This window comes from Bacillus sp. USDA818B3_A, from assembly GCF_009928415.1.
Lineage (GTDB): Bacteria > Bacillota > Bacilli > Bacillales > Cytobacillaceae > Neobacillus.
Genome location: NZ_JAABNN010000008.1, coordinates 1 through 57671 on the forward strand (window position 1 = coordinate 1; position 57671 = coordinate 57671).

53 protein-coding genes, 1 other RNA gene and 1 pseudogene are annotated in these 57671 nt (G+C 39.5%); 10 read left to right on the forward strand and 45 right to left on the reverse strand.

Annotated features, from left to right (window positions below; genetic code table 11):
- From GXK58_RS14915 to GXK58_RS14980, 14 genes and pseudogenes are all read right to left on the reverse strand, one after another.
- A pseudogene (locus GXK58_RS14915) lies at nucleotides 1-292 on the reverse strand (group II intron reverse transcriptase/maturase); the annotation flags it as partial.
- A gap of 678 nt (nucleotides 293-970) precedes the next feature.
- On the reverse strand, nucleotides 971-2905 hold the full coding sequence (gene thrS, locus GXK58_RS14920; RefSeq protein ID WP_160723957.1) for a threonine--tRNA ligase: 1935 nt from the start codon (nucleotides 2903-2905) through the stop codon (nucleotides 971-973).
- A gap of 513 nt (nucleotides 2906-3418) precedes the next feature.
- Nucleotides 3419-4300 (reverse strand): putative sporulation protein YtxC, encoded by an 882-nt coding sequence (locus GXK58_RS14925; protein WP_160723958.1) that lies wholly within the window; start codon nucleotides 4298-4300, stop codon nucleotides 3419-3421.
- Nucleotides 4301-4444: 144 nt separating this feature from the next.
- On the reverse strand, nucleotides 4445-5371 hold the full coding sequence (gene dnaI, locus GXK58_RS14930; protein WP_160723959.1) for a primosomal protein DnaI: 927 nt from the start codon (nucleotides 5369-5371) through the stop codon (nucleotides 4445-4447).
- A 10-nt stretch (nucleotides 5372-5381) separates the two neighbouring features.
- On the reverse strand, nucleotides 5382-6779 hold the full coding sequence (locus GXK58_RS14935; protein ID WP_160723960.1) for a replication initiation and membrane attachment family protein: 1398 nt from the start codon (nucleotides 6777-6779) through the stop codon (nucleotides 5382-5384).
- A 57-nt stretch (nucleotides 6780-6836) separates the two neighbouring features.
- Nucleotides 6837-7298 carry a transcriptional regulator NrdR gene (gene nrdR / locus GXK58_RS14940; RefSeq protein ID WP_160723961.1) on the reverse strand — a complete coding sequence of 154 codons (462 nt, stop codon included), beginning with the start codon at nucleotides 7296-7298 and terminating at the stop codon, nucleotides 6837-6839.
- Nucleotides 7299-7461: 163 nt separating this feature from the next.
- Entirely contained in the window at nucleotides 7462-7851 is a 390-nt protein-coding gene (locus GXK58_RS14945) for a hypothetical protein (protein WP_160723962.1), read from the reverse strand.
- Nucleotides 7852-7955: 104 nt separating this feature from the next.
- The gene (locus GXK58_RS14950; RefSeq protein WP_160723963.1) at nucleotides 7956-8987 is read right to left on the reverse strand and encodes a glyceraldehyde-3-phosphate dehydrogenase; all 1032 of its coding nucleotides are present in this window, start codon (nucleotides 8985-8987) and stop codon (nucleotides 7956-7958) included.
- A gap of 176 nt (nucleotides 8988-9163) precedes the next feature.
- A complete protein-coding gene (coaE, locus tag GXK58_RS14955; RefSeq protein WP_160723964.1) occupies nucleotides 9164-9769 on the reverse strand; it encodes a dephospho-CoA kinase in 606 nt (201 codons plus the stop codon).
- A gap of 20 nt (nucleotides 9770-9789) precedes the next feature.
- Complete coding sequence (ytaF, locus tag GXK58_RS14960; RefSeq protein WP_160723965.1) at nucleotides 9790-10425, reverse strand: sporulation membrane protein YtaF; 636 nt, start codon at nucleotides 10423-10425, stop codon at nucleotides 9790-9792.
- Nucleotides 10426-10752: 327 nt separating this feature from the next.
- On the reverse strand, nucleotides 10753-11580 hold the full coding sequence (gene mutM / locus GXK58_RS14965; protein WP_160723966.1) for a DNA-formamidopyrimidine glycosylase: 828 nt from the start codon (nucleotides 11578-11580) through the stop codon (nucleotides 10753-10755).
- 15 nt (nucleotides 11581-11595) lie between these two features.
- Nucleotides 11596-14235: a DNA polymerase I gene (gene polA / locus GXK58_RS14970; protein ID WP_202171375.1), complete on the reverse strand. Its 2640-nt coding sequence runs from the start codon at nucleotides 14233-14235 to the stop codon at nucleotides 11596-11598.
- Nucleotides 14232-15662: a two-component system histidine kinase PnpS gene (gene pnpS / locus GXK58_RS14975; protein ID WP_160723968.1), complete on the reverse strand. Its 1431-nt coding sequence runs from the start codon at nucleotides 15660-15662 to the stop codon at nucleotides 14232-14234. Before pnpS ends, polA begins: the two co-directional genes overlap by 4 nt.
- Nucleotides 15659-16375, reverse strand: a complete 717-nt coding sequence (locus GXK58_RS14980) for a response regulator transcription factor (protein ID WP_160723969.1) — start codon at nucleotides 16373-16375, stop codon at nucleotides 15659-15661. Before GXK58_RS14980 ends, pnpS begins: the two co-directional genes overlap by 4 nt.
- Before the next feature lie 194 nt (nucleotides 16376-16569).
- Between GXK58_RS14980 and GXK58_RS14985 the strand changes: the two genes are divergently transcribed.
- A complete protein-coding gene (locus tag GXK58_RS14985; protein ID WP_160723970.1) occupies nucleotides 16570-17481 on the forward strand; it encodes a nuclease-related domain-containing protein in 912 nt (303 codons plus the stop codon).
- Between the two features lie 532 nt (nucleotides 17482-18013).
- On the opposite strand, the gene GXK58_RS14990 is transcribed toward GXK58_RS14985, so the two are convergent.
- The 5 genes from GXK58_RS14990 to GXK58_RS15010 all read right to left on the reverse strand — a co-directional run bounded on the left by GXK58_RS14990 (nucleotide 18014) and on the right by GXK58_RS15010 (nucleotide 23085).
- The gene (locus GXK58_RS14990) at nucleotides 18014-18490 is read right to left on the reverse strand and encodes a MaoC/PaaZ C-terminal domain-containing protein (RefSeq protein ID WP_160723971.1); all 477 of its coding nucleotides are present in this window, start codon (nucleotides 18488-18490) and stop codon (nucleotides 18014-18016) included.
- Between the two features lie 85 nt (nucleotides 18491-18575).
- Nucleotides 18576-19514 carry a malate dehydrogenase gene (mdh, locus tag GXK58_RS14995; protein ID WP_160723972.1) on the reverse strand — a complete coding sequence of 313 codons (939 nt, stop codon included), beginning with the start codon at nucleotides 19512-19514 and terminating at the stop codon, nucleotides 18576-18578.
- Nucleotides 19515-19655: 141 nt separating this feature from the next.
- Nucleotides 19656-20924, reverse strand: coding sequence for an NADP-dependent isocitrate dehydrogenase (gene icd, locus GXK58_RS15000; protein WP_160723973.1), 1269 nt, complete (start codon nucleotides 20922-20924; stop codon nucleotides 19656-19658).
- Between the two features lie 140 nt (nucleotides 20925-21064).
- A complete protein-coding gene (gene citZ / locus GXK58_RS15005) occupies nucleotides 21065-22183 on the reverse strand; it encodes a citrate synthase (protein WP_160723974.1) in 1119 nt (372 codons plus the stop codon).
- Between the two features lie 440 nt (nucleotides 22184-22623).
- Nucleotides 22624-23085, reverse strand: a complete 462-nt coding sequence (locus GXK58_RS15010) for a DUF441 domain-containing protein (RefSeq protein WP_160723975.1) — start codon at nucleotides 23083-23085, stop codon at nucleotides 22624-22626.
- A 213-nt stretch (nucleotides 23086-23298) separates the two neighbouring features.
- On the opposite strand from GXK58_RS15010, the gene ytvI reads away from it, so the two are divergent.
- Nucleotides 23299-24414, forward strand: a complete 1116-nt coding sequence (gene ytvI, locus GXK58_RS15015; RefSeq protein WP_160723976.1) for a sporulation integral membrane protein YtvI — start codon at nucleotides 23299-23301, stop codon at nucleotides 24412-24414.
- 291 nt (nucleotides 24415-24705) lie between these two features.
- Here the strand turns inward: ytvI and pyk are convergent, their stop codons facing one another.
- The 7 genes from pyk to dnaE form a co-directional block, all read right to left on the reverse strand.
- A complete protein-coding gene (gene pyk, locus GXK58_RS15020; RefSeq protein WP_160723977.1) occupies nucleotides 24706-26469 on the reverse strand; it encodes a pyruvate kinase in 1764 nt (587 codons plus the stop codon).
- Nucleotides 26470-26511: 42 nt separating this feature from the next.
- Entirely contained in the window at nucleotides 26512-27471 is a 960-nt protein-coding gene (gene pfkA / locus GXK58_RS15025) for a 6-phosphofructokinase (protein ID WP_160723978.1), read from the reverse strand.
- A gap of 292 nt (nucleotides 27472-27763) precedes the next feature.
- Nucleotides 27764-28741 carry an acetyl-CoA carboxylase carboxyl transferase subunit alpha gene (accA, locus tag GXK58_RS15030; RefSeq protein WP_160723979.1) on the reverse strand — a complete coding sequence of 326 codons (978 nt, stop codon included), beginning with the start codon at nucleotides 28739-28741 and terminating at the stop codon, nucleotides 27764-27766.
- Nucleotides 28726-29610, reverse strand: coding sequence for an acetyl-CoA carboxylase, carboxyltransferase subunit beta (gene accD / locus GXK58_RS15035; protein ID WP_160723980.1), 885 nt, complete (start codon nucleotides 29608-29610; stop codon nucleotides 28726-28728). The genes accA and accD overlap by 16 nt, the downstream gene beginning before the upstream one ends.
- Nucleotides 29611-29810: 200 nt before the next feature.
- A complete protein-coding gene (locus GXK58_RS15040; RefSeq protein ID WP_160724094.1) occupies nucleotides 29811-30389 on the reverse strand; it encodes a GntR family transcriptional regulator in 579 nt (192 codons plus the stop codon).
- A 56-nt stretch (nucleotides 30390-30445) separates the two neighbouring features.
- Complete coding sequence (locus tag GXK58_RS15045; protein WP_160723981.1) at nucleotides 30446-31684, reverse strand: NAD(P)-dependent malic enzyme; 1239 nt, start codon at nucleotides 31682-31684, stop codon at nucleotides 30446-30448.
- 123 nt (nucleotides 31685-31807) lie between these two features.
- Nucleotides 31808-35170, reverse strand: coding sequence for a DNA polymerase III subunit alpha (gene dnaE, locus GXK58_RS15050; protein ID WP_160723982.1), 3363 nt, complete (start codon nucleotides 35168-35170; stop codon nucleotides 31808-31810).
- Between the two features lie 171 nt (nucleotides 35171-35341).
- On the opposite strand from dnaE, the gene GXK58_RS15055 reads away from it, so the two are divergent.
- Nucleotides 35342-35680: a YtrH family sporulation protein gene (locus GXK58_RS15055; protein WP_160723983.1), complete on the forward strand. Its 339-nt coding sequence runs from the start codon at nucleotides 35342-35344 to the stop codon at nucleotides 35678-35680.
- Nucleotides 35677-36177: a sporulation membrane protein YtrI gene (gene ytrI, locus GXK58_RS15060; protein ID WP_160723984.1), complete on the forward strand. Its 501-nt coding sequence runs from the start codon at nucleotides 35677-35679 to the stop codon at nucleotides 36175-36177. The genes GXK58_RS15055 and ytrI overlap by 4 nt, the downstream gene beginning before the upstream one ends.
- A 77-nt stretch (nucleotides 36178-36254) precedes the next feature.
- Here the strand turns inward: ytrI and GXK58_RS15065 are convergent, their stop codons facing one another.
- Entirely contained in the window at nucleotides 36255-37199 is a 945-nt protein-coding gene (locus GXK58_RS15065; RefSeq protein WP_160723985.1) for a DHH family phosphoesterase, read from the reverse strand.
- 90 nt (nucleotides 37200-37289) lie between these two features.
- On the opposite strand from GXK58_RS15065, the gene GXK58_RS15070 reads away from it, so the two are divergent.
- Nucleotides 37290-37595: a YtpI family protein gene (locus GXK58_RS15070; RefSeq protein ID WP_160723986.1), complete on the forward strand. Its 306-nt coding sequence runs from the start codon at nucleotides 37290-37292 to the stop codon at nucleotides 37593-37595.
- Between the two features lie 81 nt (nucleotides 37596-37676).
- On the opposite strand, the gene GXK58_RS15075 is transcribed toward GXK58_RS15070, so the two are convergent.
- The 3 genes from GXK58_RS15075 to GXK58_RS15085 all read right to left on the reverse strand — a co-directional run bounded on the left by GXK58_RS15075 (nucleotide 37677) and on the right by GXK58_RS15085 (nucleotide 40183).
- Nucleotides 37677-38996: a CBS domain-containing protein gene (locus tag GXK58_RS15075; RefSeq protein ID WP_160723987.1), complete on the reverse strand. Its 1320-nt coding sequence runs from the start codon at nucleotides 38994-38996 to the stop codon at nucleotides 37677-37679.
- A gap of 189 nt (nucleotides 38997-39185) precedes the next feature.
- The gene (locus GXK58_RS15080) at nucleotides 39186-39419 is read right to left on the reverse strand and encodes a hypothetical protein (RefSeq protein WP_160723988.1); all 234 of its coding nucleotides are present in this window, start codon (nucleotides 39417-39419) and stop codon (nucleotides 39186-39188) included.
- A gap of 83 nt (nucleotides 39420-39502) precedes the next feature.
- A complete protein-coding gene (locus tag GXK58_RS15085) occupies nucleotides 39503-40183 on the reverse strand; it encodes a metal-dependent hydrolase (protein WP_160723989.1) in 681 nt (226 codons plus the stop codon).
- Between the two features lie 182 nt (nucleotides 40184-40365).
- Between GXK58_RS15085 and GXK58_RS15090 the strand changes: the two genes are divergently transcribed.
- Both GXK58_RS15090 and ssrS read left to right on the forward strand, forming a co-directional pair.
- Nucleotides 40366-41463 (forward strand): M24 family metallopeptidase, encoded by a 1098-nt coding sequence (locus GXK58_RS15090; RefSeq protein ID WP_160723990.1) that lies wholly within the window; start codon nucleotides 40366-40368, stop codon nucleotides 41461-41463.
- 54 nt (nucleotides 41464-41517) lie between these two features.
- A non-coding RNA gene (gene ssrS, locus GXK58_RS15095) (6S RNA) lies at nucleotides 41518-41713 on the forward strand.
- 84 nt (nucleotides 41714-41797) lie between these two features.
- Here ssrS and ald read toward each other — a convergent pair.
- Together ald and GXK58_RS27035 are read right to left on the reverse strand one after the other, a co-directional pair.
- Nucleotides 41798-42919, reverse strand: a complete 1122-nt coding sequence (ald, locus tag GXK58_RS15100) for an alanine dehydrogenase (protein WP_160723991.1) — start codon at nucleotides 42917-42919, stop codon at nucleotides 41798-41800.
- A 137-nt stretch (nucleotides 42920-43056) separates the two neighbouring features.
- Nucleotides 43057-43215: a hypothetical protein gene (locus tag GXK58_RS27035; RefSeq protein WP_202171376.1), complete on the reverse strand. Its 159-nt coding sequence runs from the start codon at nucleotides 43213-43215 to the stop codon at nucleotides 43057-43059.
- Between the two features lie 104 nt (nucleotides 43216-43319).
- On the opposite strand from GXK58_RS27035, the gene GXK58_RS15105 reads away from it, so the two are divergent.
- Nucleotides 43320-43772, forward strand: coding sequence for a universal stress protein (locus GXK58_RS15105; protein WP_160723992.1), 453 nt, complete (start codon nucleotides 43320-43322; stop codon nucleotides 43770-43772).
- 108 nt (nucleotides 43773-43880) lie between these two features.
- The gene (locus GXK58_RS15110) at nucleotides 43881-44195 is read left to right on the forward strand and encodes a hypothetical protein (RefSeq protein WP_160723993.1); all 315 of its coding nucleotides are present in this window, start codon (nucleotides 43881-43883) and stop codon (nucleotides 44193-44195) included.
- 102 nt (nucleotides 44196-44297) lie between these two features.
- On the opposite strand, the gene GXK58_RS15115 is transcribed toward GXK58_RS15110, so the two are convergent.
- The 7 genes from GXK58_RS15115 to GXK58_RS15145 all read right to left on the reverse strand — a co-directional run bounded on the left by GXK58_RS15115 (nucleotide 44298) and on the right by GXK58_RS15145 (nucleotide 50207).
- Nucleotides 44298-44810 (reverse strand): MogA/MoaB family molybdenum cofactor biosynthesis protein, encoded by a 513-nt coding sequence (locus GXK58_RS15115; RefSeq protein ID WP_160723994.1) that lies wholly within the window; start codon nucleotides 44808-44810, stop codon nucleotides 44298-44300.
- A gap of 5 nt (nucleotides 44811-44815) precedes the next feature.
- Nucleotides 44816-45649 (reverse strand): EcsC family protein, encoded by an 834-nt coding sequence (locus GXK58_RS15120; protein ID WP_160723995.1) that lies wholly within the window; start codon nucleotides 45647-45649, stop codon nucleotides 44816-44818.
- Between the two features lie 116 nt (nucleotides 45650-45765).
- Nucleotides 45766-46953, reverse strand: coding sequence for an acetate kinase (locus GXK58_RS15125; RefSeq protein WP_160723996.1), 1188 nt, complete (start codon nucleotides 46951-46953; stop codon nucleotides 45766-45768).
- 241 nt (nucleotides 46954-47194) lie between these two features.
- Complete coding sequence (locus GXK58_RS15130) at nucleotides 47195-48178, reverse strand: class I SAM-dependent methyltransferase (RefSeq protein ID WP_160723997.1); 984 nt, start codon at nucleotides 48176-48178, stop codon at nucleotides 47195-47197.
- Between the two features lie 149 nt (nucleotides 48179-48327).
- Complete coding sequence (gene tpx, locus GXK58_RS15135; protein WP_160723998.1) at nucleotides 48328-48828, reverse strand: thiol peroxidase; 501 nt, start codon at nucleotides 48826-48828, stop codon at nucleotides 48328-48330.
- Between the two features lie 200 nt (nucleotides 48829-49028).
- Entirely contained in the window at nucleotides 49029-49496 is a 468-nt protein-coding gene (gene ytfJ, locus GXK58_RS15140) for a GerW family sporulation protein (protein WP_160723999.1), read from the reverse strand.
- A 15-nt stretch (nucleotides 49497-49511) separates the two neighbouring features.
- Nucleotides 49512-50207, reverse strand: coding sequence for a DUF2953 domain-containing protein (locus tag GXK58_RS15145; RefSeq protein WP_160724000.1), 696 nt, complete (start codon nucleotides 50205-50207; stop codon nucleotides 49512-49514).
- 215 nt (nucleotides 50208-50422) lie between these two features.
- Between GXK58_RS15145 and GXK58_RS15150 the strand changes: the two genes are divergently transcribed.
- Complete coding sequence (locus GXK58_RS15150; protein ID WP_160724001.1) at nucleotides 50423-51232, forward strand: NAD kinase; 810 nt, start codon at nucleotides 50423-50425, stop codon at nucleotides 51230-51232.
- Between the two features lie 39 nt (nucleotides 51233-51271).
- Here GXK58_RS15150 and rarD read toward each other — a convergent pair whose 3' ends face one another.
- From rarD to refZ, 6 genes are all read right to left on the reverse strand, one after another.
- Nucleotides 51272-52204 (reverse strand): EamA family transporter RarD, encoded by a 933-nt coding sequence (gene rarD / locus GXK58_RS15155; protein ID WP_160724002.1) that lies wholly within the window; start codon nucleotides 52202-52204, stop codon nucleotides 51272-51274.
- Nucleotides 52205-52373: 169 nt separating this feature from the next.
- Nucleotides 52374-52577, reverse strand: a complete 204-nt coding sequence (locus GXK58_RS15160) for an alpha/beta-type small acid-soluble spore protein (RefSeq protein ID WP_098532038.1) — start codon at nucleotides 52575-52577, stop codon at nucleotides 52374-52376.
- Between the two features lie 99 nt (nucleotides 52578-52676).
- Nucleotides 52677-53879 carry a tRNA uracil 4-sulfurtransferase ThiI gene (gene thiI, locus GXK58_RS15165; RefSeq protein WP_160724003.1) on the reverse strand — a complete coding sequence of 401 codons (1203 nt, stop codon included), beginning with the start codon at nucleotides 53877-53879 and terminating at the stop codon, nucleotides 52677-52679.
- Nucleotides 53880-55022: a cysteine desulfurase family protein gene (locus GXK58_RS15170; protein WP_160724004.1), complete on the reverse strand. Its 1143-nt coding sequence runs from the start codon at nucleotides 55020-55022 to the stop codon at nucleotides 53880-53882.
- A gap of 113 nt (nucleotides 55023-55135) precedes the next feature.
- Nucleotides 55136-56824: a septation ring formation regulator EzrA gene (gene ezrA, locus GXK58_RS15175; RefSeq protein ID WP_160724005.1), complete on the reverse strand. Its 1689-nt coding sequence runs from the start codon at nucleotides 56822-56824 to the stop codon at nucleotides 55136-55138.
- 174 nt (nucleotides 56825-56998) lie between these two features.
- A complete protein-coding gene (gene refZ, locus GXK58_RS15180) occupies nucleotides 56999-57631 on the reverse strand; it encodes a forespore capture DNA-binding protein RefZ (RefSeq protein WP_160724006.1) in 633 nt (210 codons plus the stop codon).
- Nucleotides 57632-57671: the final 40 nt, after the last annotated feature.

Below are 57671 nucleotides of genomic sequence, written 5' to 3' on the forward strand. Positions count from 1 at the left end.
GTTGGACAATACGGTCTTCAATTGTTGGAATTCCAAGTGGACGTTTCTTCCCATTCTTCTTCGGAATGTATACTCTCCTAACCGGTTGGGCTTGATAGGTTTTCAACCTTAATTTCCCTAGAAGTGCCATGATGTTTTCTTCTAGTTTAGCGTCATAACTTTCTATCGTTTCTCCGTCTATACCGCCTGCTCCTTTGTTTGCTTTTACTTGTTCGAAGCTTTGGGTTAGTTTTCGGTCAAACAATATTTGTCCATAGACACTGTGTAGTTTAAATTTCCACTCTTGATTCATTGCATATTCCACACCTTTCCTTGATGTACATTCAAACGGTTTTACCGCAGTAACGTGATTGTTGGCATTACATCTTGTTCATGGCTTGGAGCCATAGGTCGTTCCCCTTCCGTTTACACGATGTTATGGTCATCGAGCTACTCCCGTACTATGAGAACGTCTGACTTCTCCACCAGTTCTTCGTCACTTCGGATTTCCCTTATAGACTAGAACCCTGCCTGTTCGGTAAGGTGGAGACCTCACGGGGTCATCACATTTCCCTTCTAGACATACCCTGCACCATCACGAAATAAGTCGCATTCTCTCGATCTGACTTCTAAAGAAAATGCCTCTGAGTGTGCTTCCTCATTTTTCGAAAAGTCGCCAACTTATCCCGCCGCCGTGCTTCACACTTATTGCATTAGGGTCTATCTATTCGCCTACGGGTCTCTCGACTTTCCGCATCTCCTTCAGACAATACCTCACGGTATTGCCCTAGATTAAGCTTCCCGAGCTAGGTCAGTCTCCTCGGGGATGGATTTTCACCATCTGGGATTCAAATTTCAATATCCTCGTCCAGTCGTTTCATCGAGATGACGTCTCTGTTAGATAATGAAAAGAAGAGTGTTGACTAGGTCAACACTCTATGCGACTGCCCGTCGCACAAAAAAGAGAGGATTCCCTCTCTCTTTTAATGAATTATCCGCGTTTTACTTCAGCTCGAATCGCATCAAGGAATGAAGCAAAGGCAATCGTTTCTGATTTTTGTTCTCCGTATTTACGAACGTTGACGGCATTTTCTTCGACTTCATTGTCACCCACAACGAGCATATAAGGGATTTTCAGCATTTGAGCTTCCCGAATCTTGTAGCCGATCTTTTCGTCACGTGCATCCAATTCTACACGCAAGCCTTCGTTCTGCAGCTGCTCCTGTACCTGTTTCGCATAGTCATAGTGAGCATTAGGAGATACCGGAATGACCTGTACCTGAACTGGAGCAAGCCATGTAGGGAATGCTCCTTTATATTCTTCGATCAAGTAAGCAACAAAGCGTTCCATTGTTGACACAACGCCGCGGTGAATAACAACAGGACGATGCTGTTTGCCATCTTCACCAACATAATTTAAATCAAACCGCTCAGGGAGTAAGAAGTCTAGTTGTACAGTAGATAAAGTTTCGTCCTTGCCTAAAGCAGTTCTTACTTGAACATCAAGCTTAGGACCATAGAAGGCCGCTTCACCTTCCGCCTCGAAATAATCAAGACCAAGGTCATCCATCGCTTCCTTCAACATGCTTTGTGCTTTTTCCCACATCGCATCATCATCAAAATATTTTTCTGTATCTTGAGGATCACGGTAAGAAAGACGGAATGAATAATCCTTAATATTGAAATCTTTGTATACATCAAGAATCAAGTTCACAACACGTTTGAATTCGTCCTTAATTTGGTCTGGACGAACAAAAATATGAGCATCATTCAATGTCATCCCACGAACACGCTGCAAACCAGCTAATGCCCCTGACATTTCGTAGCGGTGCATTGTTCCAAGCTCAGCAATTCGAATTGGAAGCTCGCGGTAACTGTGCATGCTGTTTTTATAAACCATCATATGATGCGGACAGTTCATTGGGCGGAGCACCAATTGCTCATTATCCATATCCATGATAGGGAACATGTCTTCTTGATAATGATCCCAGTGTCCTGAAGTTTTATATAAATCTACACTTCCCATAATTGGAGTATACACATGGTCATAACCAAGTCGCTGTTCTTTATCAACGATGTAACGTTCAATGACACGGCGGATCGTTGCACCTTTTGGAAGCCATAATGGTAATCCTTGACCAACTAATTGATTACTTGTGAAAAGACTTAACTCTTTCCCAATTTTACGGTGATCACGCTCTTTTGCTTCTTCTAACAAACGCAGATGCTCTTTTAGGTCTTCTTTCTTGAAAAAGGCAGTACCATAAACGCGCTGCAGCATTTTGTTATCGCTGTTGCCGCGCCAGTAAGCACCGGCGATGCTCAACAGTTTAAATTCTTTAATTTTTCCAGTAGACGGGACATGAACCCCACGGCAAAGGTCGAAAAAATCACCTTGTTCATAGATCGTTACTGTTTCTTCATCCGGTATTGCTTCAATTAATTCAAGCTTGTAAGGATCGCCTGCTTCTTTAAAAAGCTGTACCGCTTCCGAACGGCTTACTTCCTTCCGAACGATTTCAATGTTTTCATTAACGATTTTTGCCATTTCTTTTTCAATCTTTGGCAGGTCTTCAGGTGTTAATGATACATCAAGGTCCATATCGTAGTAGAAGCCGCCTTCAATGACAGGGCCAACTCCTAGATTCACACCCGGGTACAATCTTCTAACGGCCTGAGCCATTAAATGGGCTGTGCTATGGCGTAGAACCTCTAACGCATCATTAGATTCTGGTGTAACAATTTCTATTGAACCGTCTTCTAGAATAGGACGGCGAAGATCATACATTTGTCCGTTCCATTTTCCCGCAATTGCCTTTTTCTTTAGGCCTGGGCTAATGGAAGCAGCAATATCTTCTGTTGTTGTTCCTCTTGGGAACTCCTTTACTGCCCCATCAGGAAACGAAATCTTAACAACATCTGACATATTAACTCCTCCTAATTGAAATGCGGAAGCGCCTTGCCCAGGGGCGACCGGCATAAGACAAGCCGGCCGGAAGGTTGTTCTTTAACCTTCCTGACGGATTGGCTTATGACCCGAGCCCCTAGGCGCTGGAGCTGGACATTTCTTACTATAAAAATAAAATAAAAAAACCCGTCCCTATAGGAATAGGGACGAGTTTAATACACGTGGTTCCACCCAATTTTTCACTGCCAATGTTGTCATTGGTCGTGACTTTGGTCAGGTAACGGCTGTTGACCGTCAACAATTACTTTCCCCATGAAAAATGAAGAGTTCACTGCCGAAGTTTAAAGGTGGTAAGTATTTAATCCGTGTTAGAAGACTTTCAGCCGGCGGTCTTCCTCTCTAGAAACCGTAAAGAAATACTGTTGTCCTTATCATTACTTTTGCTGCATATTTACTATGTACGTTATTATAATGATTAACTTTAAAAAAAGCAAGGTACATAAAACTAACTATTGACATTTTTTTTATTTTTTATGCATGGTTTTCTGATGAATCCTGGTCGATTGTCCATTTTTCCAAACCTCTTAGGGCTGTATAGCTTTTAATTGTCACTCGCTCTTCAAATATATTTTTTATCGTTCTGACCAGCGGCTCATCAGGATTATTCGTATAAAGAAAAATGGATACAGGCGCGATTGATAATAGTGGTGCAATCGAAACTGAATCAACATAAACCGGATGATTGACTAATAATTTCCGGTCAATCATTCTAGTTAATTCAGCGCGTTTAATTTCGATCAAATGTTCATTATAAAAAGTAATTTCTTCATCTAATAGTACATGCAAGGTTTGCATTTTGGGTTCTCGATTCACCAAAAAGTCCCGCAGCATTTGAATAAACATTTGATATTCCTGCTCCATTTTGTATTCATCGATAGCCAGTTCCACGTATCCCTCTAAAATCTGGCGATATGGCCGTAAGCGGAATTTCAGCAGCGAATCGAACGAAAAAGACACATGATCCTGCAAGATTGAATCCACTGCCTCTTCAATAAAAGAGGTCGCTTTATTTGCCTCTTTTAAGAATACCTCGAGGTCTTCTCTTTGACCGTCAAGGATCGAATAAATGATCTCAATAATTTGCTCTTGTTCTTCCTCCTCCTGATAATAATATTGATTCTTGATTATATCCCTGAACCATTCATCCCGTTTAATGGTTGTAATAAAATGATAAAAGGCAAGTTTCACTTGATTAAACTGTTCACTAGAAAAACTTCCATCTAAAAGTTTTACTATATGTCGATCTTCAATTAGAAGAATAGTTTTTTCATCGATAGGAATTGATACATATTTTAGCAAGTGGTTAAAAAACCGCTTTGCATCCATCCTGCTTTGGAAGATGATTTCCGCCAACCAAATCCCCCCTTTTTAGCAAATCTATGTTAAATATATATATGGGGGACTTGGCCAAAATAGAAGTACGCTGACCCTTGGAATTATTATTTAAATAAAAAAAAGGACTGCCAATGATGAAAAGGCAATCCATTTAAACATTATTTATCTTCTGTTTGGTCCATCTACCAAAACTGGCTCACTTAAGGAACGGATTCTTTCCATAATTCGGCGCGCCTTCATTTTCTCCTCTTCCCCGCGCTGGCTATATGTTAAATGATGCTCTAACCCTTTGAAATCAAAGTTCGATGTAAAAAAGGTAGGAAGATTTTCTAGCATTCTAAATTGCAGGATGGGTCCAAGTACCTCATCTCTTGTCCAGCTCGATACCGCTTCCGCTCCAATATCATCCAGCATTAAGATGGGTTCATTTTTTAATGCCTCGATTTTTTCATTAAGTGTTGAGTCAGAGATCGAGCTTTTCATTTCTCTTAACAATTCAGGAACATAGACAATCATGGATGAAATTTGTTTTTTTGCAAGCTTGTTTGCGATTGCTCCGAGCAAATAGGATTTCCCTACCCCGAATTCGCCATAAAAATAGATTCCCTTTGTCCGGTTTCCCTGTTCATAATTTAAAATGAACGAAAGTGATTTTTGAATGGCATCAATTCGGGAATTATCATGTTCTAAGTCCTCAAACATTGCGTTCAGGATATCTTTAGGAACATATAAACTCTTAATTAACCGTTCATTCTTCCGTTTTTCGTCATCCATGATTTTTCTTGGACAGCGTTCATAACGGATATCGATCGCATTTCGATCAAGAACCAATTCAGGCTGATAACCTTTCATCATATTGATACAGCCGTTAAGACTCTCACACTTATGGCATTCTTTGCTTTGATTGATATATTCATAAAGCTTGCTCAAGCCTTTGTCGATCATTTCCTTTGTCAGCTGATCCTCATTTTCTTTTACAAACTCTATCACACCAGGATGGGATAGTGTCTCTTGACGCATTTTTGCATAGCGCTTTTGAAAATTTTCACTGGAGGCTATTCGGTTTAGTGTTCGGTTTATCTTTTCCATATGTCACCTCTTAATCATCGATTGCCTTTAACATTGCTTCAATTTCACGTTTTTTTGCCTCTATATCTGGGTTGTTTTCCTTTGAACTTTCTTCCGTCTCTTTTTTCGGTTCTTTATCAAACCAATCAGGTAAAAGCTCTGTCCTAATTGGCCGTTTATTTGAAGTCTTTCTCGTCTTTTTCTCTTCATTCCAGGAAAGATACTTGCTATGCTCACTCCTAGCCAAGTCCATTGCTTCTTTTACTGTTTTAATTTCCTTCCGTGCCCAATGGCTGGCAATTTGTTCCACATAATTCTTGGTAAACTTCGAATCCGCTTTTAATAAGACATATTGAATAAGTACATTGACAACACCGGGTAAAAGTTTTTTCTTGAACAACACATCTTCTATGATTTTTAATTCTGTATCTGAGGGTTCAATTCCATGTGAAGCATCTTTGAATACCTTAACTGGTGAGGTCGTTTCTAAGGAACGAACTAATAATTCTTCTTTTGTCTTTGGCTCATCTACTTGAATACGATATTTTGGCGGCTGAGTCCGATCAACTAAGCTCGGATATTGCTCATTATTTTCAAATTGATACCAATTTCTCGCTGCTTTTCTTAAATCCTCCACATCTATTTCATTAGCTGGAGTTATGGCATCGAGAATTAAATTTTTCATTTCAATCGGGTTTATATTATATAGGAATGAAAGATTACTAATTACATCTTTCACCTTTTTCGTCAATGCCTTCTTAGGAACAAGGGATTCATTTAATCCGGCCATTAGCAGCCCAAAATCAAATGTATCCACACCAATTTGAATCCCCTTCTGCTCATGGCGTCCAATAAATTGTTCATCGTCTTCAGCCCTTAATTCTCCAGAAACATTTTGTAAAGATTGCATGCTTCCAAAGGTGGCGGAAGCAAACACATCCTGAAACGCCTTTGTGACATCTTGAAATTCACTTTCCTTTGGTTTTTGCTGGTCGCTGAAAAACCGTTTCAAACGGGCAAAATGATTTTGGCCAATTTTTCGGAACAGGTATATATTCAACATTCCATCGGAAAAGAACTGCTCAGGATTTAATGGAGGGTGCAATTCATATATAAATGAGCGTTCATCATTGGCTGTTTTCACATATGTTTTGACTAATCCGATCCCCTCTAACTTTAACCGCGCTTCGTATATGTCCTTTAAATTCATTCCCATTAGATTCATCAAGAGATGGTGTGTGGACGACTCCGACCAAAGCCGATTCTCCTCCAGCTCTGCCCACAGAGTCATATACAAACTCAAGCAAGTTGACCCAATCAAAGGCTGATATAATAACGTCAGCACTTTCCGGTCATACTCATGAAGCAGTCCATCTGCTCCTACAATATAACGGTCGATCGGAAGAATTTCCTGCCAATGCTGCGCCATATTCATCCAACCTTTCCCTTTATAAATTAAGAAAAAGAGCTAAAACCTCAGCTCCTTTTACGATTTTTCCTTTTTTATTAATTCTTTTAGCTCTTCTATAAAAACATTAATATCCTTAAACTGGCGATAAACAGAGGCGAATCTTACGTAGGCTACTTCATCCACATGTGCAAGCCTGTCCATGACCATTTCGCCAATTGACTCACTTTTAATTTCTGATATTCCCTGGCTGCGAAGTTCTTTTTCTACACCATGCGTGATATCTTCTAGTTCCTTCAAGGCAACAGGACGCTTTTCACATGCCTTAATCAGCCCTCTCAGGATTTTATCACGGCTGAATTCTTCCCTAGTTCCTTCTTTTTTCACTACAATTAAAGGAATCTCTTCAATTTTCTCAAAAGTAGTAAAACGATATCCGCATTCTTCGCATTCTCTTCTTCTCCGGGTTGCACGTCCTTCATCAACAGGCCGGGAATCAAGCACACGTGTACCATAATTTTGACATGAAGGGCACTTCATTGTTAATCAACTCCAAATCTGACTAAAAGAACTTGCTTACTGGTGTTCCCCAAGGGGCGAAGACAAAGCGTTATACGTTTTAATCTTTACTAATTTCCTATAAGCCCGAACGATATCCTTACCATTATCTTATATAAAAGCAGACCTTTACACAAGTATAGGATTACGAGTTTTTCCTTACTTCGACCAAGTTATGTAATTTACCAATCTTGTCATAATATGATAAAATTCTCTTCTTTAACTGAGGATACATCCCTAATAAGGAAAATCTTTCCGATGAAATATTAAAATCAACTGCCGTTTCCAAAGGTTTGACTGACACAATGGTTACAACAAGAAAACAAGGGATCGGTTTATTTATTTCAACTGCAATTTCTCCATGCTCCTTCGAGACCGTTGTAACGTGGCAGTCGGCATCATCATGAAATAATTTTTCTACCGTCTGATATACTTGATTAAATGTTCCCTTATAATAATGAGTTTTTAACGAATCATCTGAGTTTCGATCCGATGTTTCAATTTGTTTTTTAAACCGTGTAAAAATATTCGCCATATCAGCCATACCCTCCAAGTTTCGCCTTTTTATTTATTTTACAACATTCTGATCAAAATATAAAAGAGATGTACGCAAAAGGTACACCTCTTTCAAAAATAAATTTAGCTGACTTTCATTTTGGAGATTTTTGCCATTTCCTCTGCCACAAAAAGTGCAAGATCAACAACACGTGAAGAATAGCCCCATTCATTATCATACCAAGCTAGTACTTTCACTTTCCTAGTTCCCATAACCATTGTCGACAGACCATCTATAATGGAAGAATGCGAGTTTGTATTAAAATCAACAGATACCAAAGGCTCCATTGTTACATCCAGAATTCCTTTTAATGTATGATTCGCTGCTTCTAAAAAGGCCTTGTTTACATCATCAATGGTGACATCACATTTTAAATCGACCACTAAATCTACTAGTGAAACATTGGGCGTAGGCACACGCAAAGCCATGCCATGCAGTTTCCCTTTTAATTGCGGCAGCACCAGCGAGATGGCCTTAGCTGCACCCGTTGTGGTTGGAATGATAGATTGTCCACATGAACGGGCTCTCCGTAAATCTTTATGTGGATTATCAATATTTTTTTGATCATTTGTGTAAGCGTGGATGGTTGTCATCAACCCGCACTCTATACCAAATTTTTCATCCAAGACTTTCGCTACGGGTGCAAGACAGTTAGTTGTACAGGAAGCATTGGAGATAATATCATGGTGCTTTAGATCAAGCATATCTTCATTCACTCCCATCACTATGGTAATGTCTTCATTTTTCCCTGGTGCTGTTAAAATCACCTTTTTTGCGCCAGCTTCTAGATGAAGCGCGGCTTGTTCACGTGAATTAAATTTCCCCGTAGCCTCAATGACAATATCTATCCCAAGTTCTCTCCAAGGTAATTCTTCAGGCTTACGATTATTTAATAATTTCACCCTTTTCCCATTGACAATTAATGCGTTATCTAAAGGGATGACATCTCCCTGAAACGGTCCATGATTAGAATCATATTTAATTAAGTGTGCTAAGGTTTCTGCAGGATAGCTCGCATTAATCGCTGCAACATCAAGTTTATTCTCAAGGATCGCTTTTCTAAAAACCATCCTTCCTATTCTTCCAAATCCATTTATCGCAATTCTCGCGCCCATTTTACGGCCCCTTTCGTATTAATGTTATACTTTTAAACGTATTGTTGTAATTAGTATAACACATTTAGGTTTAATTGTGATGATTTAATGGCGGAATTTTTGCGGAATTTTAAAAATTAAGGTGACATATTATTATTTCAGCTAAAAAAAAGAAGGCTTTCGCCTTCTTTAATCCATTATTTTTGATTTACTCCCCATTTTTCTAATACGAGCAGGAGCTGTTTTTTTGTATCTTCAATTGATCCATTATTATTGATCACTGCATCTGCCAGATCCATTTTTTCAGATAAAGGCATCTGAGAACGGATTCTAGCTTGGGCATCCTCCATTGTCAGGTTATTTCTATCCATTAATCTTTGTAATTGTATATCATGGTCAACATATACAAGGAGCGTTTTTTCAACCATGTAGGTTAATTTACTTTCAAATAATAAAGGGATATCCAAAACAACTAATTCTTCATTATTTGTTTTGGCCGTCTCTACTTGTTCCAGCATTCTTCTTCGGACTTCTGGATGCGTAATTTCATTTAAAGTCTGCCGTTTGTCCGCTTGATGGAAGATAATCGCACCTAGTTTTTGCCGGTCAATTTCACCGTTTTCCAGTAGAACGTCCTCACCAAATTCAGCCACAATTTTATTGTAAGCGGGCTCGCCTTTCATTACTGCTAAGCGTGCTTCTACATCCGCATCAATAACGGTTATGGACCTTTTCATTAACATGTTTGACACGGTACTCTTTCCACTGGCAATCCCGCCCGTTAACCCTATTACTAATGACATGTTTAAATCCCTTTCTACGGTTATAGCTTCATTACTCCAATAATAATTAATAAAACTCCTGGCAAGAAGGTGAATTTCTGAATCCATTCAAATCGATGAAAAAATGTTCCACTCTTTATTCCTAATAGTACAAATAGGGAACTCATGATTGCAACCGTGAAGGCCAAGGAAAAGGGTGAATATCCAAGCATGGCTGCTCCAATCCCGGCTCCAAATGCATCAAGGGATAAGGCAAAGCCGAGCATTAAGGCTTCTATTCCTGTAATGGTTCCTGATTGATCAAAATCAGCAGACAGCGGCTTTTTTAAGATATTAATCGCTATTCCTAACGATTGAATTTCAAAGTTTACAATCGTTTTTTCATGTGTCAGCATTTCTTTTTCCTTTTCAGGGCGGAAAAATTGATATAATACCCAGGCACCAAGGAAAATTAAGATGAGCCCTCCAAGGCTTGCCGTTAGTTTGGGTGATAATATCTTTTCTAGACCATGTCCGATTGACACGGCTATCATTAATGAAACCGCCGAACAGGTAGCTATGATGAAAACGGATTTAAGCGGCATAACCATTTGCCTCAACCCGTAGGTAAACCCGACGCTAAAGCTGTCAAGGCTAAGAGCAAAAGCTAAGATGAGAAGTGAGAACAACTGAACCATGATGTCTAGGGCTCCTTCCTGCAAAATCACTAAGATAGTATATGGCAGGAGCCTATCCAATGTTAATCGAAAAGCGGAAGCGCCTTGAACAGGGGCGACAGGCATAAGACGAGCCGGCGAGATGGCTGCCTTTTAGCCTTCTTGACGGATTGACCTAAAAGTGGAGGCGACTGCCCTGGGACTCCAGACTAAGACGCACGCTGCAAGAAGGCGCTTTTTGCCTTCTTCAGGGGGTGGCTTATGGCTCGAGTCCCAAGGAGCCGTAACTGGATAAGCCTATGACCCGAGCCCCTAGGCGCTGGAGCTGGACAGTTTCATAGTTCAAAATTAAATTTGTTGACAATTGGGGCAATAGTGAGTGCCCCTTCCCCCGACTGTCATCTTTTCAAGGGGGGTGCCGCATTTTTTACATTCCTCTCCAGTCCGTCCATAGGCAAACAGTTCGAGTTGAAACATTCCGATTTGACCTTGTGAATTCACATAAGAACGGATCGTACTTCCGCCTTTTTCAACCGCTTCACCTAGGGTAGCAACAATTTCATCATGAAGGATCGAAATTTCCTCCTCATTAAGCGAACTTGCAAGCCGCTCAGGATGAATGCCCGAACGGAATAATGCCTCATCGACATAGATATTTCCAAGACCTACAAATAACTTTTGGTCCAGTAAGGCTGTTTTAATTTTCCGATTCGTCTTCTTTAATTTTCGAGACAGGTATTCCTTCGTAAACTCCTCTGAAAATGGCTCAGGGCCTAGTTCCAACAAAGGAGGCTTTAAGAATTCCTCCCCTTTTTTATAAAGATGCATCGTACCAAATTTACGAACATCACGGTACCGTAACTCTGTTTCATCAGTAAAATGAAAAATCACATGTGTATGCTTATCGAAAGGTTCTTCTTTCGAGTGAAGACCATACCTGCCTTCCATTCGTAAATGTGACACCAAGGCAAAATGATCTGTATAAATGATTAAAAATTTCCCTCTACGGCCTACATCAACAATGGTTTCCCCTTTTAAGGCATCGATAAATTGCTCGGCCTCAACAGGGTTCTTGATGATTTTAGGCCAATAAACAGTAATATTAGCTATTTCCTTGTGCAAGACAAGATGTTTTAATGTTTTTCTAACTGTTTCTACCTCAGGAAGCTCCGGCAATGTCGATTCTCCTTTTTATTTAGCATCGAACCAGGTTGGACCATAGGCGTAGTCCACCTTCAATGGTACTTTTAATTCAAGAGCATTCTCCATCACACTGGGAACTAACTCTTTTAAGATCTCAATCTCTTCCTCGGGAGTTTCAAATATTAATTCGTCATGTACCTGCAGCAACAGACGTGTTTTAAGCCCTTTATCTTTTAGTGCCTCGTCCATATCAATCATCGCTTTTTTGATAATATCAGCAGCTGTACCCTGAATTGGCGTATTCATCGCTGTCCGTTCTGCAAAACTCCGCAGGTTAAAATTACGGGCAGTTATTTCAGGGAGATACCGTCTTCTTTGCATTAATGTGGTTACATACCCCTTCTGTCTCGCAGAGTGGATAATCTCATCCATATATTCCTTTACACCCGGATACGTATGAAGATAACGATCGATAAACTGACCCGCTTCTTTTCTAGTGATTCCCAGAGATTGCGAAAGTCCATAATCACTGATTCCATACACAATTCCAAAGTTAACCGCCTTGGCCTGCCTTCTCATATTCGAGGTTACCTCATCCGCCTCTACATGAAATACCTCCATCGCGGTTTTCGTATGGATATCCATGTCATGTTGAAACGCATCGATCAGCTTATCGTCCCCTGCGATATGGGCAAGCACGCGAAGTTCAATCTGCGAATAGTCTGCAGCAAAAATGACCCAGCCCTTTTCAGATGGAACAAATGCCTGACGGATCTTCCGTCCTTCCTCAAGTCGTATCGGGATATTTTGCAGATTTGGATCGATGGAGCTTAACCTTCCTGTCGCCGTTAACGTTTGCTGATATCTTGTGTGAACCTTTTCCGTTTCCGGGTTAATCACTTTTAGGAGACCCTCAATATAGGTAGACTGAAGTTTCCCCAGCTGACGATAGAGAAGGATATATTGAATAATCTCATGATCATCTGCTAATTTCTCCAGCACATCCGCTGATGTTGAGTGGCCTGTTTTTGTCTTCTTAAAAGAGTGTAATCCTAATTTTTCAAAAAGAATCACACCCAATTGTTTAGGAGAATTGATGTTAAACTTTTCGCCTGCTAACTCGCAAATTTTTTCTTCAATCTCAAGGAGTCTTTCATTTAGTTCTTTTCCCATCAATTGAAGGCGTTCCTGCTCTACTTTAATCCCGGTAGATTCCATGTCCGCTAAGATTAAAGATAGAGGCATTTCTAATTCCTTAAACAATTCATATTGTTCGTTTTCTTTCAATTCGTCCTCAAGTTTATCTAATAAATCTGACATTGCCAAACCTTTACGAACTAGATGCTCGGCAAGCTCGGCCTCCTCAGGGATCTTCCTTTTTGCCCCTTTTCCATAAAAAGATTCATCTGATTGAATATGTGGAATCGCATATCTTTTGGCAATAGCAGCTAAGCCCTCGATATTTTCGGATGGATTAATTAAATAGGCTGCCATCAAAATATCGAAGTTCGTTCCTTTTAAATGAATATCGTATCTTCGTAAGGAAACCTCAGAACGTTTGGCATCGTAAACAATTTTTTTACTATGTTCATCCTCCGCCCACTTTTTAAAAATCTCTGATTTCAACACTTTTTCTGTTGGCAGATAATAGCTGCCTGTTTCGTTGACAAGAGAAAAACCAACAATATCTGCATAGTGATAATTATCGTCTAGCATTTCAACATAAAAATAATTGATTTCCGCAAATAGATCTTCTGTAATTTCTTCAGGGATAACAAATTCAATATCCTCGAGCTCAGGTTCTACCGTATCTAAAGGCTCATCTCCCAGTTTTTCTAGTAAAGAGTTGAAGCCAAGTTCTTTAAACAGGCTGATGAGTTTCTCTCTTGTAAAACCTTCATAAGCAATGGTTTCTAAGTCGACTTCTACCGGTGCTTTCCGTTCAATGGTGGCAAGTTCCTTACTCATGATTGCCTGTTCCTTAAATTCTGCTAATTTTTCTTTCAATTTGTTCCCGCTTACTTGGTCAATCGACTCTAATAAGTTTTCTACTGTATGAAACTCTTTAAGCAGTTTAATGGCTGTCTTTTCCCCTACCCCTGGAACACCAGGAATATTATCCGATGGGTCCCCCATTAAACCTTTCATATCAATAATTTGATTTGGGGTCAGACCATACTTTTCCGCCACATGCTCTGGTGTATATTCCTCGATATCTGTAATCCCTTTTCGGGTAATCCCCACTGTCGTGATTGGAGAAGATAATTGCGTCAAGTCTTTATCACCAGAAATGACCTTTACTTCAAATCCATCACTTTCCGCAGTTAATGAAAGGGTGCCGATAATATCATCTGCTTCATAATTTTCAAGTTCATATCGCGAGATCCCATATGCATCGAGAAGGTCCCGAATAAACGGAAATTGCTCTGATAGTTCCGGCGGCGTTTTTTGACGGCCGCCTTTATATTCTCCGAAGGTTTTATGACGAAATGTAGTTTTACCTGCATCAAACGCCACCAGCATATGGGTTGGCTTTTCATCCTCCAGGATTTTCATTAACATCGTCGTAAAGCCATAAACCGCATTCGTATGTATTCCTTTATCATTATTCAGAAGTGGAAGCGCAAAAAAGGCGCGATAGGCAATACTATTTCCATCTATAAGAACAAGCTTTTTCTTTTCCATCAACTATCACCATCCATTATTTCTTTTGGCAGTTCAATGATAAATTCACTGCCCTCGCCCAATTTACTTTTCACACGGATGCTTCCATGATGAGCATCTATTAAGTGTTTTACAATTGCCAGACCGAGCCCCGTCCCGCCTGAGTTTCGGCTTCTCGCCCGGTCGACACGATAAAATCGTTCAAATATGCGGGGAATATCTTCTTTCCCAATACCAACTCCGGTATCTTTCACAAGAATCCTAACCATTTGTTCCAAGTCAACGAGAATGATACTCACGGACCCATCAGCAGGTGTATAGGAAATAGCGTTGCTTATCAGATTAATAAACACCTGTTTTAATCGATCCGTGTCTCCTCTCACTAGGACTTCCTCCTGTTTACAGTCAAAACGGAGCTCGATGTTTTTCACTTTTGCTTTGCCGTCTAATAAGTTAATGACATCCTGAAGCAAGGAAGTGAGATCGACCTGCTGCAAATTTAATTGAAAGCCATGCTGCTCAATTTTCGAAAGTTCTAATAGGTCACGGATCAACGATTCAAGGCGGTCACTTTCTTTTAAAATGATTGATAGAAAGGATTGAAGTGTTTCTTTGTTATTCATAGCTCCATCGAGAAGTGTTTCGGTAAAGCCCTTTATGGAGGTCACTGGGGTTTTTAGTTCATGTGAAACATTAGCGACAAAATCCTTGCGCATTTGCTCGAGTTTCTTGATTTCTGAAATATCATGAAAGACAAGCAATACCCCTTTCCAAACATTGTTCACCCCAATAATGGGAACCCCATAAACCATGAAATATTTCCTTTCAATCTGCAAAGGTAATCGTAATTGTTTCCTTACCTTTTGTTCCGTACGAAATACCTCAGCTATTAATTGATTAATCTCTTCATAATCAATCACTTCGTAGTATTGTTTATTTAAATACCCACTTGGATTAATTTGAAATATGTCGATGTAGCCTTTATTCACTAAATTAATAAATCCACGGCTGTCAATTAAGATTAAACCTGCTCCCATATTCTCAATTAGTGCACTTAGACGGTCCTGCTGCATATCCCGAACTTTGGTGAGTTCCTGAAGATTTTCAGCCAGCATGTTAATAGATGAACCTAACATCCCTGTATCATCAAACCGGTTTACTTTTGTTCGGGCACGGTAATTGCCATGAGCAAGTTCGATAGCTACTTCAGTTGCTGCTTTAATTGGCTTTGTGTATCTAGTAGTAATTCTGATTCCAAGGATTATCGTAATGATTGCAGCCGTTCCAAGTCCTGCAGACAAAAGCCACCAGACTTCTATTTTTATTTTATCATTTAGTGCAGCTAATAAATTATATTTAAAATACTGCCCTAGTAAGATGCCTAATCCTATTAATAAAATCATAATTAAGCTTATTAATGCAACAAAGGCTCTCGATCGGAACTTAATCATTCTACTTTAGGCTCCTCCAATTTATATCCTAAGCCGCGGATTGTTTTTATATAAACAGGCTTTTTTGTATCCTCTTCTATTTTTTCTCTTAGGTGTGAAATATGTACATCCACAATTCTAGTATCGCCAGCAAAATCATAATTCCAAACAGCGCCCAGTAATTGATCCCTTGTTAATACACGGCCTTTATTTTGTCCAAGATATAGCAATAGTTCGAACTCTTTTAGTGTAAGTTCGAGGATGTTATCTTGGAAGTAAGCTTCATATTTTCCAGGGAAAATGGTTAATTTTCCGATTTGAATTTGTTCCTCAAATTCATCCTTGTCTGCAGCTGATTCTGTTTGTATCTGGGTCCTTCTTAAAATCGCTTTGACTCGGGCAATAACTTCCCGCGGGCTGAATGGCTTAACCATATAATCATCAGCGCCCAGCTCGAGCCCTAGTATTTTATCAAGCTCATCATCTTTGGCTGTCAACATCAGGATTGGGGTCATAATATTCTGTTGGCGCAGTTGTTTGCAGACATCCATTCCATCTAGTTTTGGCAGCATTAAGTCTAAAACGATAATGTCAGGGGACTCTGTCTGGGCTAAACGTTTTCCCTCCTGACCATCCATTGCAGTAATAACCTCGAACCCCGCCTGCTCTAAATTATATTGAAGTAAGGTAACTATTGATTGTTCGTCATCCACAACTAGTACTTTATTTTTCATAAAAAAACCCCCACTTTATTACTAGATATCCTCATTATATCTATAAGAAAGAAGGATTATCTAGTTTTACGGGCAGATATTGATATTTGTAAAATAAGACCGCTTACATGTAAAAAAGTTTACAAATAATTCACATTTTGTCGGAGGTTTGGTTTTTTCGTTTTATAAAATAGTGTTTAGAGAGGAAGTGTTATATGGCATATAAAAATCGTTCAGTCCCGTTTGAGTTAAAGCTTTTAAGGATCTTAAATAACCGGATGGATTTTACATCGGACCAGCAAAAGTACTATTTATATAAGGAAAAAGGTTATGAAGGAGAAGTACAGTTTGATTTATTGACTGAGCAGCTACAGAGCGATTGTTTAATTATAAATGATCTCTTCCTTGAGGTTAATAACACAGCTTTTCAACTTGATACTTTGATTATTTTTCAGGCGACTATTTTTGTTTTTGAGGTAAAAAATTATGAAGGTGATTATCGATATCGCGAGGACCGTTTCGAGATGATTAACGGGAAGATTATTAAAGACCCTCTTGAGCAGATAAAAAGGAGCCATTCTTTACTCCTCCAATTATTTCAAAAGCTTGGGATTAGTCAATCGATTGATGCTTATGTTGTATTTGTAAACCCCGAGTTCTTCTTGTATGAGGCTCCTATCGGTAAGCCTATTTTCTATCCCCCACAGTTAAAACAGCTTATGAGAAAATTAAATAATGAGAAGTCAAATATATCGTCTAGACATAAAAAGATTGCGGATAAGCTGATCTCGTTACATCAAGTTGTTTCCCCTTATGCAAATTTAAAGATTCCTGCTTATGATTTCAAGAAGTTACGCAAAGGAGTGACTTGCTTTGTCTGTGATTCTTTATCTTGTTCATATTGTAATGGAAAGATTGTATGTGGGGAGTGCGGGCATGTTGGTGATATAGAATCTGCTGTTTTAAGGAGTGTAGCGGAGATACGGCTGCTGTTTTCGGATATGAAGATTACAACAAATTGTGTGTATGAGTGGTGCGGGATTATTGATTCTAAGAAGATGATTCGGAGAATTCTTAAAGAGAACTTCAAACCTATAGGCGATAGGCAATTACGTTATTTTGAATGAAGATATTAAAGCGGCTATTCAGAAGGTCTGGTCTATTTTTCCTTCTTACGCCGCTTTTCTATTTAGAACATCTAGTGAGATTCCCATCACTGAGTCAATGATGCCTATTTCATTTACCTTTGTGTCCACTTTTTCGCTGTTATGGGCAATGAATCATTCTTTCATTTACCCTTGTGCCCCCTTTTTCTCTGTGACGGGCAATGAATCACTCTTTCATTTACCCTTGTGCCCTTTTTTTCTCCGTGACGGGCAATGAATCACTTTTTCATTTACCCTTGGCCCTCTTTTTCTCTGTGACGGGCAATGAATCACTTCTTCATTTACCCTTGTGCCCTCATTTTCTCTGTGACGGGCAATGAATCACTCTTTCATTTACCCTTGTGCCCTCTTTTTCTCTGTTACGGGCAATGAATCACTTTTTCATTTACCCTTGTGCCCCCTTTTTCTCTGTGACGGGCAATGAGTCACCCTTTCATTTACCCTTGCGCCCCTTTTTTGGCGATGAGGAGAAATGACCACTTTTTTACATCAATCAGAAATTATCCAATACCTTCCCATGTATATCCTCAAACCGATGCGGCGGGCATACCTTCAACTTCCCACGTATCACCGTCTCATTATCTTCATTCGTCCCTGCCACACGGATGAATACCACATGCTCAGACCGATCTACCTCCACCACCTCGAACAGAAACTCAACTGTTTCATAGTGATAGACCGGCTTAACAAACTCGAGATCCTGGCTCAAAATATAGCTTCCAGGGCCGGGAAGATACTTAGATACCGCTGAAGTAATAATACCCGTAAGCATAATAGTGGGAACAACAGGCTTCTCAAATGGAGTCTGAGAGGCATAATCATGTTGAATATATAAAGGGTTGGCATCATCCGTCAAACCTAAATATAACAGTAAGTCCTTATCCTCCATTTTTTCAGTTAACGCTAACTTCTCACCAGGATTCATTTCTTCTATCCTGCGTCCAAGCTTTCTTTTTTTCCCTAATAGCATCTTAGCCCACCCTTCCTTTGTAAGCGATTCCATTAAAACAGAGAAAATTCGGGAATCACTATGGGATCCCCGAATCTAAAATGAATTAGACTAATACCTGCATAACATTACGAACAGATTCCACGGATTTATCTAATGCTGCTTTCTCTTCTGCAGTCAGCTCTAATTCAATGACCTTTTCAATACCATTTGCACCTAGGATGGTTGGTACGCCAAGATAAATTCCATCGTAACCGAACTCTCCTTCCAAGTATGCAATGGATGGTAAAACACGGCGCTGATCTTTAAGAATCGCTTCACACATTTCCACTAATGAAGCAGCTGGAGCATAGTAAGCACTTCCGTTACCCAGAAGGTTTACAATTTCACCGCCGCCTTTTCTAGTACGTTCAACGATTGAATCTAGCCGCTCTTTTGGAATCAAAGTTTCAAGCGGAATACCGCCAGCAAAAGAGTAACGAACGAGCGGAACCATATCATCGCCATGTCCGCCAAGAACAAATCCAGTGATATCTTTTACAGAAAGATTTAATTCCTGTGCTACAAATGTACGGAAACGTGCTGTATCGAGTACACCTGATTGACCAATTACACGATTTTTAGGGAAGCCTGACTCTTTGTAGACAGTGTATGTCATCGCATCTACTGGGTTAGTTAATACAATAATCGTACAGTTTGGAGAATATTTCACGATTTCCTGGGTCACGCTTTTCATAACCCTTTGATTGGTCTGTACTAAATCATCACGGCTCATGCCTGGTTTGCGAGCAATACCGGCAGTAATCACAACGATATCAGAATCGCGTGTATCTTCGTAATTTGAAGTACCGATGATATTAGAGTCAAAGCCTTGAACGGGGCTTGCTTCAAGCATATCTAAAGCCTTCCCTTTCGTAGGGTTTTCCATTTGCGGAATATCCACTAAAACGACATCTCCAAGTTCTTTCTGCGCTAATAAAAATGCTGTAGTTGCACCTGTAAAACCGCCGCCGATTACTGAAACCTTTTTACGCTTTAATGACATTACACTTTCTCCCCTTTTTCGTATTAATAATTTAATACTAAGAGGCTGTTTTAAAAACAGCCTACGTTTAGCAAATGTCTTTGAAGCACATTAATAAATCTTTTACCGAATAGATTTCCCCTATAATCTAGACGATGCCTCTTATTCCATGTTTTTGATTAACTCATCACCAAACTCAGAAGTCTTAACCTCAGTTGCGCCTTCCATTAAGCGAGCAAAGTCATAAGTTACTACTTTAGATGCAATTGTTTTTTCCACAGATTTAATAACCATTGTCGCTGCTTCGTTCCAGCCTAGGTGCTCAAGCAATAACACTCCTGATAAAATAACAGAAGATGGATTTACTTTATCCAGACCAGCATATTTAGGTGCTGTACCATGTGTTGCTTCAAAGATTGCATGGCCAGTTTCATAGTTGATGTTAGCTCCAGGAGCAATACCAATGCCGCCAACTTGAGCTGCAAGAGCATCGGAAATATAGTCACCATTTAAGTTTAATGTTGCAACAACATCGAACTCGCGTGGACGTGTAAGGATTTGTTGTAAGAAAATATCAGCAATCGCATCTTTTACGATGATTTTGCCTGCTGCTTCAGCATCAGCTTGAGCTTTATTAGCCGCATCAGAACCTTGTTCCGCTTTAATACGGTCATATTGTGCCCATGTGAACACTTTATCGCCGAATTCTTTTTCAGCAAGAACATAACCCCAGTTTTTAAATGCGCCCTCAGTGAATTTCATGATATTCCCTTTATGCACAAGTGTAACAGACTTACGGCCTTCTTTGATGGCATAATTGATAGCCGCGCGTACTAAACGATTTGTTCCCTCTTCAGAAACTGGCTTAATACCAATACCTGATGTTTCAGGGAATCTAATTTTGTTTACACCCATTTCATTTTGTAAGAAGTCGATGACTTTCTTTGCTGCTTCAGTGCCTTTTTCATATTCGATACCAGCATAGATATCTTCGGTATTTTCACGGAAAATGACCATATCAGTATCTTCTGGGCGTTTAACTGGTGAAGGAACACCTTCAAACCATCTTACTGGACGTAAGCATACAAATAAATCTAATTCTTGACGAAGAGCAACGTTTAGGGAACGAATTCCGCCACCAACAGGTGTAGTTAATGGTCCTTTAATTGCAAGCAAGTATTCTTCAATTACATTAAGTGTTTCTTTAGGAAGCCACTCGCCAGTTTGGTTGAAAGCTTTCTCACCAGCAAGAACTTCCTTCCATACGATTTTACGCTCGCCTTTATACGCTTTTTCTACTGCTGCATTTAGAACTCGCTCAGATGCAGCCCAGATATCCGGTCCAATCCCGTCCCCTTCGATAAATGGAATGATTGGATTGTTTGGTACGTTTAATACTCCGTTTGTAACTGTAATTTTTTCGCCTTGCATTAGATGATCTCCCTCCTGGTATGTATGAAAACTTTGTTCGTGATGTATCAAAAGACTGAATCAAAGGTTAGAGTGTGTTAATCCTCTAACCTTTATTAATTCAATACTATTGAATCAATTTTTTGAAAAAAAGTAAAATATTAACCTCTTTGTTCAATTGGCACATATTTTTGCATGCCAGGACCCGTATAATCCGCACGAGGACGAATTAATCGGTTATTTTCATATTGTTCTAGAATATGTGCTAACCAGCCGGATACACGGCTTACCGCGAAGATAGGTGTCATTAAATCATGATCGATACCTAAGCTGTGGTAAACAGAAGCCGAATAAAAATCTACGTTTGGCGGTAATTTCTTTTCACCGGTAACAATCGCTTCAATTTGAACAGACATATCATACCAATGCGGCTGGCCTGTCAGCTCAGTTAACTTCTTAGACATTTCTCTAAGATGCTTTGCCCGAGGGTCGCCTTGACGATATACTCTGTGACCAAAGCCCATAATTTTTTCCTTGTTGGCAAGCTTGCCGCGAACATATGGCTCCACATTTTCAAGTGTGCCAATTTCAGTTAACATCTTCATTACAGCTTCGTTTGCTCCGCCGTGCAGAGGACCTTTTAAAGCTCCAATGGCAGAAGTGATACCTGAATAAACATCAGATAAGGTTGCTACGCACACGCGTGCTGTAAAGGTGGATGCATTAAGTTCGTGGTCTGCATGTAAGACAAGGGCCTTATTCATCGCTTCTACTGCAATCGGTTCAGGCTCTTTACCTGAGAGCATGTATAAGAAGTTGGCTGCAAAGCTTAAATCCTGTCTAGGTGCAATTGGTTCAAGACCTTTTCTTACACGGGCGAACGTAGTTACAATGGCAGGCATTTTTGCTTGCAGGCGAACAGCTTTTCGATAGTTAGCTTCTTCATCCATTAAATCTGCTTCCTCATCATATAAACCTAGTAATGAAACAGCAGAACGGAGGGCTGCCATTGGATGTACCTTCTCAATTTGATACATCTTAAAGTGTTGGATAACTTCCGGAGGCAGGGCTGAATTTTGAGCCAGCTGTGTTTTTAACTCAGTCAACTCTTCTGCATTTGGTAATCGTCTGTGCCATAATAGGTAAATTACTTCTTCAAAACTAGCATTTACTGCTAAGTCATCAATGTCATAGCCAACATATGTCAGTGTGTCATCAATAATGGAGCTTATTGACGATGTTGTTGCCACTACCCCTTCAAGACCGCGTGTTACTGTCATAGCAAAATCTCTCCTCACATTCTAAAATTCCCCATCTTTCTTTAAAACTGTCTGCTGACGGTTCACTAACACATTTAAATAGCCAGCTCTTAAATACTCATATGCCTTTGAAAGCAATATCTTTCTTAATAGACAAAATACTTTTACCAACTGAAAGTTATGATGGAGTTTCAGTTAAGTTAAAAGCTTGATTTATAGTTATTGACTTAGTCAAGTGACTCCTGATTTCCCCTTTTTCATTACCCCTGAGCGATTGCTCGGAATCAATCCAAGTTTTTTTCTATTGTTGATTGAATTAAAATTCGGTTAATTAGTAATGTAACATTGATATATAGTTTATGTAAATTAGGATACGCTTACAAGCCTATTATAAACAATTATCAGATTTTTGTGAATGAAAAGACACTGAAAAAAGAAAAAAATATTATTTTACAAAAAATCTAGCTGAAAAATCCGATCAGCTTCATGGCAGTATAAGCGATACCCGCACCAATCAAAGGGCCGACTGCTACACCTTTAAAAATGGAAACAGATAAAATGGTTCCAAGCACTAAAGCTGTCGTAATTTGCGGATCATCTGCCAGAAGTTTGACCCCTCCCTTTGCAAGTATGGCCACAAGCATCCCCGAAATCAGGGCAATCCAGGCATACGGTGATTTAAATGATGATGTCAAGTCCCTAAAACCAATATCTCCGCTTGCTATTGGAGCCAGTACAGCAATCGTAATCAACGTGACCCCCCAGTTAATCCCCTTTGACTGAATAAAGGAAAATGACTTTGCCTCCAAACCGCCAGCCTTTAATAGGATCAATGCGGCAATAGCGATCAGTAAGGAAGTATTTTTAGCAATTAAACCAATGACGAGTAAAAGCAGCAAGAATAATAATGACTCGCTTAGCATAGTGTGACCAATCCTTTCCAAATTATCGTAACATAGTAGTGATTTATATTGGGATGTTCGTGCTATTCTGATTTCCTTTTATTATTTGGTTCTAATGAAACTTTATTTGCCGTGATTCGTAGTATTTTAGCAAATACATCAATGGGAAAATCATGCAGTATCCAATATAAAATGTTAAACTGAGATTACTATTCATTAAAAGGAGGGCTGATTTTGGAGCTGAAATATATATACCGGACCATCCGATTTATCCTTGTAGTGGGCGGTGTATTATTGGCACTGTATCTATTTTATTTTTTATCAAAAATTACCTATCCATTTTTAATAGGTCTAATTATTGCCTTTCTTATTAATCCTTTAGTCGATCTCCTTGAAAGAAAGGTAAAGATGCCGCGTGTTCTCGCGGTGCTAATCGCACTAATTGTGATATTCGCCTTTTGTGCCGGGCTCATTACGCTTTTAGTAGCTGAGATTGTATCTGGTACTGCTTATTTAGCAACAGTAGTTCCTGAACACCTCGATACGCTGATCAACTATCTAGAAGATTATTTTACAGCGCAAATTATACCCTTATACAATCAATTAACCAGTGTATTTAATAAGCTTGATGCCGGCCAGCAGGACACCATCATTGGAAATATTCAAAATGTAGGGTCAAGAATCGGATCAACAGTAGGAAACTTTTTAAAAAATCTTTTTGAAAACATACCGAATATACTATCCTGGTTTCCAAATGCAGCAACGGTCCTCATTTTCTCTTTATTAGGTACCTTTTTTATCAGTAAGGATTGGTATCGCCTCTCTTCGTACGGAGGAAGACTGTTACCGCAAAAAGCGAAGACGAGCGGCAAAACCGTCTTCGTTGACTTAAAAAAGGCTCTATTTGGATTTATAAAAGCACAATTAACCCTGATATCGATTACCACTGTCATCATTCTTATCGGTTTGCTCATCCTCAGAGTAGATTATGCTATAACCATTGCATTAGCAACAGGGATCGTTGATATTATCCCTTACCTAGGAACAGGAGCAGTGTTCGTGCCGTGGATTATCTATTCATCGATTAGTGGTGATATGGGAATGGCGATTGGTCTTGGTGTGCTTTACATAATTGTCCTTGTACAGCGGCAAATTATGGAACCTAAAATTCTGTCATCAAATATTGGATTGGATCCTTTAGCTACTTTGATTGCTTTATTTGTGGGCTTTAAATTAATTGGTTTCTTAGGTTTAATTGTCGGTCCTGTTACCCTTGTAATTATCAGTACCCTTTACCGTGCAAATGTGTTCCATGATGTATGGACATTTATTAAAGGCCGTGAAGCATAAAAATTGAACTTTTTATCATATAGGCTGTGTTAAATGTAATTGTTGATTTTTAGCACGTTGATTGGAGCGGAAGGCGGCGTAGACTCCTGCGGGAGTACGGGGCAGGGGAGACCCCGCAGGCGCTTTAAGCGCCGAGGAGGCTCCCCGGCACGCCCGCGGAAAGCGAAGCCGCCTGGAGCGGAAATCAACATTCATGATTAACACAGCCATCATATAAAAAACGTCAGCCCCGATGGAGCTGACGTTTTTTCATGCATTTTTAACACTTTATTTTAATGCAGATTTGTTTAATTAAAGTACACTTGCGTGTCCGTTGTAGACAATTCCTCTAGTTGCGTCAACAGTTACTTCTTGACCATCCCTAAATAATTCAAGCGCACGGTCAACTCCCACAATAACTGGGATACTAAGATTTAGACCAACTACTGCAGCATGGCTGGTTAGTCCGCCTTCTTGAGTAATGAGCGCGGCACATTTTTCGATAGCCGGTATCATATCACGATCTGTACCAATGGTTACAAGAATGGAACCTGGTTTTACTTTTTCCAATGCTTCTTTTGCGTCGTGGGCAACTACTACTTTACCAAAGGCAGAGCGGCGGCCGATCCCTTGAGCTTTTGTGATGACGTCTCCAACCACATGAATCTTCATTAAGTTCGTTGCGCCTGTTTCCCCTACTGGTACGCCGGCAGTGATGACAACTAATTCACCATGTTTAACAATACCGCTTTCTAGGCTTGTTTCAACAGCAGTATCCAGCATTTCATCAGTGGTTGTGGAAGTACCGCCAAGCTGAGGATAAACACCCCAAACCAGCTGCAAACGGCGGACAGTGGTTTCATTCGCAGTGACAGCCACGATTGCTGCTTTTGGACGATATTTAGAAATCATTCTAGCTGTATGACCACTCTCTGTCGGTGTAATAATGGAATTAACCTCAAGGTTTAAAGCAGTATGTGCTACAGACTGCGCAACCGCATCAGTTAAGTTATGTTCTGTATTTTTGCTGCGGTTTGAAAGGATTTCTTTATGGTCCAAAGCCTGCTCTGCTCTTGAAGCAATATTATGCATCGTCTGTACAGCCTCTACAGGGTATTGTCCAGCAGCTGTTTCACCAGATAGCATAATAGCATCTGTACCATCAAAAATAGCATTGGCGACGTCACTAGCTTCTGCACGCGTTGGTCTTGGGTTGCGCTGCATGGAATCAAGCATTTGCGTAGCTGTAATAACAGGTTTTCCAAGTGCATTACATTTTTTAATTAACATTTTTTGTACAAGCGGCACTTCCTCAGCAGGTATTTCTACACCAAGGTCTCCACGTGCAACCATCAAACCATCAGAGATTTCAAGGATTTCGTCGATGTTATCAACGCCTTCTTGGTTTTCTATTTTTGGAATGATTTGAATGTGGTTTCCATTGTTTGCTTCTAAAAGCTGACGGATTTCTAATACATCTTTAGCCCGGCGAACAAAAGATGCTGCAATGAAGTCAACGCCTTGTTCAATTCCGAATAAAATATCTTGAGTGTCTTTTTCTGTGATTCCAGGCAGATTTACAGATACACCTGGAACATTGACACCCTTTTTATTTTTTAATGTACCGCTGTTAAGAATTTTCGTATGGATTTCTCTGTCTGATTGGTTAATATCAGTAACTTCAAGACCAATTAGTCCATCATCTAAGAGAATTCGAGAACCTACATGAACATCTTCAATTAATCCTTCATATGTAACAGAAAATTTTTCTGTAGTCCCTTCCACTTCGTTCATTGAGACAATAATATTATTTCCAGCTGTAAGCTCAATTGCTCCGTTTTGCATGTTATGTGTACGGATTTCAGGGCCCTTAGTATCCAGCAGGATTGCTACTGTCTTTCCAGTTTGCTTCGATGCTTCCCTGATATTTATAATTCTTGCCCCATGTTCTTCAAAATCTCCATGGGAAAAATTCAATCGGGAAACATTCATTCCCGCATTGATTAACTGTGTTAATTTTTCAACTGATTCACTTGCAGGACCAATCGTACAAACGATTTTTGTTTTACGTTGCATGCTTTATTTCCTCCTAAATTTAGAAAAGACAAACTCTAATTCTTAAATTGATAATTCCTTAGATAAATTGTACAAATCAAGATCTACTGTATGTTTCTTCTTAAGTGCCTCAATGATATCATAGTCAACAAGCTTATTATTTTCAATGCCTACGGCACGTCCGCCTTTTCCATCAATCAGGAGTTCAACCGCGCGTGCTGCAAGTCTGCTTGCTAGTACCCTGTCAGCTACAGTAGGTGAACCACCGCGCTGGATATGACCCAATACAGATACTCTTGTATCAAATTCTGTGCTTTCTTTGAGCTGGCGTGCAAATTCGTATCCACTGCAGACGCCTTCCGCAACAACAATAATACTATGCTTTTTGCCCCGTTCATGTCCACTGCGAAGTCGATCAGCTACTTCGTTCATATCAAAATTTTCTTCAGGAATTAGAATCGTTTCAGCTCCGCCTGCAAGCCCAGACCATAAGGCGATGTCACCAGCATTACGTCCCATAACCTCAATAACGAATGTTCTTTCATGCGATGTAGCTGTATCTCGGATTTTATCGATTGCGTCAATTACCGTATTAAGGGCAGTATCAAAGCCAATTGTTAATTCCGTTCCTGGGATATCATTATCAATGGTTCCAGGGACACCGACACATGGATACCCTTGCTCTGTTAACGCTTTTGCGCCGCGATAAGAACCGTCACCGCCGATAACTACTAATCCCTCAATTCCGTGAGCACGTAGCTGCTCGATTCCTTTCTTTTGTACTTCTCTGTCTGCAAATTCAGGAAGACGGGCAGACTGAAGCATCGTACCACCACGGTGAATGATATCCCCTACAGATCCAAGCTCAAGCTTTTTAATATTCCCATTGACTAATCCAAGGTATCCGCCGTAAATACCATAAACCTCTACATTATGAAAAATCGCTTTACGGACAACGGCACGAATCGCCGGATTCATACCTGGAGCATCTCCGCCACTAGTAAGCACACCAATTTTTTTCATATTCTCCACCTCAATTTCAAATTAAACCATATGTACAAAAAATTCATTGTTAATAGTTTGTTTTCATGCTGTTTTTATTATTGACATAAAACCTGCGAATATTTATAAAATAACATGAAGAAATCGGCTTAACAACCGATTCATATTAGTAATTATAATAGACGGAATAATTAGTTAATTGGTAGCGCTTCATCCACGTATGTAACCGATATCATTAGCAATTTCAGTAACTTTTGGTGAATAATCTGTGAAAATGTCGAAAAAAAATCGTGCCCAAAAATGAGCACGAATCTTAATTTACACTGATAAAATCATTCTCAACTGTAAATTCGCCAATCGTTCTGAATCGATTATAACGATCAGCAATTAATTCTTCCTCAGAAAGTTTGAGTAAGTCTGTAAGTGAAGCTTTTAGTACCTTGTCAATTTCCTCTGCCTGCTTTTGGACATCCTTTTGAGCTCCGCCTTTAATTTCCGGAATAATATCATCAATAATCCCAAGATCTTTTAAATCAGGAGCAGTAATTCTCATTGTTTCTGCCGCATTTTTAGCAAGGGATGCATCTTTCCATAAAATAGCAGCTGCTCCTTCAGGAGAAATAACAGAGTAGGTGGAGTTTTCGAGCATATAAATACGATTGCCCACGCCTAGCGCTAGAGCACCGCCGCTTCCGCCCTCACCAATCACGATACAAATAACAGGAACCCTAAGACCTGCCATTTCAAATAAATTTCGAGCGATGGCCTCACTCTGGCCTCTTTCTTCAGCGGCTTTACCTGGATAAGCCCCCTTTGTATCAATAAAACAGATAATCGGACGATTGAATTTATCTGCCTGCTTCATAAGCCTGAGCGCTTTCCGATATCCTTCAGGATGCGGCATTCCAAAATTCCGGCGAATATTTTCTTTTGTATCCTTACCGCGTTGATGACCAATTACAGTAACAGGTAAACCTTTAAATTTCGCCACACCGCCAACAATAGCCTCATCATCCGCAAAGGTCCGGTCACCATGGCACTCAAAGAATCCATCAAATAGATAGGAAATATAATCAAGTGTCGTCGGTCTGCTGGCAAGACGGGCAATTTGAACCCGTTCCCACGGGGTGATATTTTCATATATATCCTGTTCCAGCTTTTCAAGACGAGTTTCTAACTTTTTAATTTCTGTGCTTAAATCTACATCAGCTGTTTTAGTGAACTCTTTTAATTCAGTAATTTTCTTTCTAAGCTCCACAATTGGACGTTCGAATTCTAATTCTCCTGCCATTCGAGTTCACCTCCTGGTTGATGAATTTCTAATATGTTTGTAATTTGTTCTACCATTTCCAGTCGAGGAAGAATGGCATCTAACTGGCCATGTTTTAAAAGAAACTCAGCCGTCTGGAAATCCTCCGGCAATTCCTCACGGATCGATTGTTCAATAACCCTGCGGCCGGCAAAAGCAATTAATGCTCCAGGTTCCGCAAAGTTATAATCCCCCAATGAGGCAAAGCTTGCAGACACCCCGCCTGTTGTTGGGTGTGTCATGATGGAGATAATCAGACCTCCATTATTGCTAAATCTTTTTAAGGCAACGCTTGTCTTGGCCATTTGCATCAAACTCAAAGCGCCCTCTTGCATTCTTGCCCCGCCAGAAGCTGTAAAAATAATAAATGGAACTGACAGTTCGTCCGCCTTTTCTACAGCCCTGGTTATTTTTTCACCGACCACTGAACCCATGCTGCCCATACGGAAAGAGGCATCCATAATGGCCACAACAACTTTATGTCCGTTAACTGAGCCCATCCCAGTGACAACCGCTTCGTTCAAGTTGCTTTTTTGCCGGTCCTTTTCAAGTTTCTCCAGATAGTCCGGGAAATTAAGAGGATTTATCGAGATCATTTCCTCGTTTAATTCAACAAAACTACCTTCATCGAGAAAACTATCTATCCGCTCTTCTGCAGTCATTTGAAAATGAAAACCGCAATGCAAGCATACTTTTGCATTCTTCACTAATTCTTTTGTATACATAATTTTCTTACATGAAGGACATTTAGACATAATTCCTTCAGGTACATTCTTTGCCGTTTCATTTGGAATCGTTGCATATTTTTTCTTTTTTGGTTGATTTTTTGTAAAAAGATCTTTAAGCGCCAAATTAAAACCTCCCTTGGGTAACGCCAACCTGCCATTGGCAAGATTCTCCAATAATTGCTATTATAGAATTCTTTCTATCCTGCCTTTACTTCATACCTATTAGAATTCCAATGTGGTCAGACCACTATTAGATTAAAAAACAGCCATCCTAACAGAGCTTGTATAAATTTCAATATAAAATAAAAAAAATTTAAAATCTGTTAGTATTTGTCGGTAGAGTTTGACAAATTTCGAAGTTTTCTATACGCAGATAGTGTTTTTTCAAGATTCTTTTCGGCTAAAGCTTTTACCAATTCGAGATAATCATCCCGCATATACGTTATATGATTTTCTTCGAGTGAATTGTAATACTCTTTTAAAATGGACCATAATCGTAAGAACAAGTGGTTATCGGAAAGCTCCATCAGACTTTGAAAAAATTGGTCATCAGAAATATCTTCCGTTCGTTCCAGCCAATTTAAGATCTTGTTTATTTCCTGATTATCCGCCTTTTGCAGAGCTAAACGCAAGCAATCCATTTCAATATAGTACTTTGTTTCAAGAACATCACGTTTTGCTTTTTGATCTTGCAGGATAAACGTGCTAAGAAGCTGGACAAGCTGGTGGCCTCTAAAATCTCTAATATAGGTTCCTTCGCCTCTTCTTGTCTCAATTAAACCAAGTAATTCTAAGGCCCTGAGGGCTTCGCGAACGGAAGAGCGCCCGAAATTCAGGCGCTCCGACAATTCACGTTCAGATGGGATTTTATCTCCGGTCTTTAGACCATCAACGGTAATCATATCTCTTAACTGCTTCACAATCTCTAAATATACTTTAGTATTGGTCACCTAAGTAATCACTCACTTTTACCAATGATTGCGAGCCTCCCAGTTCTTTCCTTTACATCTTCAGGGTCTACCTTTAGACGAGCAACCCCTGTTTCCATTGCTGCCTTAGCCACTGCAGCAGCTACATTGGGTGCTACTCTTGGATCAAATGGGGCTGGAATCACGTAATCTGCATGCAGTTCATCCTCGTTGATTAACGAAGCAATCGCTTCTACTGCCGCCACTTTCATTTTTTCATTAATATGTGTCGCACGTACATCAAGTGCTCCGCGGAATATCCCTGGAAAAGCTAGTACATTATTCACTTGGTTTGGAAAGTCAGAGCGTCCTGTCCCCACGACTTTAGCCCCTGCTGCTTTTGCTTCTTCAGGCATAATCTCTGGGTCAGGGTTTGCCATTGCAAAGATGATCGGGTCAGGGTTCATCGATGCAATCATTTCCTTTGTCAAGGCTCCTGCGACAGATACCCCAATAAAAACATCTGCCCCTTTGATGACATCGGCGAGACTTCCTTTGAGATTATCACGGTTTGTATATTTTGCTACTTCTGCTTTAACTGTGTTCATTCCTTGGGGGCGGCCTTCATAAATAGCCCCTTTGGTATCACACATTATAATGTCTCTTACTCCGTAGCTGTGAAGCAGCTTAATAATAGCGATCCCTGCGGCACCCGCTCCACTAGCAACCACTTTTATTTCTGTCATTTTCTTTCCAGTAATTTTAAGGGCATTGACAAGTCCTGCTACAGTTACAATGGCTGTACCATGCTGGTCATCATGAAAAATTGGAATATTGGCTTCCCTTTTTAATCTCTCCTCAATCACAAAACAGTTAGGAGCAGCGATATCCTCGAGATTTACTCCGCCAAAGGTCGGCTCTAATAACTTAACCGTTTCAATAATTTTCTCGACATCTGTTGTGTTTAAACAAATAGGAAAGGCATCTACACCCGCAAAGCTTTTAAACAGTACGGCTTTTCCTTCCATTACAGGAAGGGCGGCTTCTGGTCCAATATTCCCCAGACCTAAAACAGCTGTACCATCGGAAACAACGGCAACCATATTACCTTTCATGGTATAGTCATATACTGTTTCCGGTTTTTCATAGATGTCTTTACATGGCTCTGCCACACCAGGTGAATAGGCTAAACTTAAATCATGTGCATTTCGAACTGGAACCTTTGATTTAGACTCTAATTTTCCTTTATGAATGCGATGCATGTGCAATGCTTCTTCACGTAAAGTCAAGAAATGTCACCCCTAAAAAAATTATATAAAATATATAAATATCCGTTAACCATTAGCCTCAATAGTGGTCAGACCACACTTGTCTCATTATCACTATAACATATCTAGAAGAGTTGTAAAGATTTAATCCCTTAGGACAACATTTTTTAAACCAAGGAAGTTCCTAAGTTCCTGAAGTAATTGGGGCCCTGGTTTTACCTTGTATTCATCTCCCAATTTAATGGTTTTCCTGCTTTCTTCATAATGAAGAACAACCTGGGCATTTCCTGGATTGGCTTTAAGAAGCAGCTCAATTTTCCTAAGTGTCGATTCATCCTGTTGTCCTTGGGAAACTTTTAAATATAAAACAGACGGTTTTTGGGTATTGTTCTGTAACCACTGCTCTAATTCAAACACCTGCTGAATGATAAATTGCCGCTGGTTCTCCCGTTCTTCGACCTTCCCCTCGAGAAGAACAAAACTCCCTTGTTTCAATACTAACTGAAATCGTTTATAGACATTAGGAAAAGCCACTGCCTCCATTTCACCACTTGAATCGCTAACCGTTAAAAAGGACATGGAATCACCTTTTTTTGTTCTTATTGATTTCAAATGTGAGATATAGACTCCTGTTACAACCCTTTTCATATCGGCAGCTAATTCATATAGCAATAATGCCCCACTGGCTTTGAGTCTTTTTTCATAGACGGAAACAGGATGGTCTGATAGGTAAAAACCGAGTGCCTCTTTCTCAAAAGCTAATTTAGTTTCAAGATTAATCGGATCCACATGGACATATTTCGGCTTTGGAATCATCTCATCATCAAACAAGGCAAATTGCTCGGAGTCGTCCGGTTTGAAAATTTGGGCATGATCAATTGCAACATCCAAACTGGCCAAAAGCACCGCACGATCCTCACCAAATTCATCAAAAGCTCCTGAATGAACAAGAAACTCCAGTGTTTTACGATTCACAGCTTTGGAAGAAACTCTGATACAAAAATCAAATAAATCATCAAACTTCTTCCGTTTTCGAGCTTGGAAGATTTCCTTTAGAGCTGCTCCACCTACACTCTTTATGGCTGCAAGACTATAACGTATCCCTTTGCCTTCAACCTGAAAGGAGTATTTGCTATGATTGATCGATGGCGGGAGGATAACTAAATCCTTTTGACGTGATTCCATGATATATTGGGCAATTTTAGTATCATTTCCGATGGCGGAAGTGAGCAGTCCAGCCATAAAATGGAGTGGAAAATTTGCTTTTAAGTAAGCCAGCTGATAGGCAATCATACTATAGGCAACCGCATGACTCCGATTGAATCCATAATTGGCAAAGCGGACAATTAAATCATATATTTCATTCGCCAGTCCTTCAAAATATCCTTTTTTTAGTGCACCTTGAACAAAGTGATATCTCTCTTTATCCAAAACTTCTTTTTGCTTTTTCCCGACTGCCCGGCGTAAAAGATCGGCTTCACCAAGAGAAAAACCAGCCATCTTTGCAGCAATCTGCATGATTTGCTCTTGGTAAACAATTACTCCATATGTATTTTCTAGGATGGGCTCTAAATCAGGGTGTGGATAATCCACCTTCACTTTGCCGTGTTTCCGATCGATATATAAAGGAATATTTTCCATTGGACCGGGCCGGTACAAGGCATTTACTGCTACAATATCCTCAAATCGCGATGGCTTTAACCGAGCCAGTACCTTTCGCATCCCTTCAGATTCAAGTTGAAAGATACCGGTGGTTTCACCACGTGCTAATAAGGCGAAAGTACGTTGATCTTGAAGCGGTAACTGCTTCACATCCACCTTCCTGCCCGTATCACGGAAAATTGACGACAAAATGGTTTCAATCAGGGAAAGGTTTCTAAGACCGAGGAAGTCCATTTTTAGCAATCCGATCTCCTCAAGATGTTCCATTGAGTATTGGGTCAAGTAGACGTCACCAGAACCCCGTTGAATTGGGATTAATTCAACAAGCGGCTTTTCACTAATGACCACGCCTGCCGCATGTGTGGAAGTATGTCGCGGCAGCCCTTCAAGCTTTAAAGCTGTATCAAAAAGCCTCTTATTCAATGGGGTATCATTTACATACTTTCTTAATTGTTCAGATTCCTTATAGGCTGCTTCAAGGTTTATCCCTAAGCGCGACGGAACCAATTTGGATAAATACTCTAATTCCTTTGCATTTAGGCCAAAAGCTCTTCCAACGTCTCTTAAGGCAGCCTTAGCTGCGAGTGTTCCAAAGGTAACAATCTGTGATACATGCATTTCTCCGTATTTTCTCGCGACGTACTCTATGACTTCATCACGGCGGTGATCTGGAAAATCAATATCGATATCCGGCATCGATATCCGTTCAGGATTTAAAAAGCGCTCAAATAATAGATTATGCTCGATTGGGTCTACATCCGTGATATATAGAACATAAGCAACAAGGGACCCTGCTGCAGAGCCCCGCCCAGGGCCAGTAAGAATTCCGTGTTCGCGTGCATATCTCATAAAATCCCAAACAATTAAAAAATAGTTGCTGAACTTCATCCGCTTAATGACGTCAAGCTCAAATTCCAAACGCTCTAAATACACCTTTGCCGGCTCTGTAAAACGCTCTTGCAATCCCTTTTTACATAGCTCTTCAAGAAACTGCTCCGCTGGCATTCCATTGTCTGTCGGAAAGGTTGGTAAATAGGTTTTATTAAGGTCAATATTTATTGAACACCGTGCTGCAATCCGCAAGGAATTTTCCAAGGCCTCTGGAATTTCCGAGAAACTTTCAGCCATTGTCTTAGCACTCTTTAAGTAAAATTGATCGCTATTAAGTTTTTCCCTATGCTCATCTTGGAGTTTATCGCCATTTTTTATCGCCAATAAACATTCATGAGCAAAAGTGTCTTCTTCTTCTAGATAATGAACTCTGTTGGTGGCTACGAGAGGAATATTTTCTTCCTTTGCAATCGAAAGAAATTGTTGATTTATCTCGATCTCTTCTTGTAATTGATGATGTTGAACGGCTAAATAAAAACTGCCATTACCAAAGATCGTGTCCAATTTACGGATTAAGCTTCTTGTCTCATCCACATTTCCTGTTAAAAGGGACTGCTCAATTTCTCCCTCAAGCCCCGGAGTAATGGCAATAAGCCCCTGTGAATAGGATTTCAGCCATTTAAATGGGAGTCCATTGTTTGACTTTGTCTGAACCGCGCTCGTTATTTTTAATAGATTTTTAAATCCAACTTCTGTTTCCGCTAGTAATACAAGCGGAAAGGATTGATTTGGATCACGTTCACTTTCCACATCAACCGTTAAACCAATAATCGGCTTAAGGTTATTTTTTTTACAGAGTTTATAAAACTCAATCGTTCCGTACATCACATTTCGATCGGTTAGAGCAAGGGCTTTAAATCCCTTTTGCTTGGCATTTTCAACTAAATCTGTTACCGATGCAGTACTTGTCAACAAACTGTAGGCACTGTACACATGAAGGTGAATAAAAGACATAATGTCACACCGTTCCTTAAAAATATTTCATTACTTTAATTATAGAGCTTAATCAAAAAAAAGAAAATATGTTCTGGTTTATAGAAACTGCCTTTTGTTAATTGGCAAATCATATTCCCGGACCTTTGTCCATATAAATGAATATAACAATCTAAAAAGGGCGGTTTGCTGATGAAAGAAATCGGTTTTTTCCCAGCTTTTATTGAAAGTTACTTCATTGCGCTTGGAGTCGTACTTGGCGGTTCCTTAATCGGGGGAATCGCTTCATTCTTAACAGGACAGCCGCCGCTTACGACCGTCTACCGATTGTCTTCCGCACTAAGGATATGGGCAATCGTTTCTGCAATTGGTGGAACATTCGATGCGGTTTACACCTTTGAAAGAGGCTTATTTAATGCGGATACAAAGGATCTTTTTAAACAATTATTACTTATCCTTTCTGCCCTTGGCGGTGCCCAAACAGGTGCACTGATCATTAATTGGTTAACCCAGGAGCATATATCGTCATGAGAGTTCCGCAACTATATCGAAGACCCGGCTGGCAGCGTTTCTTTGCAGGAACAGCTATTGGCGGAGCGGTAAGCTGGTGTATCTTTTTATATATTTACGGAGTTTGGCAGGAAGAAAATACGGAGTTGATTCGTAAACAACAGCAGGATATTGTTGATTTAAATAACGAGAAAAAGATTTGGCAGGACGAGTATAAGGAAATTAATCGGCGAAAAATCGAACAGTTAACAGTTCAAAAAATTAATATCAGAATTACCAACGCCGAAAAATATAAGCTTGACTCATTAAGTGTACTAGAAACAGAGGATTCCGTACGTGATGATATCAGTATGATGATTGCAAAAGATATCGAGACCGTTTATAAGAGTAAAGATTTGATTAGAAAAATTATTGAAAACAAACAGATAAAAATCAATGATAAAAGATACAAATTAAAAGTCAAAGAAATGGTCATTTATACTAACCTAACTATACAGCTGGAAATTGACTTTGAATAAAGAAGCTGGAGCTCCTGCACTCGCACTTCAGCTAGATAGATTTAACGGCCCAATTACGGGCCGTCTTTATTTTAATACTAGTTTTTATATTCTTCGCAGACTTTCCCTAATTCACGGATGACCGCGTCCACTTCGTCCCATGAATAGATTGTCGCACCGGAGGCAAGCGGGTGTCCGCCGCCGTTAAATTTTCTAGCGACCACATTGATGACAGGTCCCTTTGAACGGAGCCTTACCCGAATTTGCTTTTCTTCCTCGATGAAAAAGACCCAGGCCTTGATGCCCTTTACATCTGCAAGAGAACTAACGAGAAGTGATGCTTCCGCAGGTCTTGCATTATACTCTTTCAATAATTCCTTTGTTATCATAACGGAACCTACACCATTTGACTGCAGTTCAAAGTTTTGAAGGATATAACCTTGCAATTTAATAATATTAGCGTCCAGCTCATACATTCTGTCGAATAGTTCAGTACGTGAAAAGTTGTAATGGATTAATTCACCTGCATAGGCAAACGTCTTTTCTGTCGAGCTTGGGAATAAAAACCTCCCCGTGTCCCCTACGATGCCGGCAAATAATAGTCTTGCCGCTTCATCATTCATTTTCAGACCCAATTCTTTACCTTGAAGGTAGAATTCATAAATCATTTCACTGCAGGAACTTGCATTTGTGTCGACCCACAGTAAGTCTCCATAAGGCTCCATATTTGGATGGTGATCAATTTTAATCAATTTATCACCAGTATTGTAACGGCGGTCATCAATTCTATCTTGATTTGCTGTATCACAAACTATGACTAATGCGCCCTTATAAACCTCATCGTCAATGACATCAAGCCTGCGGAGGAAATTTAGAGTCGGTTCCTCTTGGCCTACTGCATAAATTTTTTTCTCTGGAAAGGATGCCTTTAAAATAGCTGTTAATCCGCCTTGTGATCCGTATGCATCCGGATCCGGCCGGACATGACGATGAACAATAATGGTTTCGTATTGTTCAATCGTTGTTAAAATTTGCTCAATCATGAACACTGCTCCTTATGTACCAATTATGGCTTTTTTTTTCAATCCACGGTAAAATAGTAGATGATTTCAAGTAATTTGGAGGATCAAATCATGTTAATCCTAGTTATCTTAATTGCTATTCTATTTGCTTCCTATCTATTTTATAAAACAAAATACTTTAGAAGCAACCGTCACGTTGAAAAGAAATGGCTTTCTGCTAAATCAAATATGGCTCTTGGCCTTTTTGTCTGCTTATTTGGTATTAATCACCTTTTCTTTATTTCTGAGACTACCACATCATACATTATTGCAGCCATTTTTATCATCTATGGTGCTTACTTTAGCTGGACTGGCTATAAAAAATATAAGCACTATCTGCCATTTGCGATTGAAGAAGCAAATAGTTTTGATGCATAAAAATAAGTTAAGCCGCTTCGATAGAAGCGGCTTTCACTTTATAGTAAGAAGTTAGAAATTAGTCGGCGCCTTCCGCTTGTATTAGTGTCTATCAATTAACTGACACATCATCATCGCTTTGCCAACTAACACGCCATCATTAAAGACTTCGACGTCTACTTTCCCAAACTTCCGGCCAACTTCGAGAATTTTTGGGAATATTTCTAATGTACTTTCCATTTGAACCGGTTTTAGAAAGTAAATCGTCATATTTTCAACTACCAGGTCTCCTTTTTTATAGCCGCGCAGTACCCGGTTGGCCGCATCAGATACGACCGTAGTAAATACTCCATATGAGATGGTTCCTAAATGATTAGTCATTTGTGGTGTTACTTCACAGGAGTATACCTCTTCCCCTTTTGCTTTTCCCTGCACTAAGACCATTTGGTTGGTAATAATATCATCGATTGTTTCACCAACCTGCGGCTGACGCTGATTCATTTGCAGCGCCTTTAATACATCCTGACGGCTGATGATCCCTTCTAGACGGTTGGACTCATCTGTTACAGGAAGGACTTCGATTCCCTCCCACACCATGGTATGGGCGGTGGAGGCAACACTTGTTTTCCCATTAACCGTCATCAAATTTTTTGTCATAATTTTATCTATAGCCGTTTCCAAATCTTGTCCTAAAATATCTTTACTTGTAACCATACCCTGTATCTTCATATTTTGATCAACTACAGGGTAGCGGCTGTGAGTGGTCTTTTGATTTAACTCATGCCACTTGGCCACTTTATCTGTTGTTTTTAGATAATACGTATCAGCTATGGGAGTTAAAATATCTTCCACTAAAATGATTTCCTTTTTGATTAATTGGTCGTAAATTGCACGGTTAATCATTGTTGCAACGGTAAAGGTATCATAGCTAGTGGATATCACTGGCAATTCCAGCTTATCGGCTAATTTTTTTACATGCTCTTCTGAATCGAAACCACCTGTTATTAAAACCGCAGCTCCTGCTTTTAAAGCAAGTTCGTGTGCCTGTGTCCGGTTTCCGACAATAAGAAGATTCCCAGCCTCAGTATAGCGCATCATAGCCTCTAATTTCATCGCACCGATGACAAACTTATTGAGTGTTTTATGTAAACCCGTCCTGCCGCCTAGGACCTGTCCATCAACAATATTAACAACTTCTGCAAATGTCAGCTTTTCGATATTTTCTTTCTTTTTACGCTCGATCCGTATCGTTCCAACCCGTTCAATCGTGCTGACATATCCTTTATTTTCAGCTTCTTTAATTGCTCTATAAGCTGTTCCTTCACTTACGGTCATCGCCTTGGCGATTTGCCGCACTGATATTTTTTCCCCTATCGGAAGTCCATCAATGTATTGCAAAATTTGTTCATGCTTAGTAGCCAAGACCTTCACCCTTTTTTATTGAATTCCAAGTCATCCAGCTCTTTACCGGAATTATGTCTATTTTCCATTATAAAGTGTTAAAAGCCTTGATTCAATGCGGTTTCTGACAATTTATAAAACAATGAGCGCCAGTTTAGAGGCGCTCATTGCCAGGAGTCCTTAAAACTCCCTAATTATTTAAAAGAATTCCTAATACGAACGCGAGCGTTTCTTTACATTTCTTGACTGCATTCTTGAAGCAAGCTTCTTCGGACTATAAAGGAGTCCTGTCAAATTCCCGGCAATCACCATTAACGCAAATGCCAGCCAGGTTAATGAGAATATCCCTTCAGGTCCGTCAAGGTTGATTGATAGTCTTGGCACAGCAAAATAAAGCATAAAACCAGCTAGCAGCAAGCATAGTAAGTACCTGTTCTTTTTCATCGTATTTTTCCTCCCTAAAAGACTGCTTGTTTCATTTTTATGCTAGAGGAAGGAAAAAAAGTATGTGAATAACGATAATCTAGTTAAATTTCTATTGCTTCCCCAGGCTTGAGCACAAGTCCATTGTTATTAGGCAGCAATTCAATAAATTGATATGGATCTTGTTTAATCGGCGGGAAGGTATTGTAATGGACGGGGATTACTTGCTTCGCTTGCAGCAGTTGTGCTGCATAGGCAGCGTCTTCCGCTCCCATCGTATAGTTATCACCAATTGGCAGGAAAGCGAGGTCAATCGGATGACGCTCTCCGATTAATTTCATATCGGAAAAAAGGGCTGTATCCCCAGCATGATAAATTGTTTTTCCTTCGTTCATGAACAGAATTCCAGCAGGCATCCCGCAATAGATTAGTTGTTTATCTGTTGTTTGATAGCTTGAGCCGTGGAAAGCCTGGGTCAGTTTTATTCTGCCAAACTCAAATTGATAGGAACCGCCAATATGCATTCCATGTGTTTTTACACCCTGCCAGCTTAAGAAGGTTGACAGTTCGTCAGTAGCCACTACCAGTGCATCATTCCTTTTTGCCAATTCAACGGTATCCCCTACATGGTCATTATGGCCATGAGATAGGATAATCACATCGACTTTCACATCTTCAGCCTTTAAGTCTGTTAATGAATTACCTGTAATAAACGGGTCAATGATGATATTTTTTCCTTGTGTATTAATTTGAACAACTGAATGTCCATGATAAGAAACTTTCATTCTTACCCACTCCTTTTTATATATTCAATTATGACTTCCATATAAATTTTGGAATTCCTGCTAACTTTATACCCATAACTGCCTCATTTTAGCGCATCATAAGGTGTGTTAGTTTACATTTACCTTTAATCTTGTTACGCTCTAATGGGTTTTTGAACTTAAGGTAAGGGGGTCCCCTAGACATGAATCAACGATTAATCAAACTTCAAACGTGGATGAAAGAAAATGATGTAGACGTCTCCTTTTTGACTTCATCAGAAAATGTCTTTTATTTAAGCGGCTATTATACCGATCCTCATGAACGACTGCTAGCACTAGTTGTATTCCAGGAAGAGGAACCATTCTTGGTTTGCCCATCAATGGAAGTTCCCGACGCAAAACGTTCTGGCTGGGACCGGGAAATCATCGGATACAGCGATATTGATCATCCGTGGGATATGATTTTAGGTTCTATTAATAAGAGAATAAATGGGGTTCATAAGGCAGCCATTGAAAAGGAACATATGAATGTGGAAAGGTACGAACAACTTTCTGCCATGTTCCCTAAAGCCGCTTTTATTTCTGCAGAAGAAAAATTACGGCTTCTTCGCATGATTAAAGATATGAATGAGCTAAAAATTATCGAGGAAGCTTGTGCGCTTGCAGATTATGCGGTCGAATTCGGAGCCAGTGAGATAAAGGAAGGAAAGACAGAACTAGAAGTACTTAATGCACTGGAGTACGCCCTTAAACAAAAGGGTGTGACCGAGATGTCCTTTTCAACCATGGTTCTAACCGGAGCAAACGCTGCATCTCCTCATGGAACTCCAGGGGAAACCAAAATTAAAAAAGGTGATCTTGTCTTGTTTGATTTAGGGGTTGTAGTTGACCGTTATTGTTCAGACATCACAAGAACCGTTGCTTATGGGGATATTAACGACAAGCAAAAAGAAATCTACGATACGGTCCTAAAAGCCCAACTCGCGGCAATTGAGGCTAGTAAGCCAGGTGTCAGCGCTGCTGATGTGGATCTTACTGCCCGAAGAATCATTTCGGATGCCGGATACGGTGAATTTTTCCCACACCGTTTAGGTCATGGGCTCGGAATTAGTGTCCATGAGTATCCTTCATTAACTGAGACAAATCAGTTAATGATTGAAGAAGGAATGATATACACGATTGAACCGGGCATCTATGTTCCTGAAATAGCTGGCGTGAGAATTGAGGACGATATATTTATCACTGCAGACGGAGCAAAGATTCTAACTAAATTCCCAAAAGAGCTTCAGATAATAAAATAATATTTTGGGACTTTTTTACATTGAACTTCATGAGGAATTGATGTATTATACTATTACAAGCTGCGTTGTACGTAATCATAATAAAGTTTTAACCTTTAAGCTGTAAAAGGGAGTTTAACTATCGAAGCCGAAATGACAGGCCTCTGTCTATAAGACATGGAGGACACGCAGGAATGCTTCTGAGAACACCCACTTTGAGGAGTGGTGGTTTAAAACTTTCTTATCACACTACGGCAAATGCGGCTACATATTTGCTTTTAAAAACCAACTTCCTTGTGAAGTTGGTTTTTCTTTGAAACAAACAAAATAAAGGAGGAGGCCAAGGCCTCTTCCTTTATTTTTTCCCCAACAATGTTTTGGTATCCGTGTAAGCCAATCCTTGGGCTTCCGCCACCGCTTGATAAGTCACACGGCCCCCCAGTGTATTAATCCCCTTTAATAAAGCCTCATTGTCGAGACAGGCTTGTATATATCCTTTATTAGCAACCTGAAGGGCGTATGGGACGGTTACATTTGTTAAAGCTATGGTTGATGTCCTTGGTACAGCACCAGGCATATTGGCGACCGCATAATGGACGACATCATGTTTTATATATGTTGGTTGGTCATGAGTTGTTATTCGATCGGTTGTCTCAAAGATCCCGCCTTGGTCGATTGCGATATCCACAACCACACTTCCTGGATTCATCGAACGAATCATCTCATCTGTTACAAGCTTTGGAGCCTTTGCCCCTGGGATGAGGACCGCTCCAATTACTAAATCTGATTCTTTAACTGCTACTGCAATATTATAGGGATTGGACATTAAAGTAGTTACATCTGTCCCAAAAATATCATCTAGCTGACGGAGACGATCAGGATTTACATCAATAAGGGTTACTTTCGCCCCTAAGCCAATCGCCATTTTGGCTGCATTGGTACCAGCCACACCACCGCCAATAATGGTCACTTTTCCTCTTTGCACGCCAGGAACACCTGAGAGGAGAATCCCCTTTCCTCCATAGACTTTTTCTAAAAATTGAGCACCAATTTGCGGAGCCATTCGGCCTGCTACCTCACTCATTGGGGTTAATAACGGGAGACTATTATTTGGCAATTGAACAGTTTCATATGCAATCCCAACTACTCTTTTGTCTATTAATGCTTTTGTTAATGCCGGTTCAGGTGCCAGATGCAAATATGTAAATAAAATCAACCCTTCCCGGAAATATTGGTATTCACTTGGGAGTGGTTCCTTTACCTTCATAACCATCTCAGCAGACCATGCCTCTTCAGCTGTTTTTACGATGACTGCCCCTTTGGAGCGATAATCCTCATCTAAAAAACCAGAGCCTAGTCCGGCGCCTTTTTCAATAAAAACTACGTGTCCATATTTTACGAGATTAACAACGCCTGCAGGTGTCATGGCCACACGATTTTCATTATTCTTTATTTCTTTCGGTACTCCAATCCGCATATGCTAACCTCCATGTTTTTTCCATTTATAACAAGTTACTATACTATATCCTTTTATGTTGAAAAGGTAACCTTAATTTAATCAATACAGAAAAAAAGCTGCCTATTAATAGACAGCTTTTTCCTTTAAATCCTTATTTACTCCTCTACAGCAGTAAAATCGCTTGCTTCTGCTAGTGCCGTGCCTTCTCCTATAAAGCCGCTATTATAGGAGTTCAGAATTTGCTGGCTCACTTCCAGCGTACCCTTTTCATCAAATTCGAAGGTATAGATGTTCTTTGCTTCCCGTTTACTCATAATTTACATGCCTCCTATCGATATGTTACTCCATTATTGTTCGAAAAATTGCAACAATTATTCATTGTTAAATAATGTATAATCAAGGTGAGGAGATGATAATCATGGGACTTCAATATCGTCATATTTTAGTCGCTATGGATGGATCTAGGGAAGCAGAATGGGCGTTTCAGAAAGGGATTGAAATTGCCAAACGGAATGGTGCACGGCTGTTGTTAGTTCATGTCATAGACACTAGGACCTTTGCCTTAATGGATGCATACGACACTGTTATTGGCGATCGTGCCGAAAAGCTGGCAAAAGATATGCTAGAAAGGTATCAAAACCAAGCCGTTGAAGCAGGATTAACAGACTTCCAATATGAAATCGGATTCGGCTCACCAAAAATTCTAATACCTAGAGAAATTGCAAAAAAACATCAAGTTGACTTAATCCTCTGCGGCGCTACTGGTATGAATGTAGTTGAAAGATTCTTTATCGGAAGTGTTTCTGAACATATTACCCGCTATGCACCATGTGATGTACTTATCGTTCGGACTGTAAAAGATACGGAATAGACATTCTATTATATAATGTAAGCACGGAGCTAATAGCTCCGTGCTTTTCCTTAAAACGGTGCCTGACACCATTTCTACTATTTACAAAATAATATTGGAGGTAAAGCTATGATGGAACATTTTTCTTTTGATGAACGCCTTGGGATTTCCATACCGGATTTAACGCTTGAATGGGATGAATATAATAAGGAAACCCAGCAGTATATCTTGCTTCATTGGGAGCGTATTCGTGGATCGATTCCAGATCGGATTGCGGAGCTCGAACAGGAAATTAACTTTAAACAGGCTAAGCTTTCAGATGAAAGTGATTTTCCACGTTCTTGTAAATTGAATACTGAAATCGCAGACCTTGCTTCTATCATTAATGATTTATGGCTTTGGTACCGTGCAAACCAAACCGTTTCAACAAAAGTACATCAATAAATAAAACTCCCTATTTGCAGGGAGTTTTTTTCACACATCCAGCTTCTTCATTCACGGGATCGAAAATCATAAGCCCCTAATCAAGGCGCTTCTGCTTTTGTTTTACAAATCTTTCTTTAATTCCCGAACGATATGCCCGATCTCAGGCAATATCAGTTTGTTCATTGCCAATCGGACAGCACCTGTAGATCCGGGGGTCGAAAAAACCGCTTTATCTTTCACAACACCAGCAATCGCTCTTGAGAGGATGGCAGCAGAACCGATATCCTCCTGATAGCTCAGCATCCTAAATAATTCTCCGAAACCGACAATTTCTTTCTCTAACAGACTTTGGACTGTTTCTATCGTTACATCCCGCTTAGCAATCCCTGTACCGCCATTCGTGAGGATGACATCAATGTCCTCTCTCTCACAGCCTCTTATAATCTCTGCCTCAATCGGTTCTGACTCATCTTTAACAATGCAATAATCTAAAATGGAATGTCCTGCATCTTCGAGCATTTCGATCATTAATTTGCCGCTTTTATCTGTATCTTGATTTCTCGTATCACTGACAGTAATGATTTTACAGCGAACGGCCTTTGGAGCCTGCTTCTTATGTTCTTCCGTACTCATTTTTATTACTCCTCTTTTCCCTTAAGATACCGAAGCTGATAATACTTATGGGCAAAATCGGTGACTTTGCGTGTTAGTTGATAATTGGTCCCTGCCCCTATAGCCATGCTGACAAGGGGGATCCCTTGGATGGCCCGTCTCCGGAACAACATAATCACCATCGCTTTAAACAGCTGCTGTACAGGCTGCTCTAACCAGGTAATATCAGTTATTTTCTCATTGCCTTCATAAAAATACAGCTCTTCATGTGCTTCTAATTCTGCGATCAACGAAGACCAGCCCTCTTTTCGAAATCTAGCCGGCAATGCAGCCGTATGAAATACCTTTAAAGACGTCATCATTTCAAAAGGTGTATTCACCTCAAACCCATAGGTCATGGCAATCAATTGAACCACTCGTAAATTAATCACTGCCATCGCTGGGATATCTGCTCCTAAAAGAAGAGTTCCCCCCGTTCCAGACAAACCGCCTTGGGCAAAAGAATAGAGACGATGTCTTGCAATTTGCTGCTCTGCTATGTATTTTAATTGGTCTATATCTAATTGTTGTAAATCTGCAATTTTCTCTATATCTTTTTTGAAGATTCTACCCGAAGAAAGAATTCTTTCCTTTGCATCTATTTGGAGTTGTGCCCCCTGTATAATACTGTGTAAATGAAATAACCAACCATCAATCACTGAAAAAAATTGCCTTTGGACCTTCTCTGGCAACAAGGAAAAAGAACGCTCTAAATATTTTTCATACAGTAACTGGAAATCATTGGACTCATAGTTTAATAAGTTATTTTCCCATGAGCGTATCTCATTCAAAACGAGTGTTTCACGGTCTGTCAATGGCAATATGGACCCCTCCTGCTCATTGTTTCTATTTTCAGTATATCACAAATAAAATCTACTGAAAAAAGGCAAAAGCCATCAAGTTCAGCTTTTGCCTTTTTACATTATAAAAATTTCTTTTAGTGTGATAAACGAACAACGTCGCGGGCAATCATAACCTCTTCATTTGTAGGAATGATGATTACTTTAACTGGTGAATGAGGATAGTTAATAAATGCTTCCTCGCCTCTTACCTTGTTTAAAGCAGGATCCCAATATACGCCCATAAATTCTAGTCCTTTTAAAATACGTTCTCTAATTGGGTCGCTGTTCTCACCGATACCGGCAGTGAAAATAATTGCGTCTACGCCATACATACGTGCAGCATAAGAACCGATATATTTATGAATACGATTAGCAAACACATCTAATGCAAGCTCCGCACGCTCATTTCCTTTGTCCGCTTCACCAATAATATCCCGAAGATCACTTGAAAAACCAGAAACAGCTAACATACCGCTCTTTTTATTTAACACATCAAGCACTTCTTCAGCAGTTTGATTTGTTTTTTCCATGATATATGGAATAAGGGCAGGGTCAATGTTTCCTGAACGGGTCCCCATCGTTACACCTGCTAGTGGTGTAAAGCCCATAGAAGTGTCAATAGACTTTCCGCCTTCAATTGCAGCGATACTTGCTCCGTTACCTAAGTGGCAAGAGAGTAATCGAAGCTGTTCAATTGGACGGCCTAATAATTCTGCTGCACGCTGCGATACATATTTATGACTTGTGCCGTGAAAACCATATTTACGGATTCCATATTTTTCATAGTATTCATATGGCAAGCTGTATAAGAACGAGCTTTCAGGCATTGTCTGATGAAATGCTGTATCGAACACTGCAACTGCCGGTACATTAGGAAGAACTTGTTTGAACGCTTTAATACCAGTGGCATTTGCCGGATTATGCAATGGAGCTAATTCGGATAATTCTTCAATTTTAGCTAAAACTTCATCAGTAATTAATGCTGAATCGTTAAATGCCTCTCCACCGTGCACGACGCGATGTCCAATTCCTTCAATTTCATTAAGAGATTTGATAATACCTAAAGAGGTTAATTTATCCAATAGCATCTTAACCGCTATATCATGATCGGGAATATCAGTGACTTCTTCAACTTTTTCACCATTCACCGTTATATTAAAAATTGAATCATTAAGACCAATTCTCTCAATTAGTCCTTTTGTGATTACTTCCTCGCTTGGCATTTCGAACAACTGAAATTTCAACGAAGAACTACCTGCATTGATCGCAATAACTTTTGCCATTATTAGAACGCTCCTTTTATATAACAACATCGATTTGCCAATAATTATGTTTTAATACACCTTTATTTTGTGCAAACCGCTCCTGTTTATTTCCCTCAATTTTTCATTTAATCACTGTAGATTAGACTTTTCAAGGAATAATTTACATGGGAACGATTACATGACAAATGTTCATATATTCACAAATTTCTTAATTTCGCAAAAACAAATAAAGGATAAAACAGAGGAGTTTTCCCCTGTTTCATCCTTTATTTTCCCGAAACCAATTATCCATTTTTCTTAATATTTTATCCATCTCATAGGCATTTGAAAGGTTTGGCAAATTAACGAGCAGTGCTTCTTTTGGCTGCTTGATATCTTCACCTTTTTTTTGTAAAACCAAAATGCTTTTGGCTGAACTTTTATTTTTAAAGATACTAGTTGGAAGCTGAAGCAACCCTTGGATATAAACATGTTCCTTCATGTACTCATTGAGTTGTGCCGCTTGCTCGCTCTCAAACAGACTATTTGGAACTAAGAGGAACAGGTAACCTCCAGAATTTGTATGCCGGACACTCTGTTCAATAAACAAATGATGGGCATAAGAATGACCGTTCTCAGATTTCAACTGGTAATCAGCAGCTCTGAGATCATTTGGATAATATCCAACAGGTAAGTCAGCAATAACTGCATCGACAGACTCTATAAACAAAGCCTCAAGACTGTCTTGGTTAAAGAATTGAATCGGATGTCCCTGCAGGTTTGCATTAACATAAGCAAGCTTAATGAGGATATCGTCAATCTCGACACCAATCGAGGTAATTTCCTTTTTGGAATGATTGATGACCGTTGTTAAAAGATTACCTGTACCCACAGCAGGATCAAGAAGTCGGAAGGATGGTTTATTCATAAATTTTTCAACCAAATAACCAACAAGCATACCTACAGAGTCAGGAGTCATTTGGTGGTTTGGCTGTACATTTTCCTTCATTCCTTTTAAAATCACTAACTGAAAGGCTTTGCGCAAGTCTTCGTTAGAAAAATGATCTAAACTAAGCTCGCTATATTGCTTTTTAAGCCTCTTAACGGTCAACTCACTTAATTCTTCCTGGAGTATCGCACCCTGAAATAGATTTTCGCCAGTATCAGCAAGTGCCTCAAGATAACTGCAGGCTAATTCTTCTTGTAAAATAAGGGCGGTCTCATTAAATAATGTAAATAACTGTTCAACTGGAGAAATATTCATTGTTTCCCTCCATTACTAAATTTCCCTTATTCATTTTATACGAGTATCTATTTTTTAAACAAGTAAAAGGCCTCAGGTTGGATGCCTGAGACCTTTTACAAAATTGTCCAGCTCGAGGGACTGGGCAAGGAGCGCTTTCGCTTTTCTATTTATTTCGCGCTTTTAGCTGCTTCAAGCGCTGCTTCATAGTTAGGGTGATTCGTTGCTTCACTCACATATTCTACGTATACCACAGTATCAGTTGAATCTACTACGAATACCGCACGAGTTAATAGTCTTAACTCTTGGATAGCCACCCCATAAGCCTCACCAAAAGAAAGGTCACGATGGTCTGAAAGCGTTTGAACGTTTTCAATTCCTGCTGCAGCACACCAGCGTTTTTGAGCGAATGGAAGGTCCACGCTTACTGTTAGAATTTTTACATTTCCTAAGGAGTTAGCTTCTTCATTGAAACGGCGTGTTTCTGCATCACAAACACCTGTATCCAAAGATGGTACTGCTGAAATTAGGCGAACCTGACCCTTTGTATCATTTAGAGTCACTTCTGATAAGTCATTGGCAAGAACAGTGAAATTAGGGGCCTTATCGCCGACCTTCACTTCATTACCAAGTAATGTAATTTGATTTCCTTTAAATGTTACATTTGCCATTCTCTACATCCTCCTTTGTTGTATTAAAGCCATGTTTAAAAATGCCAGACTTTAATTATGTACAGTGTAAATATATCTTTTCAAAACTATTTTTGCAATTATTTGAACTAAGAAATACTTTGAAAGTTTTCAAATCTAATTTATAAGTGATGCAAAAGAAAAAGTTAATCTTCCCGGCTAAAGGGAGATTAACTTTTTTTTCAAAATTCAAGATCTACTTTTGGCTGTTGCTGCTGTTGTTGGGAGTGATCTTGTTGTACATTGGACTGCTGCTGTTTACCCTGATCTTTTTTCGAAAGCATTTGCTGGATTTTATCTACAGCTTGAGGGGCAAGTTCTAAAATTTTCTCGTATAAATGGGTGCTTTCGTCTAAATGAAGCATTTTAACCCCTTGAGAATTAACAATTAAAAAAGCAATTGGAGTAATGGAGACACCGCCGCCGCTACCGCCGCCAAACGGAAGTTTAGGCTGTCCCTCTTTTTGCCCGCTATCGAGTTTGAACTCACTTCCTCCTGCTGCAAATCCAAAACCAACCTTAGATACTGTTAAAATTACACTTCCGTCAGGGGTTTCTACCGGATCACCTATAATCGTATTAACATCAATCATTTCTTTTAAGCTTTCCATTGCGGTTGTCATCAAACCTTGAATTGGATGATCAGACATAGGTTTATTCCTCCTCTATGAAACGGATTTAGTTTTTTCATCCCGGAAATCTTTACTGCTATTTTGGCGAGGTTTCCCGCCCTTCCAGAATTTAATCAGCTTTAATCCTGCGAGAATAGCATGCCCGATTCGGAACTGAAACATACATGTGAGTTTAGTATGGATGACGGACGCCTGGAAATGCGGAGTGACTGATAATTGGGGTGTTTTTTTCAATCTCATATAATGGCTTAAAACACCAATGACCCCTCCCTTAATAGACCACAAAGCTCCAGTCATCATACCAGTATGAGCAGCATCACCAACTCCTATTAAGGTGTGCCATTCAAAGTTTTTTATCGTTATTTTTTGTAAAAACTTTTTCACTATGACATTCATACCAAAAACCTTATGAAGCAGGTCTTTTGAGTTTTGAAGCCTCGTCAAAAAATCTTCTTTGGTTACTTGTTTCACTTCCGTTTCAACATCCTCACCAGGGGACTCGCCCATATAGGAAGAACCTTTCACGACAACACTTGGAGAGTCATCATCCACCTTAATTAAAGGAATTTTTATATTGTATTTGATAAGTCCAAAAAATACCCGTAACTGGATCTTTAAATCATCATTATCATTGAGGTGAGAATAATAAATATAGATTGTCAACTTTGTAAAAATAATTAATAGTAAAAAGAAAAATATAATGAGCAATACCAGAAACAGCCAAAACATATTCTCACATCCTCTCAGCCCATTATTATTTGCTATTATCCAAAAAATAAACCTTGCATTCAGATGTTAAATAGATTAACGAATTGGATCCTACAATTGGCAGCCTAATGGCTCTTCTTTTATATTATTTCTAAAAAATGCTAAACTTAATTTAGACATTTTAAAATTCTGCAGAAGATATTTTATCAACATCACATCTTACAGGGGGATAGGAAATGGATAATAGACGAAATATTTATTTTTATCACAAACGGGATGCAGATTTACTAATAAAATTAGCACCCCTGCAGGAACTGGCCAGACGTTACGATTTTACGATTGTTGAAGATTATAGGAAGGCTAATATTATTGCCAGTGTCGGTGATGATGGAACCTTTTTACAAGCAGTCAGGAAAACAGGATTCCGTGATGACTGCCTCTATATGGGGATCTCGGTATTGGATAGTTTAAGTATGTATTGTGATTTCCGTATTAGTGATACAGCGAAAATGATTGAAGTCATCACCTCGAACACGAACACTCAATTAAAAGTCCGGCGTTATCCCACGATTGATGTAACAGTGGATGGGCAAGGTACGTTCCGTTGTTTGAATGAATTCAGTATTAGGTCAGCTATCATTAAGACACTAACGGTCGATGTATTTATTGATCAGTTACATCTTGAAACCTTCCGTGGAGACGGTTTAATTGTCGCCACCCCAACCGGCAGTACGGCCTATAATAAATCAGTCAATGGTTCGATTGTTGACCCGCTGCTCTCCTGTATGCAAGTAAGTGAGGTGGCTTCTGTTAATACCAATCAGTATCGGACCCTCGGCGCTTCGTTTATTGTTGGCAGTGAACGTTTACTTACCTTAAAAGTAGCCTCAGAAGGAAATGACCAGCCGACAATGGGAATGGATAACGAGGCCTTAAGCATCCGCCATGTAGAGACCATTCAAATTAAAATCAGCGATCAAAAAATAAAAACACTAAAATTAAAAGATAACTCTTTTTGGGATAAAGTGAAGCGAACTTTCCTATAACAAAAACCCCCTTTCCAATGATGGCTAAGGGGGTTTTTGTTATAGTGCAGCTCTATTTTCCTTTTCAAGCTTTACCGCTCTTTGGGTAAATAGTTTAGTTTTTGAAAGAGAATAAATGGCTAACGCTGACCAAATAAACGCAAATGATAATAATTGTATTTTAGAAAAGTGCTCTTGATAAACAAAAACTCCTAAGATTAGTGTTAACGTTGGAGAAATATACTGCAGGAAGCCAAGCAGTGACAAGGGTATCTTTTGTGCTCCTTTTGCAAAGTATAGCAGCGGCAGAGCGGTGGCCGCACCTGCACCCATTAATAATAAATCTGTTCCCCAGCTCTCCGCAAACAGTGAATTACCCCCATTGAAAAATAAGGAAACCATATAAATACCAGCCACTGGGGCCAGAACCATTGTTTCTAATGTCAAACCAACTGAGGATTCTACATTGATTAGCTTCTTTACAAGCCCATATAAGCCAAAGGATAAGGCCAGAGTAATCGCAATCCACGGAAACACACCATGAGAAATGGTGATAATGCCTACTCCAATAGCAGCCAATATAAAAGAAACAAGTTGTGCAGCCGCTAATTTTTCCTTAAGAACAATAATTCCTAACAAAATACTTATCAAAGGATTAATATAATATCCAAGACTCGCCTCAATCATATGACCGCTATTGACAGCCCAAATATAGACAAACCAATTCACACTTATTAATAATGATGCAACTGTGAGAGCCATCATTTGCTTCTTATTTTCCGCAAACCCTTTTAAGGTCCGAATAAATAACCCCCACTTTTTTGTGACAATCAATACAAGCACCATAAAAATAAATGACCAAAAAATCCGATTAGCCAGAATCTCTTTTGCATTTACACTCTCTAAAAACTTCCAATATACTGGCAGCAGCCCCCAAAGGAAATAAGAAAAGCCTGCATAGATCGACCCCGTCCTTGTATCTGTGTTTTTCATCTGTTTCCCGATCCCCTTAATGTTTCTGTTTTCGAAATACTCTTTATTATACCTCTAAAATTAGAAATTAGAAGAGTCTTTTTCCTCACCATTATTTTACAGTTCAATCAAAATAAAAGAGAGCGGGAGGTAAACTCCACACTCTCTGTAGCCATCTTATTCAATTTGATTAACGAGAAAATCCGCCGCCTAATTGTTGTTCAGCCATAGAAACTAGACGCTTAGTGATTTCACCACCAACAGAACCGTTAGCACGTGAAGTAGTGTCAGCACCAAGATTTACACCAAATTCTTGAGCAATTTCATATTTCATTTGATCAAGAGCTTGTTCAACACCAGGAACTAATAAGTTGTTTGAGTTGTTGCTTGCCATGTGATATCACCTCCTTGTGAGTATAGAATGTGTAGAAATGATAAAGTTCATTCTATAAACCAACTGGTAAATATTCACAAAAAATTCACATTTCCTTAATTAAAATAATGAATCAAATTCCAACTCATCATCAGGTTGAATCACGAGGGTTTCAACCTCTTGAACGGCTTCTTTTATAAGTGGATCAAAGTCAAGATAACTTTCATAATGGTTCACTTTATCCCGGCGCGGCTTTGTCTTTGGGGAAGCTGGCACAAAGATGGTACAGCAATCCTCAAATGGACGGTTTGAAATTTCAAGCGTATCAATTTCATGCGCGATTTTGATTATATCGGTTTTATCCATTGTAATCAAAGGACGGAGAATGGGAGTGTTGGTAACCTCGTTAATTGTAAACATGCTCTCTAACGTTTGACTTGCCACCTGACCAAGACTTTCACCGGTAATAATCGCAAGTGCCTCTTGCTTATCCCTAATTTCATCAGCAATCCTTAGCATCAATCTTCTCGTAGTTGTCATTGTATAGTTTTCAGGTATCTGTTCACGGATCGCCTGTTGAATATCTGTAAAATGTACAATATGAAGCTTGATTGCACTACCATAGGATTGAGCAAGCTTTTTAGTTAAGTCGACCACTTTCTCTTTTGAACGCTCACTAGTGAATGGAGGACTGAAGAAATGAATCGCCTCTATCTCCAAGCCGCGTTTCATCGCCATGTACCCGGCAACAGGGCTGTCGATTCCTCCTGACAGCATCAGCATCGCTTTTCCGGCAGATCCGCTAGGCATGCCGCCCGCCCCAGGAATCATCTCACATGACAAATAGATGGCTTCTTCTCTTACTTCAATTCTTAAATTAATATCTGGATTCTTTACATCTACACGCAGACCAGCTATATTCTCCAGTAAAAAGCCGCCAACGGTTCTGTTGATTCCATCTGTATTCAACTCAAACTTTTTATCGGACCGTTTTGGGGTTACTTTAAACGTTTGCCCTTCCTTAAAGAGTGAGTTTACCAATTGCAAAGAGGACTGCTTGAGTGCCTCTATATCCCGCTCTACCTTAACCGCCGGGCTAAAGGATTGAATCCCAAATATATGTTTTAGTTTTTCTATAATTTCTATTCCATTTTCTCCATTTAATAAAACATACATCCGATCCCGGCTGGCCTGTACTTTAATGTTTGGAAAATCTTTTAGGGAATGAATAACACTTCTTTTTAACTTTTCGACAAACTTATGTCTATTACGTCCTTTGGTAGATATTTCTCCATATCGGATTAAAATGCGGTCATAATTCATTTAATTCCTAACCTTTCGTAGTTGATTGACTGTCTTTTTGATGGAAGTTAGAGCTGCTAACGCCTCTTCTTCTGTATTTTCAAACGAGAGGCTAATTCGAATCGAACGATCCGCCAGATCTTCCGGAACCCCCATGGCCAGCAATGTTTTACTTGGTGATTTCTTTTTGGATGAACAGGCACTGGTAGTCGATACAAACACACCTTCCTGTTCTAATGCATGCAGGAATACTTCTGATTTCATTCCCTCTAGAGAAAAGTTTAAAATATGCGGGGCCGCCCCTTCTAACGGTGTATGAATAATGACACCCTCTAGATCTTCTAGGCCAACTCTTAGAATGGTTTGAATTTTTTTCAATCTCGTTATTCCGGTTTCACCTTTGGTGATGGTCATTCGGAGTGCTTTTGCCAAAGCGACGAATCCCGCAACGTTTTCCGTACCACTCCGTAATTTCCGCTCTTGATTGCCGCCCGATAATAAGGGTGCAAGCCTTACTCCTTCTCGTATAAATAAGACGCCGGTCCCTTTTAAACCGTGGAATTTATGTGCCGAAAATGAACAAAAATCAATTCTGCTGTCATATATAGACAATGGCACTTTCCCAATGGCCTGAACGGAATCAACATGGAATAATACTGTTGGATATTTCTTCAGCACAGCTCCAATTTCAGCTATTGGCTGGATGGTCCCTACTTCATTATTAACCTGCATAATAGACACTAGTACCGTATCCGTGCGAATAGATTTTTCTACATCTTCTACAGAGACCCTTCCATTTTTGTCCACTGGCAAATAAGTGATTTCAAAACCTTCACCTGATAGCTGGCTCATTGCTTCTAGAACAGAAGCATGCTCGATACTTGTGGTAATGATATGGCGGCCTTTATTCTTGTTTATAAGAGCGGCCCCTTTAATTGCCATATTGTTACTCTCTGTACCGCCAGATGTAAAATATATTTCAGAGGATTTAACCTTTAATAGCCGGGCTGCCTGTTCCCTAGCCTGAGATAACAATTTTTCAGCCTGTCCTCCCAAACCATGCAAGGAGGAAGGATTTCCGAAATAGTCACTTGAAACCTTAAGAAATGAGTCTAATACTTCTTTGTATGGCTGCGTTGTTGCACTATTATCTAAATATATCACGTTTGTCTCTCCTCCCCGCCCTGACACTTAACAAAAATAAATCTTACCATATTTCATTTATTTGAAAAAGAAAAACCGATTCTTGCCTAATGGCTGAATCGGTTTTTTAGGATTTATTTGGCAGCACTCGCTGCCTTTATTTTCTTTAATGCCCCTGGATCAATTCCTTCGAGGGAAGCAGCTGCCTGCTCTAATGCCTCTTGATACTCATAATGTCTAAATGCATCCTCGGCTTTTGCCAAGCCTTGGGCAACTGAAGGATAATGACTGCGGTAACGATTTCCATACTGAATGGCTCTTTCAGCTAGTGTAACATTCTCAATCAACTCATGAGTAGAGTTTACCAGCTTTTCAACCGTTAAAACGGCAACTTCAAGATATTGGTTGAGCGCGGAGACATTAAGCGGCTTTTCTTCAAGCTGATAACGAACATTTTGAATGCTATCGTTTGTATCCTCAAATAAGAATTGGTAATCAGCCGGGACACCAGGAATATTGTTTTTCTTTACAATCCTGAGCGCCTCCCCCACTTTTTTAGTTAACTCTTTAACGGTCTCTCTTGCCTCGATTTCATCTTTCCGTAGGGCTTGAAGTTTTTGGGCAAAAACCTGCTGGCCTTCTCTAATCATGTGGAGCTGCTCTTGTATCGTATTTAATTCATCTTGAAGGACGCTTTGGGCTGTTCCATTCATTTTTAATTTTTCAACTAATATTTCATAGTGCTTATATACCGTAGAAAGTTCTTTCTCGAGCTGTCTCTGAGTCTCGAAGTCACTGTCTAATAATTGATAGGTTTGCTGCATGGCTGACACTTCATTGGATAGTTCCTTGTTCTCCTTTTGTGCGGCCGCCATGAGTTCATAGGCTGCTTTTTCATTTTTAATGACAAAGTGCTTGGCGTGAACTTCTTTTTCTAATAGATCAAATAAAACGTCAATTCGATCCTTTATTTCTTTCATTCCTTCTTCTGCCTGCTCAATTTCAGTTTTTTCAATCAAATCAAGAATTTCAGCAAGCTTTTCTTCCAGACGCGCAACTTCTTTTTCCACATTGATATGGTCTAAATAGTAATCCTGCCCGATCATTTCACGGTGTCCTTCTAAACAATCAGCTAACAAGTTTGGAAGCAATGACTGACATTCAATTAACATCTGGGGGATTAGCTCCATATGGTGTTTGATTGTTCTAAGCTGATTATGTATTTGTAAGACAATTTCCCGAGCTTCTAAATAATTCCCGAGTTCCGTTTTCTCATCAAATTCCTTGAACTTTAATGCTACCTCATTCAGGAGACCTTCTAAATGTTTTTCCGAATGGCCAAAACTATGCCGACGGGCAAGAAGCATTTTTTTTGCTTCCCGGTACATTTCTTTTGACTCTTCAATTTCTACCCGATTCTTTACTTCACTGCCGACTAGCTCATGCAGTTCTTCTACGATCTTATTGATTTGACTTTCCGTTTCCTGCAATTTTGACTGAATAGAGATTTGTACCTCTTTCGCTTTTCTAAAGCGGTACCGGTCAATATATTCTTCCGCTTCAAAAAGCATTTCTTCTAAATCTGGAAGCTTTACAGTCACCACGTCATCCCATTGATTCCGCCAGCCTTCAAAGAGCTCCTCTGTCTGACCTGTCATATTTAACTGCTTTACCTTCGACATTTCATCAGGTATTGGCCGATTTAGCAAGTCAATTTTCCATGCTTCGAGCCGGTCCATTTCTTTAAAGTACTTTCTTTTTATTAGGTATCCCCATACAAATAAGGCTAGTAAAAGGATGAAAAATCCAATGAAATACTTCACAAGTAAAGCCTCCTATTTCAAACAACATTGATTCAAATTTTACACTAATCGATCATATATTAAAAAATTTATTTATTATTGTCATTCAATGCTATTATGATACCATGTTAACGACATTTTTTGACTATTAATTTCAATTTTTTTGTAAAATAGAAAAAAAAATAGCGATAACCGCTATTTAACTACTGCCCCTTTGATAACAGGGCCATCAAAGCATAAGGTTTTATCGATCCAAGCGTAAAGATCTTTTAAATATTTTTGTTCAAAAAATGGTTCATTAGGAAAAATATATAAAACCTCTCTCATATATTGCGTATTCATAAAGGGCATCATTAATAAACTCTTCAATTGAATTATAAGATAAGGTATTGAATGCGGACGGAATTCCTGCCATTCAAATCCTCTTTCAAATATCTTTTGCAAATAATATTTTTCTTTTATCGAATAGGTTGACATGATTTCCCTGACTACTTGGGAATCCATAGACATTTCCCGATAGACAAAACTAGCTAGTTGACTATTTTCACATTGGTAATGAAGTAAATCAGCAACGATCTTCTTCAAACATTCTTTTGCCCCACGGTCGATGGAGAGATACGCTTCTTCGATTTTGCTTATATACTGTTCAAAAAAATGCAAGAAGCAATATTCCAAGAGGCCGGGTTTATTATCAAAGTAGTATGCAATCGTAGCAGTGTTCACTTTTGCTAAATTGGCAATATCCCTAATCGATGTCCCTGAATACCCATTTGAATTAAATAATGAGATGGCAGCCTTAACAATTGCTTCCTTTGCACTTTTCTTCATGTATACTCCTCCTTAAGGGATCCCCTACATAAAGATTTCT

Excerpts from the sequence above, each read along its gene's own strand:
- GXK58_RS27035 (WP_202171376.1), bottom strand. The coding sequence starts at position 43,215 with ATGAGTAAACGGGAAGCAAAGAACATCTATACCTTCGAATTTGATGAA.
- GXK58_RS14950 (WP_160723963.1), bottom strand. The coding sequence starts at position 8,987 with ATGGGCGCGAGAATTGCGATAAATGGATTTGGAAGAATAGGAAGGATG.
- GXK58_RS15080 (WP_160723988.1), bottom strand. The coding sequence starts at position 39,419 with ATGAAAAAGAACAGGTACTTACTATGCTTGCTGCTAGCTGGTTTTATG.
- GXK58_RS15065 (WP_160723985.1), bottom strand. The coding sequence starts at position 37,199 with ATGATTGAGCAAATTTTAACAACGATTGAACAATACGAAACCATTATT.
- pfkA (WP_160723978.1), bottom strand. The coding sequence starts at position 27,471 with ATGAAAAAAATTGGTGTGCTTACTAGTGGCGGAGATGCTCCAGGTATG.
- rarD (WP_160724002.1), bottom strand. The coding sequence starts at position 52,204 with ATGAAAAACACAGATACAAGGACGGGGTCGATCTATGCAGGCTTTTCT.
- GXK58_RS14980 (WP_160723969.1), bottom strand. The coding sequence starts at position 16,375 with ATGAAAAATAAAGTACTAGTTGTGGATGACGAACAATCAATAGTTACC.
- GXK58_RS15010 (WP_160723975.1), bottom strand. The coding sequence starts at position 23,085 with ATGCTAAGCGAGTCATTATTATTCTTGCTGCTTTTACTCGTCATTGGT.
- dnaE (WP_160723982.1), bottom strand. The coding sequence starts at position 35,170 with ATGTCTTTTATTCACCTTCATGTGTACAGTGCCTACAGTTTGTTGACA.
- GXK58_RS15130 (WP_160723997.1), bottom strand. The coding sequence starts at position 48,178 with ATGAATATTTCTCCAGTTGAACAGTTATTTACATTATTTAATGAGACC.
- ytaF (WP_160723965.1), bottom strand. The coding sequence starts at position 10,425 with ATGGTTCAGTTGTTCTCACTTCTCATCTTAGCTTTTGCTCTTAGCCTT.
- accA (WP_160723979.1), bottom strand. The coding sequence starts at position 28,741 with ATGGCAGGAGAATTAGAATTCGAACGTCCAATTGTGGAGCTTAGAAAG.
- dnaI (WP_160723959.1), bottom strand. The coding sequence starts at position 5,371 with ATGGAAAAGATAAACCGAACACTAAACCGAATAGCCTCCAGTGAAAAT.
- GXK58_RS15110 (WP_160723993.1), top strand. The coding sequence starts at position 43,881 with ATGATGGAACATTTTTCTTTTGATGAACGCCTTGGGATTTCCATACCG.
- nrdR (WP_160723961.1), bottom strand. The coding sequence starts at position 7,298 with ATGAAGTGCCCTTCATGTCAAAATTATGGTACACGTGTGCTTGATTCC.
- GXK58_RS15055 (WP_160723983.1), top strand. The coding sequence starts at position 35,342 with ATGAAAGAAATCGGTTTTTTCCCAGCTTTTATTGAAAGTTACTTCATT.
- GXK58_RS15085 (WP_160723989.1), bottom strand. The coding sequence starts at position 40,183 with ATGAAAGTTTCTTATCATGGACATTCAGTTGTTCAAATTAATACACAA.
- ald (WP_160723991.1), bottom strand. The coding sequence starts at position 42,919 with ATGCGGATTGGAGTACCGAAAGAAATAAAGAATAATGAAAATCGTGTG.
- GXK58_RS14990 (WP_160723971.1), bottom strand. The coding sequence starts at position 18,490 with ATGCTATTAGGGAAAAAAAGAAAGCTTGGACGCAGGATAGAAGAAATG.
- GXK58_RS15160 (WP_098532038.1), bottom strand. The coding sequence starts at position 52,577 with ATGGCAAGCAACAACTCAAACAACTTATTAGTTCCTGGTGTTGAACAA.
- pnpS (WP_160723968.1), bottom strand. The coding sequence starts at position 15,662 with ATGATTAAGTTCCGATCGAGAGCCTTTGTTGCATTAATAAGCTTAATT.
- GXK58_RS15125 (WP_160723996.1), bottom strand. The coding sequence starts at position 46,953 with ATGGCAAAAGTTATTGCGATCAATGCAGGTAGTTCTTCGTTGAAATTT.
- icd (WP_160723973.1), bottom strand. The coding sequence starts at position 20,924 with ATGCAAGGCGAAAAAATTACAGTTACAAACGGAGTATTAAACGTACCA.
- citZ (WP_160723974.1), bottom strand. The coding sequence starts at position 22,183 with ATGACAGTAACACGCGGTCTTGAAGGGGTAGTGGCAACAACATCGTCA.
- ytfJ (WP_160723999.1), bottom strand. The coding sequence starts at position 49,496 with ATGTCTGATCATCCAATTCAAGGTTTGATGACAACCGCAATGGAAAGC.
- refZ (WP_160724006.1), bottom strand. The coding sequence starts at position 57,631 with ATGAAGAAAAGTGCAAAGGAAGCAATTGTTAAGGCTGCCATCTCATTA.
- GXK58_RS15090 (WP_160723990.1), top strand. The coding sequence starts at position 40,366 with ATGAATCAACGATTAATCAAACTTCAAACGTGGATGAAAGAAAATGAT.
- pyk (WP_160723977.1), bottom strand. The coding sequence starts at position 26,469 with ATGCAACGTAAAACAAAAATCGTTTGTACGATTGGTCCTGCAAGTGAA.
- mdh (WP_160723972.1), bottom strand. The coding sequence starts at position 19,514 with ATGTCATTAAAGCGTAAAAAGGTTTCAGTAATCGGCGGCGGTTTTACA.
- GXK58_RS15105 (WP_160723992.1), top strand. The coding sequence starts at position 43,320 with ATGGGACTTCAATATCGTCATATTTTAGTCGCTATGGATGGATCTAGG.
- GXK58_RS14985 (WP_160723970.1), top strand. The coding sequence starts at position 16,570 with ATGGCATATAAAAATCGTTCAGTCCCGTTTGAGTTAAAGCTTTTAAGG.
- GXK58_RS15040 (WP_160724094.1), bottom strand. The coding sequence starts at position 30,389 with ATGATTACCGTTGATGGTCTAAAGACCGGAGATAAAATCCCATCTGAA.
- GXK58_RS14945 (WP_160723962.1), bottom strand. The coding sequence starts at position 7,851 with ATGGCGAATATTTTTACACGGTTTAAAAAACAAATTGAAACATCGGAT.
- GXK58_RS15070 (WP_160723986.1), top strand. The coding sequence starts at position 37,290 with ATGTTAATCCTAGTTATCTTAATTGCTATTCTATTTGCTTCCTATCTA.
- thrS (WP_160723957.1), bottom strand. The coding sequence starts at position 2,905 with ATGTCAGATGTTGTTAAGATTTCGTTTCCTGATGGGGCAGTAAAGGAG.
- tpx (WP_160723998.1), bottom strand. The coding sequence starts at position 48,828 with ATGGCAAATGTAACATTTAAAGGAAATCAAATTACATTACTTGGTAAT.
- thiI (WP_160724003.1), bottom strand. The coding sequence starts at position 53,879 with ATGAATTATGACCGCATTTTAATCCGATATGGAGAAATATCTACCAAA.
- GXK58_RS15115 (WP_160723994.1), bottom strand. The coding sequence starts at position 44,810 with ATGAGTACGGAAGAACATAAGAAGCAGGCTCCAAAGGCCGTTCGCTGT.
- GXK58_RS15150 (WP_160724001.1), top strand. The coding sequence starts at position 50,423 with ATGGATAATAGACGAAATATTTATTTTTATCACAAACGGGATGCAGAT.
- GXK58_RS14935 (WP_160723960.1), bottom strand. The coding sequence starts at position 6,779 with ATGGCGCAGCATTGGCAGGAAATTCTTCCGATCGACCGTTATATTGTA.
- coaE (WP_160723964.1), bottom strand. The coding sequence starts at position 9,769 with ATGTCATTAGTAATAGGGTTAACGGGCGGGATTGCCAGTGGAAAGAGT.
- ytrI (WP_160723984.1), top strand. The coding sequence starts at position 35,677 with ATGAGAGTTCCGCAACTATATCGAAGACCCGGCTGGCAGCGTTTCTTT.
- GXK58_RS15145 (WP_160724000.1), bottom strand. The coding sequence starts at position 50,207 with ATGTTTTGGCTGTTTCTGGTATTGCTCATTATATTTTTCTTTTTACTA.